Raw genomic sequence first — 57,671 nt, forward strand, 5'->3', positions numbered from 1 at the left:
AATTGCGATTGATGAAAGTTTTATTAAAAATGAAAATCAGACTTTAAATACATTTTACGATTTAAAACAGTTTACTAATTATGAACCTAAAAAAGACAGCGTAAAAATAAGAGATCTTCTCACAATGAGTTCTGCTTTTGAAGGTTCTGACAGCAATGGAGATTCTCCGGGAAATGAAGATAATATGTATCCTGCTGAGAACTGGGTTAAATTTGCACTGAACCTGCCTATGGATAAAACCAAAACAAACGGCGGTCAATGGGATTATTTTACGGCTGGAGTTGTTGTTCTTGGTGATATTATAAACAAAATGGTTCCTCAGGGTTTAGAAAAATATGCCGATGAAAAGCTTTTTAAACCTTTGCATATTACGAATTATCAATGGCAGTATACGCCGCAAAAAGTGCCTAATACGGCCGGAAGTTTACAAATGACTTCGCTGGAATATGCTAAATATGCGCAATTGTATAAAAACAATGGTTTGTGGAACGGAAAACAGATTTTAAGCGCAGAATGGATTTCTAAAACTTTTACAAAACAAATCCAGATTCCGGAACGAAATAATGAATTCTACGGTTATTTATTTTGGAATAAAACTTTTGCTTTTGAAGGAAAAAATTATGAAACGTTTTATTGTGCCGGAAATGGGGGAAACCAGTTTATAGTTTTTAAAGAACTTCCGTTAGTGATCATTATTACTTCAAAAGCATATAATAAACAATATGCACATCCTCAGGCAGAAAAAATTGTAAAGGATTATATTTTGCCGGCTGTTTTAGATTATAAACGGTAATGTTTTAGGTTAAATTATCTTTCAAATGTGGGAAATATGTAAATTTAAACTGTAATTATTTCTTTACAATCTTCGCAGGCATGGTAAATTGGGCTTTCAAAATAACAATGCCCGATGATGAAAAAATTACGAATCTCAATTATAAATATACACGGACTTTTAAAGGGTTCCGGTCTTGAAATTGGCCGGGATGCAGACAACGGCGGACAAACTAAATATGTCTTCGAACTTGCCGAATTTTTATCCCAGCACAAAGATGTTGAGCACGTACATTTATTTACACGATTAATTGACGATCCTTTGCTTTCGCCGGAATATGCAGTTCCTGTGGAAGTAATTAATGATAAATTAGATATAAGGCGAATTCCTTTTTTAGGAAAAAAATACAAATCGAAAGAACTGCTTTGGGAAGATCTTGATACGTTTGTAAACGGAGCAATGCAGCATATTAAACTGCACAATATTTATCCGGACTGGATTCATTCTCATTACGGAGATGCTGGTTACGCTGCCGCCGAATTATCTGCGGTTCTCAATATACCTTTTGCCCATACCGGACATTCTTTAGGATTTTATAAAAAGAAAAAATTGCTTGAAAGCGGATTTACGGAAGAAGAACTGGAAAAGAAATTCAAGTTTAAAGCCAGAATTGCGGCTGAGGAAAAGACGCTTGAACTTTCGGAATTTATTGTTACTTCTACCGAACAGGAAATTGAAACCTATAAAGCATATAAAAATTTTGAGTTAGGAAAATACCACGCCATTTCTCCGGGAATCGATACCAGAAAATTTGTTCCTTATTATTTTCAGGAACCGGATAATGATAAACATTTAGAAGAAACGCAGCGGAAATACTGGGTTTCAGAAACGATTTCAAAATTCCTGACCAATCCGCATAAACCATTTATACTGGCACTTTCGAGGCCTGACCGACATAAAAATCTCCATACACTTATTGATGTTTACGGTAAAGATAAAGAATTGCAGAGTATTGCGAATCTGGTCATTTTTGCCGGAATCCGTAAAGATATTGCCAAAATGCCGGAATCTGAAAAAGATGTTCTGACGGATTTATTATTGCAAATGGACAAATACGATTTGTACGGAAAAATGGCCATTCCGAAAAAGCATGATGTGGAGAATGAGGTTTCGATTATTTACCGTTATGCTGCCGAAAAAAGAGGTGTATTTGTGAATTTGGCTTTGCATGAAAATTTCGGTTTAACCGTTATAGAATCTGCCAGTTCAGGACTTCCGGTTGTGGTTACCAAAAATGGCGGGCCATCAGAAATTATTCCAGTCTGTCAAAACGGAGAATTGGTGAATCCGCAAGATGAAAATCAAATTAAAAAAGCACTTCGAAATATTCTAACTGATGAAAATCAGTGGAAATATTATTCGAATAACGGCGCCATAAATATTCAAAAACATTACAGCTGGTTAAGCCATGTTAATCAATATGTGGAATTGGTAAAAGAAAATTTATCCTTATCATCCGGAGCCGGAATCAAAAAACAGCATTATCCAAATATCAATATTGACCGATTGAAAAGAAAGATCGAAAACTTATTGGTTTCGGATATTGACGGAACGCTGATTGAACCCAAACTAAATAATCCCGGATTAAAGGAATTAAAAGCGCACTTAACAAACCGTACGGATAAGATGGCTTTTGCGATGGCTTCGGGAAGAAATTTGACTTTGGTTAAAAAAATCATTGATGAAGAGGAATTTCCGCTGCCTGATTTTATTATTTGTTCGGTCGGGACAGAGATTTATTATACTAATGGGGAAGATTATATTCTCGACAAAGGCTGGGCAAAATTCTTAGCCGGAAGATGGAAAAGAGAAGATGTTGTCGAACGTTTAAAAGAGGTGAAATGGATCAGGCTTCAGGAAGAAGAAGCTCAGAATGCTTATAAAATTTCCTATTACTACAAAAAAGAAGATTACAATCACGACGAATTAATCAAGGCTTTAGGAACGGGCTGGTATAAAATAAATATTATTCCGAGCCATGGTCAATATCTGGATTTTATTCCGAAGCGGGCTTCAAAAGGAAATGCTATAAAATTTTTATGCCGTAAATGGAATATTTCATTATCGAATGTTATTGCAGCCGGAGACTCGGGAAATGATGTTGATATGTTCAGAGGCTTGGTAAAAGGTATTATTGTGGGAAACAGAAGCGCAGAACTGGCCGATTACGAAACGACCAAAAGTGTTTATGTGGCTAAAAATTCGGCTTCTGAAGGAATTTTAGAAGGATTGAAATATTATAAAATCATAAAATAACCGTTGGGCATTCAAAAGAAATAAGCCACGAATTTCACAAATTTCCACGAATTTGAAATTGGTGAAAATTGGTGAAATTCGTGGCAAAAAAAAACATACTAACAGATTAAATAAGTAATAAAATGTATTCAGGTTCAGGATTTAGCAATTGGGAAATTGGAGATGTTGATGTATTTATAGATGAAAAAGGAATGCATCATTTGTTTCATTTGATTATTCCCAATCACGATTATATTGCGCACGCAGTTTCAAAAGACGGTCTTTCTTGGAAAAGAGTAAAAAATGCTTTGTTTGTAGGTGATCCGGGAGAATGGGACGATGATATGTTGTGGACAATGCATGTAAGCAAAAGATCGGATAAAAAGGGTTACGAAATGTATTATACCGGTTTGAAACGTCAGGATAAAGGAATTGAGCAAAAAGTAGGCAGGGCAGTTTCGGCAGATTTAATTCATTGGGAAAAAGAAAATTTTGAAGGCCTGCCTTTTAAAAGTGAAGCACCACATTATGAAAGTTTTTCTAACAATCCACGGGAATGGATTAGTTTTAGAGATCCTTTTAAATACACGTATGAAGGCGAAGATTATTTATTGATTTGCGCCCGAAGTGCATCCGGACCAATTTACCGACGAGGCTGTATTGGTGTAGCCAAAAGAGAAAAAGAAGGTTTTGTGCTGCAAAAACCGCTGCATTTCCCATATGTATATGATGATGTTGAATGTCCGTGTGTTATCGAAATAAAAGGAACTCATTATTTACTGGGCTCCATTCGCGAAGATGTTAAAGTACGATATTGGTCGGCGCCGGAGTTTAGGGGAGAATATTGTGCTTTTCATAATAATGTATTGCTTCCGCAGGGGAATTATGCTGCGAGAGTTGTAAAAGACGGTGCACATTTTTTAGTCTATAATTTTTATTTTGCCGATGGAAATGTCAATACACACCGAGTAATTCCGCCGCCAAAAGAACTGGATATTGACAAAAGCGGCAGACTTTTATTAAAGTCTTATTATTACTGGGAAAAACTCTACCAAAAAACAATTTTGCAAAAAGATTTACCGCAGCCCGTACCAATTCTGGGAAATCCAACTGCTGATTTTGTTCAGGAAAATGAAAACAAATGGAGATTTGGATGCCGAAGCGGTTATGAAATTTACTGCTTCGAAAAACCTTCAATGGATTTTGTATGGGAAGGAACGCTTGCGGTTGAAGGAATGGGAAAAACAGGATTTGTAATTGAATGTGATAAAGAAGGAACAGCTTATTATATTTCGATTGATTTTGTAAACGGATTTGTTCAGTTCAGGGCTTGGGGATTTAATGAAAAAGACGTTAAGAATAATTTTATTTTTGAAAACATTCAAACCAATCAATTTGAAATTCAGGATAATAAGCAAATCTATTTTAAGATTATCCGTTACGGAAATTATTATGAACTTTCAATAAACGATGTCGTGAAACTAACTTTGCTGGATTTTAGATATAACGAAGGCAAAATAGGAATTTATGTCTGCTCGGCTGTAATATCCGTAAGTGATTCTAAAATTCATGTAATTCCCGAACCGGAAAATGAATACGCAGCATCAGACCCGGAAAAATATTCTAAAGATTACAGCCGGATGGTGCAGATTAATCCGAGTTAAATTAGAAAAAGCCATATCGTTGTTGATATGGCTTTTTTGATGGTTCTGATATTTCTTTTAAATAATCTTTTTTTGAAGGTTCTTTAAAACTACAGCAAACATTGCTTTCGAAGGTTTTATGTTTTAAATTTAATAGTATAATTCTGAATTGTTGATAATATGCTGATAAACAGTTAATAACTACTGCATTGATTATTATATACTTAAATAATCGAATGTTTATATTTGATAAAGGAATAGTTAAGGAATTAATTTAAATATTAATATATGGAACGAGCTATAAAACTACAAGTACGTAAAGAATTAGACGGACGTCAACAATTTAATGTAATTAAGTTAAAAGGCAGTTTAATCTCCAAAGGCTACACTGAAATAATACATATATTAGATCAGGACGAAAATTATCATATTAATTCTTTTGCCACTTCGGCAGAAAGCAGGAATGAAGTAAAAGATTTTATTGCTGATTTTATTTCCAGCCAAAATCTTACTGATGCAGTTACTGTTTTTAAATAAACAAATCATTTACACCAAAACCAAAAAAAGCTATCTGAAACCAGATAGCTTTTAATGATTATTTATTATTGGAGAGATTTACAACGGTCGATCATAGCTCTCTAAAGTTTCCTCTTCATCTTCGTAATAATTGTCTTCTTCCTCAAGGCTGTCATCTTCATCATCCCAGGAAACATTCTTACTCTGACCTCTAAAATATCGACTTATTTCCTGATCGTCGCATATTGTTATCGAATCATACAGACAAAAAGATTCTTGTTTTCTAAATGTGGTTTCGTCATTTTCATTGCCTTCAAATTTCATGATATCAGTATTTAGAGGTTAATAATTGCTGTTTAAATTTAGTTCTTGCAGATTTTTACTGCGGGAATGTAAATGTAGAATTGTTAATGGGAAAATATTTTATAGTTTAAATTGTAAAAGTTATATAATTCACATATACAGTTTGTTAACAGAAAAATATTTAAATTCTTTTACTAAGTTATCCCAAATTTTTATTCTTCCGTTTTTTTAAAGGTATTGGTAACAAACCAAACGAAATGTTAATACAATGTTTCATAATCCTGCTGTTTTATTAATGTAAACGTAACCTAACCGACCTACCCTCAGTTTTAATTTTGAAGACATATTATTAAACAAACTATTGCAGTATATGTCATTTTTCAAAGTAAGCATACTTCACCAAATAAATGTTTTAATAGACATTATTTTCCCGGTCAATAATAATAAAGTGAAGTATTATGTATAAAGGTTATTCTGATGAAGAACTTGTTGAATTATTAAAACAAGGAAAAGATAAAGCTTTTGATGAGCTGTATTTTAGATACCGTGATTTGCTGGTGCGCTTCGTTTATTTAAGGATGAAATCGGTTCCTATTTCTGAAGAAATTGTTCAGGAAGTTTTTACCAGCATCTGGGAACGCCGCAAGACCATCGTAATTCAAAAAAGTTTTGCAGCATACATCTACACTTCCGTTCGTTACACAACTTTAGATTATATAAAATCCCACACCGTAACAGATCAATATATTCAGGAAGTTTTAGATCGAAATACCGTTTCTTATAACAGTCATAATGCAACCGAAGATTCTATTTTTTATGATGAATTACAAATAGCGGTTGACAAAGCAGCTTCGTTACTTCCAAAAAAATCAAAAGAGGTTTTTATTCTCAGCAGAATCAAACATTATTCTAATAAAGAAATTGCTGATGAACTTAACGTTTCGATCGATACGGTAAAATATCATATTACATACGCCTTAAAATTTATGCGGACTTATTTAGGAGAGTTTAATTGATTTTAAAATTTCCGAAAATGATAAGCCGACTTTTTTCTTAACAAAAGCGTAACCTTTTCAACCTACCTGAATTTTCAATTCACAAGACATACTATTAAAGACATAAAGAAATTATAATGCCTGATAAATTAAAACAAGAAATAAAACATTTTTTAGGGGGAAGTTATTCTCCAAAAGGACAAGAAATGTGGAATAAATGGTACGATCGTACTGATGAAGCTTTCGAGAATATGGAGACTATACAATCAGATCGTTCCAAACTAAAAAAAGAATTAAGACAAATAAAGAAATCAAACAAGGTTATATTTCTTCAAACTAAATATTGGGCAGCAGCGGCTTCCTTATTAGTATTATTTGGTGCATCATTTTTCTTTTACCAAAAATTAATAAATGCTGTTGAGACTAAAGAATATGCGGCAAAGTTAGGCGAACATGCTAAACTGACTTTAAGTGACGGAACACAAATTTGGTTAAACGCAGGAAGCCGTTTAAAATATCCAAAAGAATTTAAAGGAGATACGCGCGAAGTTTATCTAACCGGAGAAGCTTTTTTTGATGTTGCCAAAGACAAAAAACATCCCTTTATAATCCATACCGATAAAATGGACACCAAAGTTTTGGGCACGAGCTTTAATGTTCAGGCATATCCGGACCAAAGAACACAGGAAGTTTCTGTTATGACAGGAAGAGTAAATGTAAAATCAACTGTTACAGAAGAAAATGTATATGTAACGCCGGGTCAGAAAGTAGTTTTTAAATCCAAAAACAACAAACTGCAAGCCTTTAAAGATGTTCCTGTAAACACGATTTCATTATGGCGTAAAAATATTATTGTTTTTGAAGATACGCCGCTGCCGGAAGTTATCGCAACCATAAACAGAAACTACAATGTTGCCATCGAACTTAAAAACAAGAATCTAAACGCACTCAAAATAAACGCCTATTTCAAAGAACTTCCTGTAGATCAGGTTGTCGCCTTGGTTTGCAATATCGTAAACGCCGAATATAAAGTTGAGGACGGAGTTTATAAAATACAGTAGTAATTATTAATTGTGAATTGTTAATTATGAATTATGAGTTGAAAATTAAGTACTTAAAATAAAAATCTAAAATCTAAAATCTGAATTCTAAAATTAAAAGCCAAACTTAAAATCCAAAAACTATGAATGAAAAACAAAAGCGGTACGTCGTAAAGTTTCAAAGCATTAAAAAAGCTATGTGGGCAAAAGTAATCTTATTTATTGCTTTGTTTTTTACCGGATTAATAAATGCCGGAAATATTGATTTTGATAAAAAAGTAACTTTAAAGGTAGAAAATGAAAGCTTGAAGAATGTTTTTCAAAAAATTGAAAATCAGGCTGGCGTTCATTTTATGTACGAATCAAATCAAGTTAATACGAACCAAAAAATCAGTTTAAAACTTACGAACGTTAAACTGGAGCAGGCATTAGATAAAATATGCAGTAATTTTTCGCTTCGATATGAAATTGTAAGCAACAATATTGTAATTAAAAAAACGCAAAAAGTAGCCGGTTTAACGGATGATCAAAACAAAATTATTGTTTCGGGAACTGTTTTTGGCGAAGACGATAATATGCCATTGCCGGGAGTTGGAATTAAAGACAAAGGTTCTAATACAACAACGGCAACAGACTTTGACGGAACGTTTAAAATGGAAATAAACGCATCTGAAGCGGTACTTATTTTCTCTTATGTTGGTTATGTAACACAAGAAATAAAAGTAACAAAATCAGAAAATATCACTGTAAAATTAGCAGCCGATATGAAACAGCTTCAGGAAGTTGTGGTTATGGGTTACGGAAGTGTAAAAAAGAATGAAGTTTTAGGATCTGTAGGATCTGTTTCTATGAAAGAAGCATCAAGCAGAACGTATAACAATGCAGGTGAATTATTGCAGGGAACTGTTGCGGGTGTTACGGTTATCAACGATGGAGGAGATCCAACAGCTTCGCCAACAATTAATATTCGTGGTATTGGATCTTTAAACGCAGAAACACCGTTAATTGTTTTAGACGGAATTATCTACAGTGGTTCGTTAAATACGATTAACCCAAATGATATTGCTTCGATCAGCGTTTTGAAAGATGCGGCATCAGCAGCGATTTACGGAGCAAGAGCTTCTGGAGGTGTAATTTTAATTACGTCTAAAAAAGGAATTTCGGATAAAATTAATGTAAACGTAAATTATCAGGGAGGTTTTCAAAATGTGGCTAAAAAATTAGATGTTTTAAACGCTGCAGAATATGCTGATGCCATGAATACTGCAAGAGATAATGCGGGTTTACCAAGAATTCCTGCTTTTGATCCTGCTTTTGAACCAACAGCAAGAACGACAAAAACAAACTGGATGGACGAAATTTTCCGTACAGGAGAAATTCAGGATTTATCTCTTTCGATAAATGGAAAAACAGAAAAATCAAATTTCTTTCTTTCAGGAAGTTATAGAAGAAACGAAGGTATTTTGTTAAATACTTTTGGAAACCGTTATACCGTAAGAGCAAATACCTCTTTTAAACTGGCTCCAAATTTTACACTTGGAGAAAATTTATCATATTCCTTAACAGATGGTCAGTCTGCTAATACATCAAGCGCTTATACAGGAGCAATTTTAGGAGCGATTTTTTATCCGCCAAATGCAACAATTTACAGAGAAGATGGTTCTGGACAATTTGGAGGAGTTCCTGAAAAATATATCGGTTCTTACGGAGACGTTATTAATCCGGTTGCTTACTTAAAAAGATTAGACAACAGAAATCCAATTTCTACAGTTTTAATCAATCCTTATGCAGAATGGGAAATTATTGAAGGTTTAAAAGTGAAATCAAACTGGGGTTATACAAGAATACAAGATAACGCAACAGATTTTACGGTTAAAATTACTGAACCGGGAAAAATATTCGACTTTAACAGATTGACGAAAAAGTCAATGACCACGACTGATTTATTGAGCGAGCAAACTATTTCTTATGAAAAATCATTAGGAAAACACAACTTCAAAGCTTTAGCAGGATATACGTATCAGGAAACAAAAAGAGATTATTATACTGTGGAAGGAACTGGATTCGATAACGAAGATCCATCCCAGCGTTATTTACTAAATGCTAAAGTAATTCAACAGACAGGAGCAGGTTTATCTGATGAAATTATTTCTTCTTATGTGGGAAGGTTAAACTACGATTTCAATCAAAAATATTTATTATCAGGAATTGTACGTCGCGACGGAACTTCAAAACTTTTACAAAATAACCGTTGGAAAGTTTATCCATCAGTTTCGGCAGGATGGTTAATTTCTGAAGAAAGTTTCATGAAAAGCATAAACCCAATTGTAAGCAATTTAAAACTTCGTGCAAGCTGGGGACAAATAGGAAACTTAGGAAACCTTGGGCCTTACCAGTTTAGTGTGCCTCTTACGCAGACATCAGCTTTAATTGGAGCAACTCCGGTAATTAATTACGGTTATGCCGAAAGTGAATTATCAAATCCTAATTTAAAATGGGAAAGTTCTGAGCAGACTAATATTGGTTTAGATTTTACAATGTTTAACAATACAATTGTAGGATCTGTAGATGCTTATGTAAAAACAAACAAAGACATGTTAGTTCGTGACCAGCTTCCTGGAGTGTCTGGAACGCCTCTTGGCAGAATCGTGAATTCTGGAGATGTAGAAAACAGAGGTCTTGAAGCAAGTTTAACGTACCAAAAAACACGTGGAGAATTTAAATTTGATGTAACAGCAAACGCTGCATTTTTAACAAACAAAATCGTTTCTATTAAAGATGATTTGACTTCACTTGAGCCTTTAAACTTAAGCCGAGTTCGTAGTTTACCATTAGCAAATATTTATCAGGTTGGAAGTCCGGTTGGTGCATTTTACGGATACGCAACTGACGGATTGTTCCAAAGTACTGCAGAAGCAAAAGCGTATGTAAATGCAAATGGAGTAGCGTATCAGCCAAATGCTGTTGCGGGAGATATTAAATTTAAAGATGAAAACGGAGACGGTGTTATTAATAACAGCGATAGAGTAGTGCTTGGAAGTCCGTTTCCTAAAACAACTTACAGTTTAAATGCGAACTTCAAATACAAAGGTTTCGATATGAATATCTTTTTTAACGGAGCTGCAGGAAACAGTGTTTTCAATGCTGTAAAACATACAGGTTTAAACGGTTCTTTCCCAGGTTACAATTTATTGGCTGAATCTAAAAATGCCTGGTCACCAACGAATACAGATACTAATATTCCGGTTTTATCTTCAACAGACAACAACAATAACTTCGGAAGAATCTCTGATTTCTATATCGAAGATGCTTCTTTCTTAAGATTGAAAAACGTGTCAATAGGATATACAGTTAAAGAAAACTGGTTAAACGGAAAAGCAAAATTAAGATTCTTTATTTCTGGACAAAACTTGTTTACGATTACCAATTATTCAGGAATGGATCCGGAAGTTGGTCTTAGAAACTTCGGAATGGATGTAGGTAAATATCCACTTTCAAGAATTTATATGACTGGTGTAAACGCTACTTTTTAAAAATATAAAATAAACAAAATGAAAAAATTAAGTCTTTTATTATTGAGTTTTGTGCTATTGGTAAGCACCACAGCTTGCGAAAGTGAACTTGATGTAATTCCACAGGGAGCGCCGTCAAGCGGAAATTTCTGGAAAACTCCGGCAGATGCACAAGCAGGAGTAAATTCGATTTATGCTTTGTATTCTGATGATAATATGTACGGTCGTGGTTTCTTTTGGTTAAACAACGCCAGCGACGATATCGGAACAAAACCAAGACAAAATGCAGAACGTATCAAAAATTTTATTGTTGACGGAGCTGAGTCTGATACAAAAGATATCTGGAGACTTCACTATGAAATTATGAAACGCTGTAACGACGTAATTCGTAATATTCCGAATATTCCTTTGGATGAAAAAACAAAAAACGGAATGTTGGGCGAAGCTTATTTTAATCATGCTGTAATGCATTTAGAATTAGCATATCATTATGGAGACGATCGTGCCGGAATTCCTATTCAGGACAGAGAAAATTTTACAAACGTTTACGTTCCGCGTGCTAAAAACGTTGGAGAAAACTACGCTTATATCGCTGCCGATTTAAAGAAAGCCGCTGATTTATTACCTTATTTTAATGAGCTTACGCCAGACAATTACGGACGCGCACACAAAACGGCTGCATGGGCTTATTTAGTTCGTACATACTTGTATGCTAAAGATTGGGATAATGCTATAAAATATGCGAACATGATTGTTGCAAGTGGAAAACATAAACTGCTTGACAATTTTGAAGATGTATTTAAAATTAAAAACAACTGGTCTACAGAATATATCTGGTCTGTAACTTCTAGTGCAGAAAATACAGGTTTGGGTTCAATTTTTCCTGGAGTTTGTTTAGAAGATAAAGGATGGGGAGCTTACAATGGCTGGGGGAATTTTTATCCAACAAAAGAATTGTTTGATACCTATGATCCAACTGATAAAAGACGAAGCGCTACAATACTTCAAAAAGGAGATAAATTCGTTTATTTTGGAGAAGAAGTAACTTTTAACGAAGGCAAAAACATTGTAAGTTCAAGTAACAGAACTGGTTATCAGTTTAAAAAATATATGGAGCCGTTTAGTTATCCAAAAACCAATTCGGGAGCTGTAGATATTCGTTATGTAAATGCAAACGGAGACAAACCTTCAACAGCTTTAAATGTGCCGCTTTTACGTTATGCTGATGTACTTTTAATGTTAGCAGAAGCCAAATTAATGAAAGGTCAAAACGCAGATACTGAAATCAATTTGATTCGTCAACGCGCAGGTCTTGGCGATCTTGCCGGAGCAACATTGACTGATTTAAAAAGAGAAAGAAGATGCGAGTTAGCAGGTGAGTGGACAGACCGTCATTTTGATTTAGTGCGTTGGGGAGATGCAAAAGAAACTTACGCAAAACCGCTTCACCATTATAACGGAACTGTAATTTATCCGGCTCGTAATTTCAACCCGGCGATTCACCACGTTTGGCCAATACCACCAGATGAAATCGCTGTGAGCAAAGGAGCTTTGACTCAAAACCAAGGATGGTGATTTAATGGTTAATTATGAATTGTGAATGGTTAATTATCAATTAGTCGTGAACCATTAATAATTTATAATTAACAATTTACCATTCACAATTAATTAGTTTGTTTGTTTATTTTTTTTTTACGCTGCAGGCTTGTTGTGGAGTCTGCAGGCGGTAAAAAATAATTTGCAGTATCAAATATTATAAAACCAGTCTTTTTTTGAAGGACTGGTTATTATTGTTTTTTTAGCCACAGATTAAAAGGATTAAAAAGGATTTTTTTTTCGCCACGAATTGCACGAATTTCCACAAATTTTATTCGCAGCAATCAAAAAAATAATTAGTGAAAATTCGTGCAATTCGCGGCAAAAACCTTCACACAAAGTAATTCAAAAATCATTTTAATCCTTTTAATCTGTGGCAAAAAATAAAGATCATTAGTAAATATTGTTTTAGCCGCGAATTACACGAATTTCCACAAATTTTATACGCAAGAATCAAAAAAATAATTCGTGAAAATTAGTGTAATTCGTGGCAAAAACCTTTTTACACAAAGCAATCCAAAAAATCATTTTAATCCATTAAATCTGTGGCAAAAAACAAACAGCATTAATAAAAACATTTTCAATGAAAAAAATATTCACCCTTTTCTGCCTTCAATTCTTCCTGTTTGTGCAAGCACAGGAATATAGTTCTTCTAACATACATTCGCATAATGATTATGCAAGTCCGCTTCCGTTTTACGGGGCGTATTCAAACGAAACCGGCGTTATTGAAGCCGATGTTTTTGTAGTAAATAATGAATTGTTTGTGGCGCATAACTTTAAAGACATTACGCCTCAGAATACATTAAAAAGCATGTATTTGGAACCTCTTTCTTTAAAATTAAAAAGTTTAGGTAGTAAAGCTTATCCAAGCAATAAACCTTTGATTTTAATGATTGATGTTAAATCGGATGCCGATGCTACTTTGAAAGTTATTGCGCAGCAGTTAAAAACATTTCCTGACATTATTGTAAATAAAAATATTAAAGTTGTCATTTCTGGAAACAGACCAAATCCTGCACAGTGGAAGGATTATCCTGAATTTATTTATTTTGACGGAAGGCTTAACGAAGAATATTCTGCTGAGCAATTAGCTCGTGTTGAAATGATCAGTGAAGATATAAAAGTGTTCACGCCTTGGAACGGTAAAGGAGTTTTAACACAAGCCGATTTAGAAAAAATTCAGGCTGTGATTAAAAAAGTCCACAATCAGAATAAAAAAATAAGATTTTGGGGCACGGCAGATAACGTAAATACATGGATGACTTTGATGAATTTAAAACTTGATTTTATTGGTACAGATAATGTTTCTGAGTTGACGCATTTCATTAATAATATCAAATCAACGTTTTACCAAAATACAGAATTTCATCAAGCTTATGTTCCTAAAAATGTTTCGGCTTTCGCCAAAAAGAAACCTAAAAACGTTATTCTTTTAATTGGTGACGGAATGGGATTAACGCAGATATATGCAGGTTATACAGCCAATAAAGGACAGTTAAGTTTATTTAATATTCCAACACAAGGACTTTCGATAACAAAAGCTTCTGACAGCTATATTACAGATTCTGCAGCCGGAGCAACAGCAATGGCAACGGGACATAAAACCAACAACAGGTTTATAAGTGTTGATGAAAGCGGAAAACCTTTAGAATTAATTACGCAGCAATTGGCTAAAAAGAATTATAAAACAGCCATTATTTCAGCAGGGAATATTACAGATGCAACTCCGGCTGCTTTTTATGGACATCAGCCAGAAAGAAGTTACAATGAACCTATCGCAAATGATTTCTTAAATAGTCCGTCGGATATTTTAATTGGAGGTGGAACAAAAGAATTTAAATCCAGAAAAGACGGGAAAGATTTATCTAAAGCATTAATGGAGAAAGGTTATACTTTTTCAGATAAATTCAGCGCTTTAGATACTATTAAAAACAGCAAATTTGTTATTGCAGATGATGCGGCGGTAGTTTCGATGAAAAATGGAAGAGGAGATTTCTTAACTAAATCTTTTGCTAAAACAGTAAGTACTTTTACAAAATCAAAAAATCCGTTTTTTATTATGGCAGAAGGTGCACAGATCGATTACGGCGGACATAGTAATAATGTTGAATATGTGGTTCGCGAAATGCTTGATTTTGACAAATTAGTAGGGCAGGCAATGGAATTTGTAGATAATAATACTGAAACTCTTTTAGTCGTAACGGCAGATCACGAAACAGGCGGCCTTTCCTTAATTGACGGAAGTATTGAAAAAGGTTATGTTCATGGAAGTTTCAGCACAAATGATCATACAGCAGTTCCGGTTCCGGTTTTTGCTTATGGAGCAGGAGCTCAAAATTTTGCGGGTGTTTATCAAAACACTGAAATTTATGCTAAAATAATAGAAGCGATTACTAAGAAGTAATTTTCTAAAAAAAGCAAAGAGGCTGTCTCAAAAGTCGGGACAGCCTCTTTTTTATTTTTACATGTTTCCTTGTTCCGTAGGAACATTTCATTGGTAGAAAATTATATTGTATTATGGTTTACGTTCCGTAGGAACGTTTGATTTCGACATTGTTTTTTAATAATCTGACCTGTCAAACGTTCCTACGGAACGTAAATGTCGCTGATCTTTAATTTTTCTACCTACGAAACATTCCTAACGGAATGATAAGTCGGATATCAAAAAGTGGTCAATTAAGTCACTAATAACAAACAAAATAATTATAGTGAAAAGCTGCATTGACTTTTGAGAGAGTCTCTTTGGTTATTTTATATATTTCCATGTTCCGTAGGAACATTTCATTGGTAGAAAATTATATTGTTATGATGGTTTACGTTCCGTAGGAACGTTTGATTTCCGACATTGTTTTTTAATAATCTGAGCTATCAAACGTTCCTACGGAACGCAAATGTTGCTGATCTTTATTTTTTTCTACCTACGAAACATTCCTAACGGAATGATAAGTCGGATATCAAAAAGTGGTCAATTAAGTCACTAATAACAAACAAAATAATTATAGTAAAAAACTGTATTGACTTTTGAGAGAGTCTCTTCGATTATTTATATATTTCCTTGTTCCGTAGGAACATTTCATTGGTAGAAAATTATATTGTTATAATGGTTTACGTTCCGTAGGAACGTTTGATTTCCGACATTGTTTTTTTTAATAATCTGACCTGTCAAACGTTCCTATGGAACGCAAAAACGACTGATCCTATTTTTTCTACCAACGCAACATTCCTATGGAATGATAAGTTTGGGTTTTCTCCCAAAAATAGGCATCGCTGTCAAAGTAAGGTATATCTAATTTTTTGGATAAGGCTTCACCAGTTGTCGTTACACCGCTCCCGGATGTGCCAAAAATATGAATTTTCATTACGAGGAGTTACTTGCTGATTTATACATCAAAATTACAAATCTTTTAATGATTTGCTAATACAGCGATTTTTAGAAATGCGTGAGCCTCTCGTAAAACCCTTTAAACACAGGAAACTGGTTTCAATATTAATAAATTATTAAATGACCAAATTGTAAAAAATACCAATAAATGTTTATTATACTTTTGTAAGGCTCTTCTTTAACATTTAAAATTGCATTATGAGTTCTAATTTGATATTAAGGTTGCGTGCTGGAGATGATTCTTGTTTTAAGGAAATATATGAATTGTATCATTTTAAAGTTTTTTGTTTTGTCAAAAAATATACAGCGCAGCTCGCAGATTCAGAAGATGTGACGCAAAATGTATTTATTCATCTTTGGAAATATCGGGCAAAATTAGACCCAAATGTTACACTTGAAGCCATTCTGTTTAAAAGCTCCAAACAGGAAATCTCAAAATGGTACAAAAAGCAAAACCGAATTTTTTCTGTAGAAGATGATCAGCTGATCAAAGAACTCGACAGTGCTGCCGAACCTGATGAAGATATCAGTTCGCAGCTGGAAAAAATCGAATATCTGCTTAATAAAATCCCTGAAAAAAGAAGAAAAATATTCAGTCTTCATAAATTCGAAGACCGCAGTTACAAAGAAATTGCGGTTGAAATGAATATGTCTCCAAGTGCCGTAGCGAATCAAATCTCTAAAACTTTACAATTTTTAAAGAAAAACTCGGTGAAGAACCATGAACTTTATTGGTTTGCGCTTTTCTTTATCAGTCAGACTGAATTTATTGCGTATTAATTTGTCATTTCGAAATTCAGATTAACAGAAAAGAGCCGAAGGTTCGATTTATATTGTAGGGCCGGATTTCAATCCGGTTTACAAAGATTGGCGACAATATTGTCATTTCGACCGAAAGGAGAAATCCTATATGTAATTCGACAAAGATTGGTGACATTCTGCACGGATTCCCGCGTGCGATTTACTTCGTCTGTTCGCTATCGCTCGGTTCTCCCTTCGGTCGAAATGACAAATAAACGTTTTATGCTGCCAAATCTTCTCGCAGATTAAGAAAACGTTAATAGTAACAATACCCCGTGACATTTAAAAGAATGAAAATCTAATGTAGTTGAATCGGGGAGATTCGCGCATGATTTTTCGATTCTAAATAAATCTAAATGAGAAATAAAAAATTAAAAGAAGAATGGAATGCTATACCCAACAGAGGTATTCTTCCAAATGATACGGAAGCCCGAATGTGGGATAATATTCGGAAGGTGACAATTCATAAATATAGAAACCTTTACAATTGGGCTGCCGTGGCGTGTGCTGTAATTGTTCTTTCTATTGGAAGTTATCATTCTTTAAACCGATTAGATTTATCTAAGCCCAAAATTACTTCAACTATAACTTTTAAAGATGATATACGTCTTATAACGCTGCCTGACGGTACAAGAGTCTGGCTGAATCAAAATACAGAAATTGATTATCCTGCAAAATTCTCAAAAAAGGAACGAAAGATAACTTTAAGAGGAGAAGCTTTTTTTGAAGTAAAGCGGGATGTTACACGTCCTTTTATTATTACTTCAGGCGCTGTAAAGACAACTGTTTTAGGAACTTCATTTAATGTTAAAGCCTACAATGACAATGATGCACAGGTAAGTGTTAGAACAGGAAAAGTAAAAGTAGAAAGCACACAAAATACGGTTTTCCTTGAAAGAGGTTACAGAGCCATATATGCCGAAAAAACGGCTACAGTTAATAAAGAGAAAACAAACAATTTTGAACCAGAGTGGAAAAAAGTATTGCTTTATGTTGACGGTTTAACTCTCGATGAGGTTATTACAATACTGCAGCGCGATCACAAGTTTACGGTGAATTATCTGGATGACAATTTAAAAAATCTAAAAATACAGGGAACTCTGGATACGCGACAAGGCTTTTATGAAACACTGCAAACTATTGCTTTTGCTTTAGAAATACATATCAGTCCGGCGGGAAACAGCACTTATATAATCGGTAAAAAATAAACAGCAATTTGCTGTCTCACAGCCATTATTTTAAAACTACAAAATAATTAACGCAAAATATCTCATTAAAATTAATTACACAAACTAACAATTTCAACTATGAACAATGATTTTTCCAGGCATTATTTTATTGCCATCTGGATTTTGCTTTTGGGATTTTTTCTCGGAACAAACACTATTTATTCGCAAACAGGAACCGTATCGGTTGATTTTAAAAACTCTTCGCCTCAAAAAATCATTGATAATTTAAAATCACAAACACCTTATCAATTTGTTTATCAAAAAGATCTTGACCTTAGTTTTCCGCTTGTTACCTTAAAAAAAGATAATGTAACAATCGATGAAGTACTGAATGATTTACAAACCTTAACCAATTTAGATTTTAGAAGAACGGACAATAATATTGCGGTTAAAAGAAACGACGCAGTTAAAAAAAAAAGGAGAGGGAAAATTGTAGGAAAGGTGGTTGACAACAACGGACTTTCGCTTCCGGGAGCCAATATTAAAGTGGTTGAAACCGGTTTTGGTGCACAGTCAGATATTGATGGCAGCTATATTTTAGAACTTGAAGCCGGAGAATATACTATTGAAATAAGTGTAATTTCTTTTCAAACCCAAAAAATTACTCATGTAAAAGTTGAGGAAGGAGAAGAGACACCACTGGTTGTTTCTTTAAAGGAAGATGCACAATCGCTAAATGAAGTAATCATTGTACAAAATTATAAACAGGCCACAGCTTCGGTTGAAGGAATGTTAATACAGCAAAAAAAGGCGGCACAGTTTTCTGATGGTATTTCGGCAGAACAAATCGCAAGAACACCGGACAGAGACGTAGCGGCTTCCTTAAAACGTATTACAGGAGTTACAACTGTAAATGATAAATATGTTGTAGTACGCTCGATGGGAGAAAGATGGAACCAGGCCGTTATGGATGGAATCGCTTTACCAAGTACAGATGCTTATCAGCAAAATTTTTCGTTTGATATTATTCCAACTGCAATGGTAGAAAGTATCGTTGTAAGCAAATCTGCAACGCCGGATATGTATGCTAATTTTGCCGGAGGATATGTAGAAGTAAAAACAAAAGATATCCCAAAAGAAAACTTTACCAATTTTTCTATTAGTAATTCTTATAACAGCAAAAGTACTTTTAAAGACAGACTAACAAGACAAGAAGGCGATTATGATTATTGGGGATTTGATGACGGAAGACGTGATTATCCTACTAATCATACTACAATAGATCCGCCAACAAGCTTAGCGACATCAGGACCTTTTATTGATTATTCTAAACAATTTACCCAAGATAATTTTAGTACTTATAAAACATATGGAGCACCGGGAACTACGCTTCAGTTTGGTTTAGGGCGTGTTTATAAATTAAAAGACAATAACAAATGGGGGTTTGTAGGTTCTTTTATTTTTAAAAACACGCAGGAAACCTTAGAAATTGAACACACTCAAAGAGGAAGTTACCAAATGAATTCTGAATTTACTCCAGAGAAAGACAATTCAAGTTATTCGACTTTTACAAAATACGGATTTAGAAATTCAGGAAACAACTATAATTATAATTCAACATTAGGCGGAATGTTTAATGCTGCAATTCAGTTGGATAACCATAAAATTACAGTGCGTAACACTGTTATGCATATTTACAATAATCAGTTAACACAAATTAGCGGCTGGGCAGATGGAGCTTATTCTATTCCGGAAATACTAAGCGGAAGCATTTTACCAACTACATCAGAGTCTAATTATCCTGTTTACACCACATTTATTCAAAATAAAGTGGAAGGAAATCACAAATTCGACAAACTCGAAGTGAATTGGTACGGAGCATACGGAAATGTTACAAAAGATACTAAAGACGCCACATTTGTAGCCATAGGAAAAGGAAAAGTAGGTGATGATATTATAACAAATTATAGTGTCGATAACAATGGAAACAGGTTTCCGTTTAGCCGAAGTTATTTTACAAATGATGAAGTAGATTACAATTGGGCAGTCAATTTTAAATACACTTTTAATTTTGGAGAATCTTTTACAAACGATATCAAAGCAGGATATTTTGGTACTTATAAAAAAGCAACCAATCAGCAGGAATCGGCTAAATTAATTACAGTTGGTCAACCTTCTGCTTTTGCAACAATTTATGAGCCGCTTTCGGAATTTCTAGACGGATCAAACTATTATTATGGTGGTTTTGGATGGCAGAAATATGGCATCTACGGAAACAAATATGTGGGAGACGTAAAAATACATTCACCTTATTTAATGCTCGATGATAAAATTGGTCAATACGTAAGATTGGTTTGGGGAGTAAGAGCAGAAAGTTATTTATATACTCAAATAGAAAGCCAGTCTGAAACTCCAGATGGTTTCTCAGAAGCCCAGGGAGATGATAAAGTGTGGCAATTTTTACCATCTGCCAGTTTAATTATTAGTCCAACTAATAAAATGAATGTAAGATTGGGTTACAATAAATCAGTTTTACGTCCGCAGTTTGCAGAGCGATTAAGCATTCCATATTATGACCCGCTTCGTGCCGCTAAAATTTATAATTATACAAACGGCATAGTTTCAAGTGTTGCTAATAATTACGATTTAAAGTTAGAATGGTTTCCTTCTGGAGGTGAGATTTTATCCTTTGGTGTATACCATAAAGACATAGATAACCCAATTGAAGCCGTAGGTTATTTAAATCCGTCTGGCGTTAGGGATATCTATAATATTAATTCAAACAAAGCCAAACTTTGGGGAGTTGAATTAGAGTTCTACAAAAATCTTTCTTTTTTAGGAGAAGGTGATCTTTTAAAACATTTGTTTGTTTACGGAAATGCTTCTGTAAATGATACCAAAGTTACTTCATACGTTAATCTGGATGGCACCGGAGGACTTTATGAAGCAAACAGACCGCTTTACGGGCAGTCGCCTTATACTTATAACTTAGGAATGGATTATGTAGGCGACCGTTTTGGGTTTAGCCTTAGACATAATGCCGTTGGAGATCAGTATATTTTAGTTGGGTTTGATTATTCGGCAGAAGAAATCCGCATGCCTTACTCACAAACAGATGCGCAGCTGAGTTATAAATTCTTCAAGAAAAAAGACTTGCAGTTTAAATTCAGTATCAAAAACATGTTTGATACAGGCGTGCAAACCTACAACAATACAAACAGCTACAGTAAAATAGAAGATGTTCCTACAGGATCTAACCCAAGATCAAGATTTAGCCTTGGAGCAAATGCAACCAATAAATATGACCCGGATATCGATCAGGTAGTTTTTAAATCATTTGCCGGAAGAACGATTAGTATTTCTTTAAACTATGATTTTTAAAATTAGCTATTGTTAATACTAAATTCATAATCATAAGTATTTTCCTGCTGAATATTAAGAAAAAGTTAACAATAAAAAATACCCATGATATTCTGTTATTTCAAAAGCTAATACTAATAAATAAAGAAGTTGGGTAAAATAAAAACTCTTTTTGCTGAGAGTATTTAAAATGTTCCTCGAAAAATTTAAATAGATAAAAAATGAAACCTGCAGATATACGGAATCTTCAATTTAAGCCAAAACAATAAAAGAAGACAAAGGCATTAGGTTTATCATATCCAAAGACATTTATCTTTTTGTGTATTTAAATTTTAAAGGGAATCGAAGTTGATCCTTTCATTGAAATGAAAAAAATCCTAATAGTGAAAGATGGAAGTTAGGTAAGCTCCCCCGGACGGTAAAACGGATGCGTTTGAAAAAACAAATTTACCAAAAACGAGAAAGACCTGAGGAAAGAAATTTTGCTGCTCTCTCCAAAGGCCTAGTTTAATAGCGGCAAATATAGCAATAATTAAATTATTATGAAAAAATTTTTTATGTTCGCAATTGTAGCTCTACTTGTGAGTTCTTGCCAAAATGATGATTCTTCTGCTGATTCTTCTTTTTCTATGAAAGCTGCTGGGGCTGACTACAGCGGATATCCTGCAACAGTACAAACTGTAAGTGGAGATATTACAACTAACACAACTTGGACAAGTGACAAAGTTTGGGAAATTAACGGAGTAGTTCGTGTAAAATCTGGAGCTACATTAACAATTCAGGCTGGAACTTACATTAAAGCAAAACCTCTTGCTGCTGGTGTTGCTACAGGAGTTCTTGTAATTACTAAAACTGGTAAAATTAATGCACAAGGAACTGTAAATGCTCCAATTATCTTTACAAGTTACAATCTTTTAGATGGTAACGCTTCTACAAAAGGAGCTCCTGGAGATTTTGGTGGTCTTGTAATTTTAGGTGATGATCAGGTAAATAACGGATCAACTACTAATATTATCGAAGGATTAGGTGATCAGCCAAATGTTTCTGATTTTTACTATGGTGGATCTAACGCTTCTCACAATGCAGGAACAATTTCTTATGTTCGTGTTGAATTTGCTGGTAGAATCTTAGATGCTGCAACTGGTGTTGAAATCAATGGTGTAACTTTTGGTGGAGTTGGTGCTCTTACTACAGTTAACCACGTTCAGGTTTCTTACGGTAGAGACGATTCATTTGAGTTTTTTGGAGGTAGAGTTAATGCTACTCATTTAGTTTCTTTTGCTCCGGATGATGATAACTTTGATTTTGATTTAGGATACACAGGATCAATCACAAAAGCAATTGCACTTGCTGATATTAATTCCACTCACAGTACAAGTGGTACTGCACCAAACTTAGTACCAGATTCTAATGGTATCGAGTTAGATAACAATGCTGGTGGAACTTCTACAACAATTATCACACGTCCTGTTATTTCTCAATTATCTATTATTGGTGTTAGTTCTGCAACAGCTGCTAACTCATATGAAAACGGTATCCACGTACGTAGATTAGGGCAAATCAGCCTTACTGATGCTACTGTAACAGGATACAACAGAGGAATCAACTGGGAATCTCCTTCAGTATCAACTGGTTCTACTTGGTCTGCAATATCTATCCACGGATATGTTAATCCAGTATTGCCAACAACAGTTGCTTTAGGTTTTGGAAACGCTACATCTACTGTTGCTCCAGGAACTAAATGGTCTTTAACTCAGCCATTCTTTAATGATGGAGCATTAGACTTTACAGGTGCTACAGGTGCATTCAAAACTGAAGCACTTTGGACAGCTACCTGGACTAAGTTTTCAAGTTTTTAATTCGTTAGGTTAAGCAATATTTAATTCAGCATGGGCAGCATTTCTGCCCATGCTTTTTACAAATAAAATATGAAAAAAATTATACTATTATTTTTATTACTAATGATTACAACTGTATCATCTGCCCAGTTTACAATTTGGGAAGATGATTTTGAGGATGGTGACGTTTCAGATTGGACTTTATTAGACAAAGATGGCAACAGCAGTAACTGGAGTGCCCGAAAAAACATTCAATTTGATGAAAGTACAGGCGGTATCAAAGATGGTAATTTTAATGTATTAGGTACTTATAATATTGATTTAAATTCAGGTGCACCGCTTGATATAATAGAACAAAACTGGGCCATGCTGCCAGCAATAGATTTATCGTATTACAGCGGAAAAATTGAATTGAATTTTACAGCACAAATGGCAATTTTTGGCGGGAGCAAAAACATTTTAATTTATGGAGGAACATCTCCAGATCCTGCTTCAGCGACACTTTTAGGAACCGTTTACATGGAAAGAATATCACAATTAGATCCTGAATTTAAAGATTATGTGGTAGATATTTCGCAGTTTACAGGCAATCAAAATGTTTATATTTCTTTATTAAATGAAAACAGCAATTTTGTTGGATATGAAGTTGATAAAGTATGGATCACAGCCGAAGCACTTTTAGGTGTTGACGATTTCGATAAAAATAATACTATACGCCTTAAACAAAATCCTGTTGCCGAAAATTTAGAATTAGAAATAAGCGAACAATTTCTAAACGAAGATTTTGCAGCAAAAATTTACAGTTCTACAGGATTATTAGTTAAAAGTAATGCAGATTTAAAAGAAAACATTTCAGTATCAAATCTTCCGCAGGGAATCTATTTTCTGGTACTATCAAATAATACAACTTCCAAAAAAATAAAATTTATCAAAAAGTAAACAGATAATTATTTTCAGAAATAATTATAAAGACAAAATATAAAATATGAAAACTAAAATTGTTCCAATACTTTTATTTTCAATTGTACTTATTCTTTGCCAGGCCTGCATCAATGAAGATATGGTTCCTTATTATGAAGAGCAGCAGCCCGGAAAAGTTGTAATACAAGGTTACAATGCACAAAAAGATTCTATACAGATAGCGGTAGATGGAAAAATCCTGACAGAAGGAAAAACAAATGCCTACATAAAAAAAGTTGCTAAAAATCACGAATTTGTATTTTATTCAAATAAAACAAAATTGGTTGAAATTACTAATAAAGTAAGCAATCAGCTTCTTTATTCTTATCAACTAACAACTGCAAAACCTATTGATACCATTTCTTTTTATACCAAAGAAGATTTATGGATAAATAATGTTTTGGCTACGAAACCAGGTAAAATAACACAGACAGGAAATGCCGGTTTCAAATTTATTTTCCCAACCCTTAATAAATATTCTGCCAGCGGTTATACCGGCAAACTAGACGGAATAATGCGCAAAGTAAACGGAGAAGTAGTAGGAGTAGTTAAAAACATTGGCAAAGATAATTTCAGCGATTTTATAGAATTCCCTTCAAGTCTGCCTCCAATTATCAGAATGGAATTGGTGAAACACAATACAACTGAATCTTATATAAGCGGCAGACAAGTTATTACAGTGATGCTGATGCTGCCAAACAAATCAGGATTAATCGTTTTGGATGAAAGAAAAGATGAAAGCGGAAAATTTCAAAGTGTAGATGCAAGTTTAAATCTGGTAGATTTTTTTGACTTTACTGCTCATTAAAACTAATTAATTCCATGATATCCAATGAAAAACTGTTTACACATTAAGTTGTTTTCTTTTTTATTTTTTGTCCTGTTTCTTATTTCGTGTGAAAACACAGATGAGCCAATAACTTATGAAGAAAACACAAATGAATATGTAAACGACTGGATGTACAATCAAATGAAAAGATATTATTTATGGAATAATGCAATAAAAAACCAGGGTAATTTAGCAGTAGATCCAAAAGAATATTTTAAAACATTATTGCAGTCAGAAGATATTTATTCCTACGCGATACATCCCGAAAAACCCGAAACTTCGCCTAAAAGCCTTAGAAGTAAATTCGGGTTTGACGTAAGTTTTATTGCTTTTGAAGGAAAATATTATGGTGTGATATTATATGTTTTAGAAGATTCTCCGGCAAAAAATACAGGTTTACAAAGAGGACAGCTTATAACTCATATTGACGGAACAGAATTGAAATTGGATAACTACGATAATCTGTATAATAATATGCTTGCCGATACGCAGCTCAATTTAAAAGTCGTTTCTTATTCTGCTCAATCAGGTTTTTCTAGTCCCAAAACAGTTTCTATTTTGCAGGGCTTTACCTTTTTACAGCCCATTCCGTATCAGGTAATCGAAAATAACAATACTAAAATTGGTTATGTAAGCATTCCGCATTTTGATGTTGGACAAGCACAATTGTATTTGCAGATGTTTCAGGAATTAAAAAGCAAATCGATAACAGAATTAGTTTTAGACTTAAGATATAATGGAGGAGGAGATGTCTCATCTGCGACAGCATTAAGTATAATTCTGGCACCAAATATTAAAGCTGATGATCTTTTTATAAAATTTGAAGGAAATCAAAACGGAGGAAATGTTGACCAGTCTTTTGCAACAGCTTTAAAAAGCAATGAATCTTCAGTAAGTTTTGATGCTTTACGCAATGCACATCCTGGAATTAATAAAGTTTATATTTTATGCGGAAAAAGGACAGCATCGGCATCAGAACTTATTATAAATAATCTAAAACCTTATATGGAAGTTATTACAATTGGCGAAAAAACATTTGGCAAAGATGTAGCAGGATTTCCTATTGTAGACGACCGAAATCCGGATAAAAGAGGCTGGATATTGTACCCTTCCATATATAAATTATTTAATGCCAGACACGAAGGGAATTATTCAAAAGGAATAAACCCTGAAATAGTTTTAAATGAATTACAACAGCCGGAAGTATTTGCTTTAGGAAACCGCTCTGAAACTTTATTACAAGGAGCCTTAAATAGAATATCAGGAAACACAAACAAAATAAAAACAGAAACTGTACAATCATTGCCGCTCAGCATAATAAGTACAGATATTGACCCGCTTTTGCAAATTACACCATGAAAATTATAAATACATTGATCGTTCGTTATGCAGGGAATTGATAACATTGAACATCGAAAATTGCTGCAAATTTTTGAGAAATACAAAGATGAATCTATTGCGGTACAAACAACATCAGAAGATGATCTTAAGATTTATCAAAACATGGAAGAACTCGATGTTTTGTACAATTGTTTTAAAATCTTACTGGCAGAATTACAAAAATGTACCAGAGATTATGAACTAAAGAAAAAATCAACCCGCAGCATCATCCATAAAAACTTAAGAAAAATAAAAACAGGATCTGAAAAGAAGCTGTAATCTATATTTCAGGATTTATTATAGATGGTATCCCTTCTTTTTTGATCTGGCGAAAAGGAGTCCTAATTTTATTTCTTTTAAGCCTTATTTTCTTTATTTGGTAAAAACAATCATTTAGTAATGCCTTTATTTCCAAATAAGAATTATGATGAAAAGAGCTGATATTGTATTTCAGTTTTTCGATATGGTTTCCTGCGTTTATTAAATCAGTTTCAAATATTTTTAATAAACCAACTTCTATATTTTTATTCTTTTTGTAATAATGAATACAGTTATGAAGATCCTGAATTTGTCCCGTAAAATCAAAAACGGCTTTTTTAGAAACGGCTCTGTGGTAGTAATAAGAAAACTCTAGCGGATTAAATTCAATTACCTTATCAAAATCTTCAATGGCTTTATAATGATGTTCCAGTTTTTGAAAACAACTCGCCCTTAATTCATAAGCCGTCGAATCAAATTCATAATTGACCACATTATCTAAATGAATTATAGCCTCTTGAAAATGGCTGGTGGAATAAAGCTGTTTTCCTTTCTCTAAATCCACAAAACTTTTTTTAAGGTTAGATTTAAAAAATTTGTCCTTAAATGTTGTTTTTAAAGTCACGAACCATTTCATAATTTTAAATTTAGGAAGTTACAATATTCAGCTGGCTAAATTTTGATGGGACGTTAAAGTTAATAAAAAATTAATACACAGCACATTATAAATTTTTATTTGTAGAAAATAATGGTTTGGTTTTTACATTTTAAAAAAATATTCTTTTTAAATTAGAGGCTTCAAAGCAAATAATGATTATGAATTCGGCCAAAGAAATATTTCTAAAATCAGTAAAGGAAATTTGTCCTAATGTTACTGATGCTGAACTTTCTCAATTTGCTTTAAAAATTACTATTGAAGAATTCAACAAAAAAGACTTCTTTCTTCAATACGGTAAAGTACAAAAATCAATAGGTTTTATAGCAAGCGGATTAGTGCGTTCTTCTTTTATAGATAACGAAGGCAATGAAATTACCGTAGGTTTTTATGCCGAAGGTGAATATGCCACACATTATCCCGCTTTTATTACACAGCAGCCCAGTAAATATTCCATTCAGTGTTTAGAACCAGTAATTATGGTTTGTCTTTCGTATGAAAACATACAGTGGATTTATGAGCATTTACCGAGCTTTGAACGATACGGACGATTAGTTGCCGAAGAAATTTTAAAACGTCAGCAGGCCCGTATCGAAAGCTTTATATTTCAAACCGCCGAGGAACGTTATCTCGATTTTATAAAGTGTTATTCAGAGCTGTTTAACAGGATTTCCATTTCGCATCTTTGCAGTTATCTGGGTATTGAAAGACAAACACTTACCAGAATTCGTCAAAAATTAGCGCACCAATAGTTTTTGACACATTTGTGTCAGGAAGTACTTTCCATTATTTAAAATCTTTGCAGTGTCAAATTAAAATGATGCGCAATGAAAACGAATATCTTATTAATACTTGGTCATCCTTCTCAAAACTCATTTTGTAATGCCTTGCTTAATGCTTACAAAAAAGGAGTAGAGCGTACAGGAGCAATTTGTAAAACCATTTATATTTCTGAACTTGATTTCGACGTAAATCTTGCTGACGGATATAAAACGGGAAAAACAGTACCGCTTGAAAAAGATTTAATTCAGGCTCAGGAACTCATTTCCTGGGCAGATCACATTGTATTGTCTTATCCTAATTGGTGGGGTTTTATGCCTGCCATTACCAAAGGATTTATAGACAGAATCTTTATGCCTGATTTTGCATTTAAACATCACTCAGGAAAAATCTTCCCCGAAAAACTTTTAAAAGGAAAAAGCCTTAGGCTGTTAATTACGATGGACACACCAAAATGGTGGTTCTATCTCATCTACCGTGCTTCTCAATATCAAATCCTCAAAGACATCGTATTCGGTTACGTAGGATTCGATCCTATCAAATTTACCACTTTTGGTTTTATGAGAAAATCAACAGAAGAACAGCGCCTTAAATGGCTAAAAAAAACAGAAAAATTAGGAACACAACTTATATAAAACAATCAATTAATAAAATTTAATATCATGAGACATCTAGCAAACGAGCATACAACTGCTCACATTGACCATAAAAAAGGTTTCAGAATTCACTTATTAGTATTTGTATTATCAATTCCTGCCATTTGGACGATTTGGTTTTTAACAGACAGAACGTATCTATGGCCGCTTTGGCAGACTGGCGCATGGGCAGTAGGTTTATTATTTCATTATCTGGGCATTTTCATCTTTAAAAATGGAAATAAATAATCTTTAAATTTTAGAAGTTATGATCACAAAAGCAAAACTCACAGTTTCTAAAAAAGTCTTAGGGATTTTCACCGTTCTATTTTCATTGCAAAGCACATTAGCGTCAGCACAAAATGAAACAACTAAAATTACACGCTACGAAGTAAAAGAGCAATATCTGGAAAAATTTCAAAAAGCCATAAGCGAGTACGTTCAAAAATCGCTTTCAAACGAAAGCAACATTATGTCTGAAGCTTATTTTGAACAAAACAACAAAACGGTTATCTGGTTATTTGAACGCTGGACGAACAAAACAGCATTGGATAAAAATAATTCAAAATCTGTAAAAGAGCTTGCCCAAACTGCTTTAGTAAAACCTGAGGAAATAATCTATGTAAAAGATTTAGAACCTCTCAATAAAGAACAATGGAGAAGAACAAGTAAAAAAGAAGACAATCAGTTAACCATTATGCTTTTTGTAGATGCAAAAGCCGGAACAGAGAAAAACTTTATGGAAGTTTACCATACCGCAATGCCGCAGTTTAGAAGTGAAGCTGGTGTAGTAACATATCAATTATCACAATTGGAAAATGATAAAACCCAATTTGTAACCTTCGAAAAATTCAGAAACAACGATGCATTTCAATATCATTTAAATTTTCCGCCAATTCAACCCGTAATAGATTACCTGAATACGAGTATAAAAAAACAGCCGTTTCAGGACGGAATTCATAACCTAATCGAATTTGCACCGCTTACTCGGGAGTAACATTCAGCAGAAAAAAATCAACACAAATTATTAATATTTAAAACCTAAAAAAATGAAAACAATTAGTAAAATCATTGCAGCAGGTATGACAAGCGTACTTGCTGTAGTAAATGTAGAAGCACAAGTAACCGTAAAAACAAATGAAATGAAAACAAACTACAGTCATGAATTAGAAGTTGTAAATCAATTGTCTACTCAGTCAGTCGTTGTAAATATGCCGGTGACAAAATTATTAAACGCACCAGGAAATGAAGCATTAAAAGATTTCTTCTTTACACCTGTAAAAAACAAAACAGTCCTAAAAGGGAAAAAAATTGCCGTAATCGTTGCCGATGGTTTTGAAGAAATTGAATTAACAGGACCAGTATGGTATTTTAAAGAATTAGGAGCACAAGTTGAAATAGTGTCACCAAAATTTAATCCCGCTCCAGAAAGATATGGTTTAGTATTTCCTGAAATGGCAAATACACATGTTATGGCAATTCAATACTTACAGCCCGTAGGATGGATAAAATTTGACCGTACCGCAGACCAAATAAAAGTAAGTGATTATGATGCGGTATTTATTCCCGGAGGAGCCTGGAATCCTGATAACCTGCGTTATGACAAAGATGTAATCAAATTTATTCAGGACTTTAATAAATCAGGAAAACTAATTGCTGCTATTTGTCACGCCCCGGTTGTTTTGGCTTCCGCTGATATTTTAAAGGGAAGAAAGCTGACGGGATACTGGAACATTCAGGTAGATTTAAAAAATGCCGGTGGAACTATTTTGGAACAACCTGTAGTAACAGATGGAAACATTATTACCAGCCGTCACCCAATTGATGTAGCAGATTTTTCAAGAGCTGTTGAAAGCTGGTTAATTAAAAAATAAGAATAAAGTTTGAGCCTGTCTCTAAGTGGGGGCAGCTCTTTTATTATAATTATTTTGTTGTTTTTAGTACTATAGGTGACTTTTTGATATCCTAATTTATCCATTCCATAGGAATGTTTGGTAGGTAGAAAAAAATAAAGATCAGCCAGATTTGCGTTCCGTAGGAACGTTTGATAGGTCAGATTTTTTAAAAAATAAGGTCAAAATCAAACGTTCCTACGGAACGTAATCCATTATAACAATATAATTTTCTACCAATGAAATGTTCCTACAGAACAAGGATACATGTAAAACAAAGAGGCAGTTTCAAAAGTAGAGACTGCCTCTTTGTTTTTAATCAGCAAAACTTCTGTGGTAGTTTATATTAAGATTTTATCTATTTTTATAAGGAACGAAAGCATCTTAAATATGGAATTGCCTAAGTTACCTTTTTATAAAAAATACGGTCTTGTTATAAAAGCCGCTATTGTTGGCGGAATCTTAGGTTTGCTATATGCCTCAATTACAGATGCAGAATCCAACTTTGATTATTTAAAGCTTTTGCCCGGCATAGTTATAGGCGTCTTTATTGGTTTTATTATTATAATGTTTGAGAAACGGCTTATCAATTTAAACCGATATTCCTTTTTAGGAGCGATGCTTTTAAAAGCCCTTATTTACAGCGTAAGCATATTGTTGTTTTTACTATTCTTTGTTTTGATCTTTACAGAAATGTTAGGGCATCTTTCTTATCAGGAAGTTTTTATTAAATATGCTAAAGAACGTCTGTTTGAAGATTATATGTTTTCTCTTGGAGCATCTATATTTTTGATTCTGTTTTTAGAAATCAGCAGTTTATTAAGTTCTCGTTTTTTCTATAATTATTTTACAGGACAATACCACAGACCAATTCAGGAAGAGCGAATTTTTATGTTTGTCGATGTAAAATCATCTACCACACTTGCCGAACAATTAGGGGATATTCTATACAGCAATTTACTGCAGGATTTATTCAATGATTTTACAGAAGCAATTCAGGCTTCGCGTGCAGAAGTTTACCAATACGTGGGAGATGAAATTATTCTTACTTGGAAATCTTCGATTGGATTAAAAGAGAAACGATGTCTTTATTGTTTCTATCTTCTAAAACAATCTATAGAGAATAAACGCGAATATTATTTAGGAAAATATAATCTCGTTCCAAAGTTTAAAGCCGGAATGCATATAGGAACCGCCGTAACAACATGGGTAGGAAAAGTAAAAAAAGAAATTGTTTATCACGGAGATCTCTTAAATACAACTTCAAGAATTCAGTGCGAATGCAATAATTTCAGCCATGATTTTGTTATTTCTGAAACTATGAAAAACGCACTTCCCGAAGATCATTCAATAACCTATATTCAAAGGGGAGAAATACTATTAAGAGGAAAAGCAAAACCAATGAAATTATATACTGTTGATTTTAGTTCAGTCGTTCTGTAGTTTCCAGTCTCAAACAATGTTCTGTACCTAAAAACAGCGGATTTCCATGTTTTTCTGACCAAAAACCATCCAGTACATCTTTAGTAATGCATCTGTAAACCACAACGCCTTTATACGTTTTATTGTCGTCGCCTTTATAACTAAAATTAATAACCAGGATATTATCTTTAAAGAAACCATGACCTTTTTGAACCTGTGCATTATTGATGAACCATTTTGCAATAATTCTATTGTTATCATCTAAAGACAAACTCAAAGTTCCTTTGTAAGTAACCTGATTACTCTCTTCCTGATTACTTCCGGAAATGGAAAAATCACCAACTAAATCTTGTATTGTCATTTATTTTTTGATGGAGAAATTGAATAGATGTTGAGGTATATATTAACCTCAATAATTACTGCAAATTTATAAAATTTTAAAGTTTCGAAAATTTACCGTTTTTATACCTTATTGGGTTTGCTGACATATTTATTTCCTTTAATAAAAAATCGCCACGGTAAAAGTGCATCTTCCTGTGCATAAGCAACGCCCACACGAGGCGATGCTGCAATTTGATCTTCAGTATATCGAATGCCGTGATCTTCCAGCCAGATTTCTTCTCCGCCTAAATCCTTTTTATTAAAAGAACGGTCAATACCCAAAGCCTTTGCCGCAGAACCCGGACCAGCAGAAATAGCCCCTTTTGATGCCGACATATTTCGTCTGGTTTCCATAATATCTTTTCCGGTCAAAGGTTCAATCCCCCGAATCAAAACTGCATGAGGTTCACCTTCAACAGAACTTACAATATTAAAAAGATGATGAATTCCGTAGCATAAATAAACATACGAAACGCCGCCCTGACTGTACAAAGTCTCCGTTCGATCCGTTTTTCGTCCGCCGTAAGCGTGAGAAGCCTTATCTTGTATCCCGAAATAAGCTTCTGTTTCTACAATTATACCAGAAGTAATTTCGCCGTCAATTTGTGTACAAAGTACTTTTCCCAAAAGATCTTTGGCAAGGAAAATAACATCTGAATTAAGATAATAAGAAAACGGAATTTTATTAGGAGATTCGGCCATTGCTGTTCAATTATAATTTTGATACGAAGGTCGAAATTTCGAAGCAATTTATAATTCTAAATTTATTGAATAATTATTATTTGTGATTATAACTAAAAAAACCGCCTGCAGTACAGGCGGTTTATTTTAGTATTATAAATTTCGATCAGGATTTGTACCTTCTTCATCGTCATCGTCAACTTCTTCTTCATCGTCATCATCTATATCACCAAGACCTTCATCTCCGTAATCATCGTCTTCTTCGAATTCTTTATCAGTATCGTTGTCGCTTGCGAATTCGTTTTGTTCAAACTCATTATTCCCAAGTCTTTCATTATCGAAAGATTCATTACCAAGATTTTCTCCTGATAATTCCTGATTGTCAACTTCTTCGGTTACCAAATCATTTCCATAATCCGGTTCTGCCGAATTGCTGATAGAATGATCTACTGGCGGCGCATCGATTGCATTATCTTGATATCCTTTTTCATTTTCTTGAAAATTCTGGTCGTCCTGACGGTAATTTTCTCTTTCATCTAAGCTCATACTATATTTTTTAAAAGTTATTTTTTAGTAGTTTTTTTATCCGCAGCAGTTTTAGAACCGCTTTTTGATGTTTCCTCTTTTTTATCAGTTTTTTTATCTGATGCTTTAGCACTCGCTGTGCTTGCTTTGCTTTTTGAAGTATTCATGGTTTCTAATTTTTTAAATTGTTATAAGTCAAATGTACGACGTCTGAAAATCAGAATCTTACAATTAAGAGGCTTGTCAATTATATAATTTACGGTTACAAACCCTAAACACAATATGTTATCTAAAATCAATTATAGAAAAGCTGTAATATTCTCCTAAAAAAGTATAATAAGAATCATTGTTTTTTGCTGAATTTTAAGAATTGATAAAAAAGAGTTCTTTAGTTCAATTTTAAAAAAGTAAATATGGAAACGAGAAACAGCAATAGCGATTTTTTTCATGATGAAAATGATCGCCACGAAAATAAAATTTGGAGCCCGACTGTAGATTCACGTTTACATTCTCAGGACAGAAATCCGGATGAAGATAAAGAGTACGGAAACACACACGCCAACGATCCTGCTCAAAAACCGAATACAGGCGATTGGGGAGACGAAAGTGATTTTGAGGAAAACGAAGAAACCGATGAAAACCTTGGAAACGATAACAGCGGCGGGGCTGGAAGCACCGGAAGCGAATCGACCAATAGCGGAAGTAATTAATAAAAAGCGGAAAATAGATTTTCCGCTTTTTTTGATTTCATTTCAAAATTTAGTTTTTTTAATTTACAGACTTTTGTTTGCATCAAGAATTTTATTAATCAAAGCCAGTAGCGTTACAACGCTGCCTCCCATTAAAGTTACCTGGTCATAACTGTCTTTGTTAAGATACATTAATAAAACTAAGGCGCTGACTGCAATAATTATTATTGGAAATTTCAATTTACTGTAAGTTCCATTTTTGCTTTCATCTTTAAATTTCTGTACAAATAATTCATCACGTTTACTCTTAGATAAAATAAAAATCCTAAAACTCAGGCTCATCATTTTTAGTCTTCCCGTTAATTGATGGCAGTCAATAATTCCTCTTTCCATAAGGTTTATAAGAGTATCTTTATTTTTGTAATTTACAAAGTGATCCTGGGCAAAATCAAAAAGCACATACTGCGTTTCTTCAGGCAGGGATTCCCAGATATCTTCATACTGCTCACAAAATTGCTTGTGATTGATATTCAGTATAAAATCCATTCTTAAATAAGGGCTTATTTCATTTTTTTTATCTTTATAAAAAACCTGATCGATACTAATTTCACGTTCAGGGCAGTCTTCATTACCGGTATATCTTTTGTCGGGTTGTATTTCGCAGCTATTATGATCAATTTGAATTAGTTTTTTAATATCATAATTATTTACCATAGGTATAAAAATATGATCGTTTGCTAATTCATTTTTTGTACAGGGATAATACTTTTCATAATATGCCTGCATTAAATCATAAAAGAAGAAACGATTACTATAATAGTTTAATAATTTATAGGCTAAACTGGCTAGAAAGAAGAAAGTAACCAACAAGAAAAAAAGTGTTAGGAACGAAAAATTATTGTTTTCGTTATGTAGAATTGCAAGCAGGTTTAAATAATATTTGCGGCTAAGTTCGTTAAATGTGAAATTTTTAATTTCGTAACTCGAAGGACGATCAAAAAAGCCAAGATTAGCCTTTTGCATAATTTGATCATTCGTTTGGTCTCTAGTTTGCTCCTTACAATTACAGTTGTAAGCATTGGTTATTCTGTCTTTTATAATAAAATCATTTTTATCTTTTATTTTTTGTTCTTTCGCGTCAAGTGACGAGCAGTAATAGCGCGCAAAATCATTCAATTCATTTACATAAAAAGCACTAACAAGAACAAACGGAAATACAACAAATTGATATAATAATCTTGCTGTCAGGAATCTGGTATAAGCTTTTCTGTTTACTCCTTTGTTTTTCTTTGCAAATACACTAAGTTCTGCTTTTTCTCTTTTTCGCCAGTTTTTATAATACAAGATTATTAAAAGAATATGTGTGCCTAAAAGCGCAAGAGCAGCAATAAAAACATTATAATAAAAGAACAAAACCATAGGCAGGCAAATTGCCGGAAGAAACAAAATCAATACTAGTTTAATAAGTTCTTTTTTAGGATTTAATGTGCGGATATTTAAAGTAATTAAATTAATAAATGCAACATTAACACCCAGTACGATACAAAAGATAAATGCCAATGAAGGAGAAGACTTAAAAGCGACTATTAGGGCCAATACAATAGAAACACAATTTACAATTAATAACTTTTTATATTCAGTAGTTCGGCTGCTGTCCGGGAAAAGATAATAGAAATGATGTTTTGATAATGTACCTATTCGGCCATTGTAAAAGATTGTTGAATAGATATAATTAATTAATAATATGAAAAAGCCATATAAAAATGAAATCAGGAATCCGTTTGTAAAAGTGAATATGGATAAACGATTGGTGTGTGACAAGTCACGGATTGCCAGAATATAAACTGGTGATTCAGTTTTAATATTTAATTTTTTTGCACAGATCTGATAAGGTATTCCCATATATTCCATCTCAAATGACGGTATATCTACGCCAGCTAACAGACTTATAAATACAGGATTGTTTTGAGATACATAAAGCAGGTTTTGATAGATGTTTTTTTTGGGATCGTTCTGCATTAATACATCTCCATCTTTATCGACAAGCATATAACCGGTTCCGGGCGGTAATTCTAATTCATTAGAAAAATATTCCCTAAACGCAATTCCTTTAATGCCATTACTTTCAGATTCCTGATTGATCTCTTTAAGAGTATCTTTTTCAGCATATATTAATTGATATCGATTATTTTCTCTTGAAAAAACAGCAGTAAGTACAGGATCTGTTTTTTTATTTTCTATATTTTTTTGCTGAAGCGCTTTAAAATACATTCTATCCGCATATTTTCTCGATATATCGGGAGCATTATTACTCAGGTTTTTTGTAATTAATGCTTTATTATCCATTCGGAAATAACCATCTAAATACTTAATCAGCTTTGAGTTTTTTGTACCCTTTTTAAAATCAGTATTTCCATTTATAAAACATTTTTGATCATCAGGCAAAGAATCTTTTTTAGTAAGAAGCTCTCCATTTAAAGCCGTTTTTTTTGAACCGGTTACCAGAAATATTTTTGCAAATGAATTTTTTTGGTTTTTCCATTCTTTCCCAAATAATAAATCCCTTTTTTTCCAGCTTTGATAAGCCGTAATTTGTTCTTTGAATGAAGTATCGATTTTATTTACCAATAGTTCTAAGTCATTTATATTTCTGGTTTTTATGGTATTGTTCCAATACGATAATGCTGCAAAAACCACAATAACAGCGACCAGTAATCCTATAGAAAACACAACACCAACCAGGTCAATTTGACTGAGTCTTTCTTTGTAACTGCTTATAATGGGTTTTATGAAATTAATGCCTAATATTAGAACAATAATTGAAATAAGACTAAAAATCAAAAGGTTAGAGTTTATCTGCCGAACGTTGAGGTCAAAAGCAGATTTATCAATTCCTGCGGCTAAAAATAAAGTGTGATTGGTATGAGGAATGTTGATTTGATCCGTATAATAATGTTTTGAAGATTTTTTGAAACTAAAAGGACCATTTTTTCTATTGTATTTAATTAAACTATCCTGATCAATAAGACTGACATTTTGGGAAAGAAATGATTTCTCAACCCGACATTTTCCTTTCTCAATAGGACAAATATAAAAGGAAGTAAAATGCGTGGTAGAATTAATTTTATTGAGAAATTTAGCCAAATCAATACTAATATTGTCTTTAATGATACTATCCTCTAACTTGCGGTTTTTAAAAAAAATATTTTTTCCTGATAACTTAATTGTTCTTGAGAGCTTGATAGTTCCGTCTTGTAATTGCTTAAACCCTTTTTTATCAATTAAAATAGTATCAATATAGACATCAGCAGAGCCTTTATATTGTAAAAGCTTAAGACTCTTCATTTTTTCTTCACTAATATATTTTACCTGATCATCAATGTATCCAACTAAATGTTTTTCGATACCTTCCAGAATAGATATATTTTTTGCGTCTTCTTTACGTTCATTATTAGGAAGCACATAAGAGAGGTAACCAAACGTTAGCAGCGCAATAACCGCAGCTGTTACGATGGAATAAATATGTTTCTTAAATGATTCGTTTACGTTAGAAGTCAGTCCCATTGTATTTATTTCAATTAATTAAAATATCACGCTCTTCTAGGATCTCCTTTTAAATACGTTTTACTGAATTTAAAATACTCAGATGAGGTTCTTTCGCCTGCTTTTCCGTCAACTCTTAATATACTTCCGGCTTTATTAAGCAGCGTCTGTAATTCTTTGGCTTCATTGGTTACAGTTCCAGTATAGTAGGCAGTTTTATTGCCCTGAGCTAATATTTGTTCTACAATATGACCATTAGGAAGTGTTATGAGTTTTTGCTCACTCAAACGTCGCAGCAATACCGCAGCACCGCATTGTTTAGAAACTGCATTCGGATCATATTTTCCGTCTTTAACATATTTTCCTTTTGTATAATGATTCGAATAACTCCATAAATAAGGCGAATTAATACCTTGTCTATAATAACCTAAGCCATTAAATAATTCCAGTTTATAGAGGATTCCGGCAATTTCCCAATTCGTCCATAAGTTTAATTTGTCAAAAACTAAAGCATCATTAGCACTAAATTCCCATGTAAAGGGAGGATTTCCCGTTTTTGGACGTCCAGCAGGAACCTGAACGGTACGTTTGGTAAGCGGATCGCCATTATGTAAATGAGTATCAAACCTTAAACTAGCTTCCATGCAATGTATTATTGCAATGACATACCAGGGAATGTTTAACGGATCTCCCACAGCTTGATATCTCGCTTTATTCGAAGCCATTTTCTCAACTAGTTTATCAATTTCAGGATATTTAGCCTCTCTGATAATGCAGGAAGCAAATAATTTTTCATAATTAGCTTTCTTGTCTGGTGGTACTATTGAACTCATAATCGTTGGTTTTTAATTTATTAATTCATTTGATATCGTTATTTTAATTTCAAAAGTTTTATAAATAAAAGGCAGGGCAAAGAATACGTTATGCTGCCTGATTCATGCAAAGGCATACGAAATAATTAAGCAGATAGTAAAAAGAAGGCATGTAGAATATTCTCTTTGTAGGTGCGTATGAGAATAAATAATTTACTGATTGTAAGTGTATTATGTAAATACGGATCAAATTTATCACAATATAAGAAATGAAAAAAGGGTATAAACACCCTTTTTTTTAACCAAAAATCCCACAGATTATTGCACATGATTCAGGATAAAATAAGGACTTAAATACTTCAAAATAGTCGCATAATCTTCGCAAACGTGTTTTTTATATATTAATTAATTGGCCGATTTTCGTTAAAAAAAAGAGATTCTTCTTTTTTATGTTTAAAAAATTGATAAATAAACAGTAAAATCTATTTATGTTATTATTATTTGGAATAAATACAAATAATTTGGTTTGTTTTAACACAACACATAAATTTGCGCTATTAAAAATAATTCTAAATAACATGAAAGTAAAAATACTACTTCCGCTATTGAGCTGTTTTATGCTGCTTATGGGCGCTGCTTCATTTGCACAGACAGGTACAATTAGAGGTACGGTTTCATTATCGAATGATGAAATTGCCGATAATATCTCTGTAACTTTAAAAGGAACAAAGATTGGAACCGTTACTGATGCTCAGGGAAACTACGAAATCAAAAACATTAGACCGGGTAATTATACACTAAAGGCTTCTGTAGTAGGGTTTTCACCTAAAGAAGAAATCATTACTGTTACAGCAGGAAAAGAACTTTTGGTAAACTTTACATTGATAACTACATCTGAAGCCTTGACAGAAGTATTTGTTAAAGGAAATGCAAACAAGTATACTAAAGCAGAAAGTCAGTATGTATCTAGAATGTCTGTTAAAAACCTTGAAAACGCACAAGTTTACAATGTTGTAACTAAAGAATTAATTAAAGACCAGTTAGTAACAAACCAGGACGAGGCTTTAAAAAACGTTCCGGGTTTATACCAATTATGGGCAGCTACTAACCGTGCAGGTGACGGAGCTTCTTGGTATTCACTACGTGGATTCACTACACAGAGTTTAGTAAGAAACGGTCTTGCGGGAAAAGTAAACAGTAATACAGATGCTGTAAACCTTGAAAGAATTGAAGTTATTAAAGGGCCATCGGCTACACTTTTTGGAAACGTAGTTTCTTCATACGGAGGATTAATCAACCGTGTAACTAAAAAACCTTTTGAAACTTTTGCAGGTGAGGTTTCATACCAAAACGGAAGTTACGGTTTCAACCGTTTAACTGCCGATGTTAATACTCCAATCAACGATGACAATACAGCATTATTCAGATTAAATGCTGCTTTTGGAAGTGCCAATACTTTTCAGGATTTCGGTTCTTCAAAAAGCTTTTTCGTAGCGCCATCTTTCTCTTATAAAGTAAATGATAAACTTACTATTTCTATTGATGCAGAAATTGGAAATCAGGACAACTCTGGTATGCCATTAATTTATCTTCCTTTCGGAGTTTCAATAGCTGATTTAGGAGTTAGCAGTGCTAAAGATCTTGATATGAATTTCAAAAGATCATTTTTAGGAGATGAATTCATAATGAATACTAAAACATTGAATGTTTTTGCACAGGCTAATTATCAAATGTCTGAACAATGGACTTCACAAACTGTATTTAGCAGTAGTTCTAATAAAGCAACTGGTTTACAGACATGGTTTTACCTATTACCAAATCAACAAATATCAAGAAATGCATGGGATGCAAATGGTAGAGACAATGCTATCGAATTCCAACAAAACTTTAATGGTGATTTCAACATTGGATCCATGAGAAACCGCTTTTTAGTAGGTGGTGATATCTATTATGGTTCAAATAATTTGGTGTTCAAAAATCTTCCAGGTTATGCCGCTTATGATGTAATCAATTACACCGGGACAGCAGCAAATTATTATGATTTTAACCCAACCAACGTAAAGAACAGACTTGTTGGAGATGGTGCTAATTATATTCCTTACACTAGTAATAGTTCTATCTCAACTTATAGTGCTTATGTTGCAGATGCCATTAACATTACAGAAAGATTAATTCTTTCGGCAGCGGTACGTTTTGATCATTTTGAAAATCAAGGATCATTTGATCCACTTTCAAATACTGAGGCTGGCAAATTTTCTCAAAATGCATTCTCTCCAAAATTTGGAGCTGTTTTTCAAATCTTAAAAGACCAGTTATCTGTATTTGGTAACTACCAAAATAGTTTTAAAAATGTAGGATATGCAAGTGCAAATGTTGGAGGAAATCTTGAATTGAAACAATTTGATCCTGAAAGAGCAAACCAGTTTGAATTTGGTGTTAAAGCAAATGCTTTCCAAAATAAACTAAGTGCTACAATTAGTTATTACAACATCAAAGTAAAAGATATTGTAACTGCTGATCCAAATTTCCCAAATGCAAACGTACAAAACGGAACACAATTCAGTAAAGGTTTTGAATTAGAAGTTACAGCAAACCCAATCCCGGGATTAAATTTACTTGTAGGGTATGCAAAAAATGATTCTGAGTTAAATGATATAAGACCTGTAACTGCAGGGCCAGAAAATTTAATCAACTACTGGTTCAGCTACAACCTTCAAACAACAAAACTAAAAGGATTAGGTTTAGGATTTGGTGGTAACTATGGAGATGCTACATACATCTACAATAATGGAGCAGGAGAGACTTTTGAACTTCCTTCATATTCTGTAGTAAATGCTGCATTGTATTACGATCAGCCTAAATACAGAGTATCATTAAAAGTAAATAACCTTACAGACGAATTATACTTCAACGGTTATACAACAATCAACGTTCAGGCTCCACGTACATTGATGGGAAGCGTAGCGTATAAATTCTAAGCGAATTTTAGAAGCAAAATAATAGTAAGAAGCCCGGACAATGTCCGGGCTTTTTTTGTTTTACTACATTCAGCTTATCACAAAAAACTATTATGATTATAAGAAAAAAACTATTTTTTTACATTTAATAGATGCATAATATTCATTTTTATATTACTTTTGTTTAGACTAAATCTAAATAGTAAAAATGAAAAATTTCCTTTTGGCCGATTCCGAAAACCTACACATAATTGGACTGAGGCACACACTTAAAAAGCTGGTAAAAACACCCAGTTTAAAAGTGGCAAATTCAAGAGAAGAATTGTTTAAGTGTTTGGATAAAAATAATATAGAATGTTTGATTATTGATCCTAATAATATCTTTTTGTTTTATGATGATGATCTCAGGATTATTAAAACAAATTATCCCAAATGCAAAATAATAATCCTTTCGTATTTTAAGAATAAACAAACCATTGACAGCTTCTTAAAAGATAATATAAACGGTTTTATATCAAAAGATTGCGAAGAGCAAACCATTTTTGATGCCTTATATAAAATCCAGCACGGGGAACGTTATATATGTCCTAAAACCTTAAATACATTTATTGATGTTTTTGCTCTGCCAACTTCCCAAAGTGATGAAAAACTGACTTTAAGAGAGTTCGAAATCCTAAAACAAATAGCACAGGGAAACAACGGAAAAAGTATTGCCTCACAGCTTTTTATCAGTATTCATACTTTCAGGACGCATCGAAAAAATATCATGAAAAAAACAGGCAGACATACCACTTCTGAACTGATTCTCTATGCATTAGAGAAAAAAATAAAGTAATTTTCGCACTATTTAAGTAAATTTTATGCTTTATTTCCTACTATAATTGAGGTATTTTAACTACCTCAATTATAGAAATAATTTTCCCTTTTTTATGGTATTGATTTAATTTTCGTACAAATCTACATTTGTGAAAATTATTCTTTAGAATCAATCTAAATAAATACCACAATGGAGGCACAAGAAAAATTAGAAACAATACTGCAAGAAGTCATAATTGAAAATGCGCACGATAAACATGTTTTTTCTAACAACAATAAATCAATTGGGATTTATAAGAAAAGCATGAAAAAGGCCATTAAAACAATTGGAAATCATTTAAAAGAAAGAGATACACCATTTACCGGAACCAGTATTTCGACAATTAAGCAAAGAATCGACAACATTTATCTCGAAGAAAATAAAAAAGGAAAAAGCCTGAATTATGTTCTGGATGAATTAAAAGATATTTATTTAGATGATTGTATTCATTTTCATAATCCCAAATACATAGCGCATCTTAATTGCCCAATTTTAACGCCAACACTTGTGGCTGAAGCTTTTGTATCATCGTTAAATTCTTCGATGGATACGTACGATCAAAGTACGGGAGCAACTTTTATCGAATTAAAGTTGGTAGAATGGACGTTAGATAAACTGGGTTATCCTGAAAATGCAGATGGAATTTTCACCAGCGGAGGAACACAATCGAACATGATGGGATTGCTTTTGGCAAGAGATCATTACATCAAAAAACATTTCGGAATTGATCCAAAAATGGACGGACTTCCTCCTGAAGCTTCAAAATTCAGGGTTTTATGTTCAGAAGTTAGCCACTTTAGCTTAAAGAAAAACTTAAGTCTTTTAGGTTTGGGACAAAATGCCGTAATTCCTGTTGCTATAGATCCTGATTTTAAAATGAATGTCAGCGCTTTGAAAAAGGTAATTCAGCAGCAAAAAGATTTAGGAAATATTCCAATTGCGATTGTGGGAACTGCAGGAACAACAGATTTTGGTTCTATAGATCCATTGGCAGAAATTGCTTCAGTTGCCAATGAAAACGATATTTGGTTTCACGTAGATGCAGCTTATGGCGGCGGATTATTAATCAGCAATCTTCATAAAGAAAAATTAAGCGGAATCGAATTATCAGATTCTGTTACCATAGATTATCACAAAACTTTTTATCAGCCCGTAAGTTCAAGCGGTTTTTTTATGAGAGATAAATCATTTGTAGAGTATATCAAATACCACGCTGATTATCTGAACTCTAAAGAACAGGAAGATGAAGGAATTCCAAACATGGTAAAAAAATCAATCCAGACAACACGCCGTTTTGATGCCTTAAAATTGTGGTTTACGCTGAGAATGATCGGAACGGAAGGTTTAAGTTCCTATATGGAAAAAGCAATCTCAAACGCTCAATTTACCGCAGATTTACTGAGAAACAGAGACGATTTCGAAATCATCCATAAACCTGAAATCAGTGCCATTGTATTTCGTTATACGCCTTTTACTGGAAATGAAAATTCATATTGCGGCATCAACAGTTACATTCGTAAAGCTATTTTTAACGAAGGTAAAGCCATCATTACCAGCACAAAAGTCTACAACGAAGTGTTCTTGAAATTCACTTTATTAAACCCGTTAACAACCCCAAAAGATATTGAAGAAATCATCGATTTGATTGTATATCACGGAAATGAATATTCATTAAAAAATTAAAATAAAATGCAAAACAAAATATACGATTTCATAGCCGTTGGAGTAGGGCCTTTCAATTTAAGTCTGGCTTGTTTAACAGCACCAATTGAAAATTTGGACGGATTATTTTTCGATAAAAATGAATCCTTCAACTGGCATCCGGGAATGTTGCTGCAAGACACCACTTTACAAATTCCGTTTCTGGCAGATTTAGTGACTTTAGCAGACCCAACAAGTCCGTTTAGTTTTTTGAATTACATCAAAGAACAAGGAAAAATGTATTCCTTTTACATTCGCGAAAACTTTTTATTATTAAGAAATGAATACAATCAATATTGTCAATGGGCAATTAAAAAGTTACCCAATATTCATTTTAATACTGAAGTTACAAGAATTGAATATGATGAAAATCAGCAGCTTTATATCGTAAGTACGCTTTCAACAAAAACAAATGAGACTACAATTTACAAAACCAAAAAGATAGTTTTAGGAACCGGAACAGCACCGCATATTCCAAAATCTTGTCAGTCTTTAAAAGGAAAAGCAATTCATTCCTCAGCTTATATCCAAAATAAAGCTTCACTTCAAAAACAAAAATCAATCACGGTTTTAGGAAGCGGACAAAGTGCTGCCGAAGTTTTCAACGATTTATTGCAGGAAATTGATGTTTACGGATATCAATTGAACTGGATTACAAGATCTTCTCGTTTTTTTCCAATGGATTACAGCAAGTTAACCCTCGAAATGACTTCTCCAGAATACGTAGATTATTTCTACAATCTTCCATCAGACAAAAGAGATCATTTGTTGAAGAATCAGAAATTATTATACAAAGGAATTAATAAAGACTTGATCGCCACAATTTTTGATACGATTTACAGTAAAAAAGTAATTATGGAGATTGATGTGAATTTAAGAACCAATGCGGCTTGTACCAAAGGAACTTACGATGAGACGAATCAATCTTTTGAATTGGAATTACATCAGGTGGAGCAAGATAAAAGATATCGTCACAAAACCGATGCATTGGTTTTGGCAACAGGTTACGGCTACAAATTGCCTCAGTTTTTAGAAGGAATTGCGAACCGAATTCAATGGGACGATAAAGGTCGTTTTGCCACAAACAGAAATTACTCAATTGATAATAGCGGAAGTGAAGTTTTTGTACAAAACGCTGAATTACACACACACGGTTTTGTTACGCCAGATTTAGGAATGGCATGCTACCGAAACTCATACATTATTAAAGAAATTACCGGAGTGGAGCATTATGCTGTAGAAACCAAAATTGCTTTTCAGGAATTTGGTGTTCCCGCAGCAGAAGTGATTGAATCTCCGGCATTTGAAACTATTGTATAATTATGGAAGCAGTACAACAAAAAAAGAGAGTTTTGGCAATAGATTTTGCCAGAGGAACAAGTGTCATTTTAATGATGATGGTGCACACTATGCTTATTTATGGTACAATCGCCACACAAACCAACACTGTTTTAGGAGAAATTATTTTATGGTTAGGCCGCGGAACAACGATGTTTTTGGTCAGTATGGGAATTTCTTTTGTATTATCAAGACGACAAAGTTTTCTGGCTGTTTGCAAAAGAGCTTTATACATTCTCGCTGTTGGTTACGGAATGAATATTTTGAAATTTCTGGTTCCTGAATTTATTTTTGGCGGACTTCCCGAAGCTTTTATTTCGGCTTATGGTTTACAATCAGGGACATTACAAACAGGAATTTTCTTTTTGCTTTTAGGCGATATTTTGCAATTGGCCGGAATCACTTTATTTATTATGGGACTTATTAATCATTTTAGCAAAAGCAAATATGTTCCGTTAATCGTGGCTTTAGTAATCATTTCAATTTCTAAAGAATTAAGTGGTTTCAGAGTTGGAATTGCGGGCTTAGATTATATCTGCGATTTACTTTTCAGCAATCAGTTTAATGTTTATTTCCCGGTTTTCCCGTGGAGCGCTTTCATTTTAATCGGCATGTTTTTGGGAAGATGGTACAAAGAACTCAACGAAAATCAGGAAGTATTTTTCAAGAAAATGTTGTTTGTTGGTTTGGCTTTTATTGCTGTTGGAGGAATTTTAAACTTTTCAAATTCCGAATATCATTTTGGAGATTATTACCATTTAGGACCGGGCGGAAGTATTTTATTACTTGGAACAAACCTTGTTTTATATTGGTTTGTGAACATCATTGTAAAGCTGTTTAACGAAAACAATCCAGTATTTAATTTATTGGCTTTCTGCAGTAAACACGTAACAAGTTTATACGTAATTCAATGGGTTTTGATCAATTGGGGCATGTATGTTTTAGGTTTTTGGCAGCACGATCAATGGTTTGTTTTAAGCTTATTCCCAGTTGTAATTGCCACAAGTATAAGTATTCAGTTGGTTTATAATGGAATCAAAACACTTTTTAAAACCAAATGGAGCAATAAAGACAGCAATGAATTAATTGTAAATAGTTAGAAATCAAGAATTGGGCGCAATTTATTTAAACACATAGAAACATAGATTTCTTTTAATTAAGATGAAGCATGTTTTAGAAAATCTACATTTTTCACATATCTATGTGTTTTATTTGAAGTGAAACGCCTTTTTAAGCTATGAAAACTATGTTTCTATGTGTTTAAATTACACGCAATGATTAAAATCTAAAATCAACAACCTAAAATCTAAAATCAAATGAGCACATATAAACCTATCTATTCAACCACAATTCCGGATTTTGGAGTGATAGATTTTCGCCCTTTGGAGCTGGAAAACGACGCTGTAGTAATTCATGATTGGGTCAATCGTGATTATGCACAATATTGGGGCATGCAGGGGAAAAATCTGGAAGAAGTTCGTTTAGAATATGAAAAAATCACCAAAGAATCGGATGTTTTTATCGGATTGGTAAATGGAGAAATTTCGTTTTTATTAGAACGTTACAACCCAAAACAAGATATAATTGGGAACTATTATACCGTTCAGGATTATGATTGCGGCATTCATATTATTGTCGCGCCATCAACAAAACCGGTGCATCAGTTTACGTGGCATATTTTTTCGAGCATTATGAAATTTATTTTCAGGGATCTTACCATCGAAAGAATATTGGTTGAGCCTGACATTCGCAATAAAAAAATGTTCGATATCTGTCACCGTGTAGGTTTTGAAGATGCCGATGTTGTCAACTTACCACATAAAACCGCATTATTGGCCTTTTGTACACGAGAACAATTCATTAAAAAAATAGATTCATTTAACCTTAATTATACCGAAATGAATAACGAAAATCAATTAGAATTTCCTGAAAAAGCCATCACACATATTCAGCCCGAAGTTTGGGAAAAAGCCAATCGTTTATTGGTGAAAAAAGCGATTTGTGAGTTCTCGCACGAACTTTTAATAAAACCAACATTAGAATCTGCAAATACATATTCGCTGTTTTCTGATGATAATTCGGTTAAATATACTTTTGAAGCAGAATTATTGGCCATGAATCATTTGAATATTGAAGTCAATTCGATTTCAAAATATAAAAATGTAGCATTAATTCCTTTAGACGCCGTTGATTTTATTCAGGAATTCAAAACGAGTTTAGGAATTTCAGAACAATTAATTCCTTCTTATTTAGAAGAAATTATAAGCACACTTTACGGAAGCTGTTATAAATTATTAAAGGAAAATTCGACTTCAAAATCGCTTGCTAATTCTGATTTCCAAACCATTGAACAAGCCATGATGGAAGGACATCCGGGTTTTGTTGCTAATAACGGAAGAATTGGTTACAACAGCATGGATTACAAAGCCTATGCGCCTGAAGCTGGAAATCCGTTTAAGATTTTATGGCTTGCCGGACATCGCGACAGAACGGTTTATGCCGGAACTCAAAAACTGGATTATGATACCTTGATTCAACAAGAATTAGGATCTGAAACTATTGCGAAATTTAACGCGACGATTTCAGAAAAAGGACAAAATCCAAACGATTATTTCTTTATTCCCGTGCATCCGTGGCAATGGTTTAATAAACTCGCTAATTTGTTTTCACCGGAAATTGCCAAACAAAAATTGATTTGTGTTGGTTATGGACCTGATTTATATCAGGCACAGCAATCGATCAGAACTTTATTTAACTTAAGCAATCCTAAAAAATTATATACCAAAACATCGCTTTCTATCCTTAATATGGGCTTTATGCGAGGTTTACCGGTTTTTTATTTAGGAACAGCGCCGGAAATGGCAGAATGGTTAGATCAATTATTAAGCGGAGATCAATATCTGCAAAAAGTAGGTTTCGGAATGTTGGGAGAAGTAGCTTCTGTAAGTTACATAAATCCGTATTTTGAAAGCTTCGGAAAACACAATCCGTACAATAAAATGATTGCCTCCTTATGGAGAGAAAGTCCCGTAGCGAAACTTAAAAATGACGAACAATTAATGACAATGGCGGCATTTTTACATTTGGATAAAGACGGTAATTCGTTGTTATCTGAAATTATAAAAGCATCTTCATTATCAATAGACAATTGGCTTACCGAATATTTCAAAGTTTATTTGAGTCCGTTATTGCATTGTTTTTACCAATACGATTTGGTTTTTATGCCACACGGCGAAAACCTTATTTTAGGATTAGAAAAGCATGTTCCCGTACGTTCTTTCATGAAAGACATTACCGAAGAGGCCGTGATTTTAAATCCTGATGTTGTAGTTCCAAAAAACATTGACAGAATTTATGCTGAAGTTCCCGAAGATGTAAAATTGCTTTCGATTTTTATTGATGTTTTTGATGGATTTTTCCGTTTCATGTCGGCTATTTTGGTTTCAAGTGATAATTATTCAGAAGATCGTTATTGGGAATTAGTGGCAGAATGTATCTCTGATTATCAGGAACAAAATCCGCATCTGGAAGCTAAATTCGAGCAATACGATTTGTTTGCCAATGAATTTCAGTTGTCTTGTCTGAACCGTTTGCAATTGAATAATAACAAAACCATGATCGATCTTGATGATCCTGTGGCGTTGTTACAATTTCAGGGAAAACTGCAAAATCCAATTGCTCCGTATAAAAAAATAATAGCCTAATTCCTTAAAGATGAATAGTATAATAACTCATCCTGAAAATGATGTTGCAAACGACGTTGTTTTTGTAAAAACAATTCCCGGTTTAGGCGTTTTTGAGCTGCGTCCGATTGATATGGAACTCGATATTCCGTTGATTCACAATTGGGTAAACCGTGAATACGCTGTTTATTGGGAAATGAATGGATTTTCTGTAGAAGAAGTAAAAAACACCTACTATAATATTCAGGAAAAAGCGCAGGTTTATATTGGAAAATTCAATAACAATGTCGCTTTTTTACTCGAATGTTATAATCCGGAAGATGATATTGTAGGCAAATATTACGAATCGCAAAAAGGCGATAAAGGCATGCATATCTTGGTCGCACCGTCAGAAAAACCAATTCCCAATTTTACCTGGAATATTTTTACGGTAATTCTTGATTTTATATTTAGTGACTGTAAAAACCAAAGAATTGTGGTTGAACCCGATGCAAGAAATCATAAAATTCATTTGCTGAATAAAAGAGCCGGATTTGTTTTTCAGCGTGTTCTCGATTTGCCGCATAAACAAGCACATCTCGAATTTTGTACGCGCGAGGATTATTACAAAGCTTTACAACAGGTTTAATTTGATACAAATGAAAATACCAACTCAAAATATACAGCATTTAACGAAAGAGAATTTGGACAAAGCGAATGGTATTCTGCTAAAGAAAACTTTAAGTGAATTTGCACACGAATTATTGATTGTTCCAATAAAAAATGCTTCCAATTTATATAGTATTTCTTCGCCCGATAAAAAAGTTGAATATACTTTTGAAGCCAATATTTTAGCTTTAAATCATTGGTCAATTGCTGTAGATTCTATTCGAAAGACAATAGAAGGAAAAAAATCGCCTTTACGTTTATTAGAATTTATTATTGAATTTAAAGACACTTTAGGAATCAGCGAAAGTTTACTGCCAACCTATTTAGAAGAAATCACGAGTACATTATACAGCACAGCCTATAAAATCGCAAACGAAAAATATACCTCAAAAGATTTACTGGAATTAGATTATCAAAAAATCGAGCACGCCATGACCGAAGGACATCCGTGTTTTGTCGCCAATAGCGGTAAAAATGGTTTTAATATTGATGATTTTGCCACTTTTTCTCCAGAAGCGAATGCACCCGTAAAATTATTATGGATTGCCGGACATAGGAGCAAAGCCACTTTTACAGCCATTGAGGCTTTAGATTATCAAAAAGTATTGCAGCAGGAATTATCTGTTGAAAATATTGCAGCATTCGAAAATATATTAAAATCTCAGGATTTGAATATAGACGATTATTATTTCTTTCCCGTACATCCGTGGCAATGGTTTAATAAACTCGCTCTGATTTTTGCACCCGATATTGCCGAAAACCATTTGGTTTGTCTGGGTTATAGCGATGACGAATATTCGGCACAACAATCGATTCGTACATTTTTTAATACTTCGTCACCGGAGAAATTTTACGCCAAAACGGCACTTTCGGTAATCAATATGGGATTCATGCGCGGACTTTCTCCTTATTATATGGAAAGCACGCCCACAATTACCAAATGGGTTGCAGACTTAGTTGAAAACGATGCGTATTTGCAGCAAAAAGGTTTTACACTTTTAGGTGAAGTTGCCACAATTGGCTATCGCAATTTCTTGTACGAACCTTTAGGAAGAAGTATTCCGCATAATAAAATGTTAGCCACTTTATGGCGCGAAAGTCCGATTCCGAAATTAGAAAAAGGACAGCATATCATGACAATGGCGGCTTTATTGCACGTCGATCAATCTGGAAATGCCTTTGTATCAGAATTGATTCAAAAGTCAGGAATTAGCGCAAAAGCCTGGATTAGTCATTATTTAGACGCTTATCTTTCACCTTTATTGCATTGTTTTTATGAGCACGAAATGGTTTTTATGCCACACGGCGAAAACCTGATTTTAGTCTTAGAAAATCATATTCCGGTAAAAGCAATAATGAAAGATATTACCGAAGAAGTGATGCTTTTTAATGGAGAAATTCCGCTGCCCGAAAAAGTAAAACGCATTCATATTGATATGAAAGAACCGTTGAAAATCCTTTGCATTTTTAATGATATTTTTCAGTTTTATTTCCGTTTTCTTTCCGCCATTTTATCCGAAACCAAAACACTTTCCGAAGAAGATTTTTGGTCTGCCGTTGCCGATTGTATTCACGAATATCAGTCAGCTCATCCGCATTTGCAGGAACAATTTAAAAAATACAATTTGTTTGTTCCTGAATTTGATTCGTGCTGTCTGAACCGTTTGCAATTGCGTAACAACAAGCAAATGCTTGATTTAGCTGATCCTATTGACAGTCTTCAGTTTGTTGGAAAATTGACAAATCCTGTTGCTGTTTTTAGCAAAAAACTAGATTCGGTTTCTGCTTAGTCATTTCTCGCAAAGTCTACGTTTTTTTGTCATTTCGACGAAGGAGAAATCTCCGCAAGTAACTCCGCAAAGAAAATCGCCAATCTTTGTAGAGCTTCTCGCGAAGATTTCTCCTTCGTCGAAATGACAAGATTACGATAAAAAACTTTACGGCTTCGCGACTTCGCGAGATTATAACATCACAAATATTAAAAATAAAACTTTGCGCCCTAGCGCCTTAGTGGCAATAAAAAAAACTATGTTCAAACGTTTAAATAAAATAATGCAATATGCAGAATCATTTGATTTCACTAAAGGAAGCATCAAAAAAGGAATCCTGATTCTCTCCATTCCAATGGTTCTGGAAATGGCGATGGAATCTGTTTTTGCTTTAGTCGATTTGTATTTTGTCGGACATTTAAAAGAAAGCAATTATGCGATTCAGGTTGTTGGTTTAACCGAATCTGTTTTTGCGATTATTTATTCGATTGCCATCGGAATCAGTATTGCAACAACGGCAATTGTCGCAAGACGTATTGGCGAAAAGCAAACCCAAGAAGCTGCAAAATCTGGCGTGCAAGCCATTATAATTGCAATTGCCATAAATGTATTCATTAGTTTGGGAGGATTTATTTTTGCCAAAGAAATTCTCATGTTAATGGGCGCTTCTGCATCTGCTGTCGTCTATGGTGTAAATTATACCAGAATCATGATGGCAGGAAGTGTTTTCGTGATGCTGATTTTCCTGATTAACGGAATTTTCAGAGGTGCCGGAAATGCCATAATCGCCATGAAAAGTTTATGGATTGCCAATATTTCGAATATTATTTTATGTCCAATTCTCATTAACGGATTTTGGTTTATTCCCGCAATGGGCGTTACCGGCGCGGCTGTTGCAACCACAATTGGAAGAGGAATTGGTGTTTTATACCAATGTTATTTCCTGTTTTACGGACAGGGAATTTTAAAAATCAAATGGAATTACTTCCTGCCGAATTACAAATTAATTCAAGGGATTATAAAACTGGCAACTCCCGGAGTTTTGCAATATGTAATTGCTTCCTGCAGCTGGATTTTCCTGGCTAATTAGGTTGCCGTAACGGGTGGCGATTATGCTTCATCAGGTTATCAAACGGCAATTCGAATCATGATGTTTTTCATTCTTCCCGCTTGGGGATTAAGTAATGCCGTTGCGACTTTGGTTGGACAAAATTTGGGTGCAGATGAAATAGAAAGGGCAGAAAAAGCCGTTTATAAAACCGCCAAATACAATATGATTTTTATGGGATCTATTATGCTGGTTTGCTTTTTCAGTGCACATTATCTGATTTCGTTTTTTACAAATGACCCAATTATTATCAGGATCGCCGTAAACGCATTGCAGATTATGAGCGTTGGTTTTATTTTTTACGGTCTCGGAATGGTTTTAAACAATACATTTAATGGAGCAGGTGATACCTGGACACCAACCTGGATCAACATTTTAGGATTCTGGATTTTTCAGGTTCCGTTTGCTTATCTTTTGGTGCATTATTATGAAATGGGACCAACAGGCGTTTTTATCGCGATTCCAACTGCCGAAACATTGATTACGATTTTGAGTGTAATTGTTTATCGACAAGGAAAATGGAAGAAGATTTTGGTTTAAGAAAATTTAATTTATTTCTTTTTAGTCTCAAGCTGCACTGTGAATTTACCATAAAACGGATTATCAGCCATTTGCGAATGTCCAATTACCAAAATATAATTTCCTTTTTGCTCAAGGCTGGTTTTTAAATCAATTCCAAAAGGCCCATCTGAGCTTTTATCAGGAGAAATAATTTGATTGAAACGAATATTTCCTTTTCCTCCGGCTGGGATAATCTTTCCATTCAATTCACCTAAATCTTCATTTTTAAATTTCACATATATTCTCGAATGAATAGAATCTAAAGTGCCTTCAGCAATATAAAGATCTTTTTCATTCTTAAAATTCATGAAAATAGTATCACCAATTTGTTTGTTGTCTTCTTTGTTTTGCTTTACAACAACGGTATCTTTTGCAGCAATTGAATCTGAGGTCTGGACAGAATCAATTTTAGTTTCTTTTTGCTGACATGAAAAAAAGAGAATGGATAATAAGAGTATGGATATATTTTTCATTAGTTTATCTTTTAATATTCATCTCAAATTTAGTTTATTTTAAAGCTGGGATATTACATAATAGCATTTGTAATTTTATAAAATCTTGATATAATAATTGGAATAATTAATTAAGATACTGAAGATTTTGCATAATTATGGGAATATAGATATTAAATGTAACTCCCTCATTTAAATTACCGTCTGCTGTAATAATTCCATTATGGTTATCTACAATTTTCTTTACAATAGCAAGACCAATTCCTGTTCCTGAATATTCTTCAATATGATGGAGTCTTTGAAATATAATAAAGACAATCTGGTTGTATTGTGGTTCAAAACCAATTCCGTTATCCTTAAAAGTGAAATTCCAATAATCGCATACTTGTGGACTATTGGGCAGATTAAGCAGACTGAATTCCTTATATTTAAGAATTTTGGATTCTATAGTTATATGTAGTTCACTATTTGGGATTGCGAATTTTAATGAGTTGCTGATTAAATTAAAAAGAAGCTGTCTAAATTGAAATGGTCTTATACATACAGGTATTAATTGCTTTACATTAAAAACAGCATTTTTTTGATATAAGGTATCTGAAAGTTCTGATTTTACATCTTCTATAATAGTACTCAGATCACTCATTTCATAGGGATGTTCCACAATACTTACTCTTGAAAAATTCAGTAAATCTTCTATAAGCTGTCTCATTCTTGTTGCGGAGACATGTATTCGTTTTAAATTGTTTTTTCCCGCTTCAGTCATCGTTTCCATCTCTTTTTCCATAATAATAGAAATGAAAGTCTGAATTTTTCGCAGTGGTTCCTGCAAATCATGACTGGATATAAAATTAAAGGCAAGCAGTTCTTTATTTACATTGAGTAATTCAACTGCTCTTTTTTCCTTTTCCGCATTTTGAAGTTCCAGTTCCTTATTTGCTTTAAGTAATGCTGCTGTCTGTATTTTTAGTTTTTCAACAAGCTCTTCTTTCTGAATTAATTCTTCGGCTTCTTTCAAGGCACGGATTATTTTTTGAGTCAGGGATGAAAAATTACTTTTAGAAACATAATCCGTTACACCCTCTTTTATAAGCATGACTGCATTCTCTTCCCCAATTGTGCCCGAAATTATTATAAAAGGTATATTAAGGTTATTGTTTTTTATCATTTTAAATGCAGAAACAGCATCAAATGAAGGAAGTGAATAATCTGATAATATAATATCTGGTAAAAATGTGCCAAGAGATTCTTCAAAAACTTTTTTTGAATCAACGATTTTTGACACAAATGTGAGTCCTGATTTTGTCAGGTGGCGGACTAATAAATCTGCATCAGATGTATTGTCTTCTAATATCAATGCTCTAATATCTTTTTTCATTTGTGAGAATCGTTGCTGGGTATAGTACTTAAATCCCTAATTGGCTGGCTGGCTCAATATCATCCAATACATTCCAAGTTCTTTTATTGCATTAAAAAAATTATTACTGTCTACCGGTTTTACAATGTAGCTGTTAGCACCAAGACTGTAGCATTTTGCAATATCAGGATCTTCTTGAGACGAGGTAAGAATGACAACCGGAATAGATTTAAGAATATCATCGCTTTTAACCTTTTCAAGCACCTGCATTCCGGACATCTTTGGCATTTTTAAATCTAAAAGAAGAAGTTTTGGATGCAATTTTGGATTCCTTTCAGAATAAATTCCTCTGCAGTATAAAAAATCAAGTGCTTCAGCACCATCTTTAACATGCAGGAGTTTGTTGGTAAAGCCGCTTTTATTAAGGGCACGTACTGTCAGTAAGGCATCTTCTATACTGTCTTCGGCAAATAAAATTTCAATATCTTCGTAATCCATTTTTATATTTTTAATGTTTAATATTTGGCAGGCTAAAGTAAAAATTAGCACCTGCATCAAGTTTTGATTCTGCCCACACTGTTCCCGAATGGCGGTTGACTATTTTTTGCACGATAGCCAGTCCAATACCTGTTCCTGCAAATTCATCTTGTGAATGCAGACGCTGGAAAACGCCAAACAATTTATCGTAATAAGCCATATCGAATCCTGCGCCCCAGTCTTTTACACTGTAAATAATTTTATCCTTTTCAAAGGTCGATGTAATTTTAATCCTGATTTCTGGTTTATATTTGGAATATTTAATGGCATTAGAGATTAAGTTGATCCAAACTTGTTTAATTAACGACGGATCTCCATTGGAATGAGCAAGCTCTTCAATTTCAAATATGGGGATATTTTCACCTTTTTCAACAGTTATTTCACTTATAACCGCGTTTACAAGTGCCAGCATATTTATATTGGCAGAAGACACTTCTTTACGGCCTAATTTGCTAAAAGCAAGTAAATCGTCTATTAATATTCCCATCTTATTAGAATTATTAATTATAGCCTGTATGATTTTTTTTCCATCATCATCTATTGAATCAGCATGATCCTCTATCAGGATTTGTGTGTAACCATTGATCGCCCGGATTGGAGCACGTAAATCATGCGAAACGGAATAAGAGAACGACCCGAGTTCTTCCTGAGCTTTTCTTAGCTCGTCATTAGCCAGTGTAAGTTCACTGCTTCGTTTTTCCTGATAAGCAAGTTCCTTGTTTTTAACAATCAATTCTGCCGCCCTTTTTAACTTTTCCAATTTTCTTTTTTCTTTCAGAATCTTTTCAGAAGCAAGTTTCTTATTGGCTATTATAAGTTCAGCAGCACGTTTTTCCTTTTCCCTGCTTTGAATAGCCAGTTCTTTATTGGCATCAATTAACTCATTTGCCCGTTTTTCTTTTTGTTCATTCTGAAATTTTAATTCTTTGTTTGCGATAATTAATTCTGCAGCCCGATTTTCTTTCTCTTTATTTTGAAAAGCAAGTTCTTTATTAGCAATAATTAATTCAGATGATCTTTTTTCTTTTTCTTCTGCCTGAACGGCCAATTGTAAAAACTGCGTTTTTGCAAGTGTTATATCAGTCGCTATTTTAAGGATTTTATACGGTTTTGACTCCGTATTAAAAATAGGATTATAACTGCCTAAAAACCATATCAACCGGCCATTTTTCGCCGTCAGGATAAATTCGTCCTTTTGGTAAATACCCTTTTTTAGATCGTTCCAGAAAAAATGATATGCATTTGATTTTGAATAGGAGGAATCAACTAAAAGACTGTGGTGTTTTCCCAGTAAATCTTTTGCAGTGTATCCCATAATTTTCCGGAAATTTTTATTGGCAGTTAAAATATTGCCTTCCATATCAAATTCTACAGTTGCATTTGTGGTGTTAATAGCATTAGTTAAATTTAGTAAATACTGCTCTTTTGCATGAAGCTGTTCTTTAAGCTCAAAGATTTGAGTTTCTATTTGTTTTTTTTGAAATGCAGGTTCCCCGCTGTCAATAGCAGTATGGATTGTTTTTTTTGACTTCCTGATTTTCTGAAGCGGGTTTTCTTCTGTAAGATGGTCTTTATTGTCTGGATGGTTTCCTTTTTGAAGGACTTCTTTATGGGAAAGGACAATTTCCTTATTACCATTTTTTTCTTTAATGCTCATATAAAGCGATGTTTTGTTTGAAAAATAATGGCAGTAATTTGCTGGAAAAGCACCTATATTTTAATAATTATCTGGAATAGTGGTCTTGAATTATAAATGAAGTAATTTGATATTAAACGAATGTAAGTAAATAAAACGGTTATACAAGTAATTATCTTAATATACAGCTATAAAAGGGTGTTATTAAAATGTAGAAATACTTTGAGAATCATTGACTTCTTCAGTTTACAAAAAAATTAAATAAGCATTTATAATAAATTAGTCAGTATATATACTAAATAAAATTACAACAGCTTAACAATACTTTTGATAAATGAGCCGTGACTATTTTGGATAAATAGTAGATTCAAATTTTCTAAAATTAGATGATTTAAATTAAAGAA

Annotated in this window: 45 protein-coding genes and 1 pseudogene (1 of these 46 cut by a window edge); 33 read left to right on the plus strand and 13 right to left on the minus strand. The window is 33.5% G+C overall.

Translation table 11 applies throughout. The features are described from left to right. The 4 genes from APR43_RS03925 to APR43_RS03940 form a co-directional block, all read left to right on the plus strand. Positions 1-793: the end of a serine hydrolase domain-containing protein gene (locus APR43_RS03925; protein ID WP_053472712.1), read on the plus strand. It extends 869 nt beyond the left edge of the window; 793 of the gene's 1,662 nt are visible here — the last part of the coding sequence; its start codon lies beyond the left edge, outside the window; it ends in the stop codon at positions 791-793. A 114-nt stretch (positions 794-907) separates the two neighbouring features. Next, complete coding sequence (locus APR43_RS03930) at positions 908-3,088, plus strand: HAD-IIB family hydrolase (RefSeq protein ID WP_053472711.1); 2,181 nt, start codon at positions 908-910, stop codon at positions 3,086-3,088. A 122-nt stretch (positions 3,089-3,210) separates the two neighbouring features. Beyond that, positions 3,211-4,731, plus strand: a complete 1,521-nt coding sequence (locus APR43_RS03935; protein ID WP_053472710.1) for a glycosyl hydrolase family 32 — start codon at positions 3,211-3,213, stop codon at positions 4,729-4,731. Between the two features lie 267 nt (positions 4,732-4,998). Continuing rightward, complete coding sequence (locus APR43_RS03940; RefSeq protein WP_053472709.1) at positions 4,999-5,247, plus strand: hypothetical protein; 249 nt, start codon at positions 4,999-5,001, stop codon at positions 5,245-5,247. A 78-nt stretch (positions 5,248-5,325) separates the two neighbouring features. On the opposite strand, the gene APR43_RS03945 is transcribed toward APR43_RS03940, so the two are convergent. Then, positions 5,326-5,550, minus strand: coding sequence for a hypothetical protein (locus APR43_RS03945; protein ID WP_053472708.1), 225 nt, complete (start codon positions 5,548-5,550; stop codon positions 5,326-5,328). Positions 5,551-5,987: 437 nt separating this feature from the next. Here APR43_RS03945 and APR43_RS03950 point away from each other — a divergent pair, with 437 nt between their 5' ends. The 5 genes from APR43_RS03950 (at position 5,988) to APR43_RS03970 (ending at position 15,079) form a co-directional block, all read left to right on the plus strand. Beyond that, positions 5,988-6,545 (plus strand): RNA polymerase sigma-70 factor, encoded by a 558-nt coding sequence (locus APR43_RS03950; RefSeq protein ID WP_053472707.1) that lies wholly within the window; start codon positions 5,988-5,990, stop codon positions 6,543-6,545. A 116-nt stretch (positions 6,546-6,661) separates the two neighbouring features. Then, positions 6,662-7,585 (plus strand): FecR family protein, encoded by a 924-nt coding sequence (locus tag APR43_RS03955; protein ID WP_053472706.1) that lies wholly within the window; start codon positions 6,662-6,664, stop codon positions 7,583-7,585. Positions 7,586-7,707: 122 nt separating this feature from the next. Then, positions 7,708-11,097: a SusC/RagA family TonB-linked outer membrane protein gene (locus APR43_RS03960; protein ID WP_053472705.1), complete on the plus strand. Its 3,390-nt coding sequence runs from the start codon at positions 7,708-7,710 to the stop codon at positions 11,095-11,097. 18 nt (positions 11,098-11,115) lie between these two features. Further along, positions 11,116-12,651, plus strand: a complete 1,536-nt coding sequence (locus APR43_RS03965; protein WP_053472704.1) for a RagB/SusD family nutrient uptake outer membrane protein — start codon at positions 11,116-11,118, stop codon at positions 12,649-12,651. Positions 12,652-13,255: 604 nt separating this feature from the next. Beyond that, positions 13,256-15,079 (plus strand): alkaline phosphatase, encoded by a 1,824-nt coding sequence (locus tag APR43_RS03970; protein ID WP_053472703.1) that lies wholly within the window; start codon positions 13,256-13,258, stop codon positions 15,077-15,079. A gap of 802 nt (positions 15,080-15,881) precedes the next feature. Here APR43_RS03970 and APR43_RS03975 read toward each other — a convergent pair. Next, positions 15,882-16,034, minus strand: a complete 153-nt coding sequence (locus APR43_RS03975; protein WP_108422155.1) for a shikimate kinase — start codon at positions 16,032-16,034, stop codon at positions 15,882-15,884. Positions 16,035-16,255: 221 nt separating this feature from the next. On the opposite strand from APR43_RS03975, the gene APR43_RS03980 reads away from it, so the two are divergent. The 8 genes from APR43_RS03980 to APR43_RS04015 all read left to right on the plus strand — a co-directional run bounded on the left by APR43_RS03980 (position 16,256) and on the right by APR43_RS04015 (position 26,673). Next, a complete protein-coding gene (locus APR43_RS03980) occupies positions 16,256-16,837 on the plus strand; it encodes an RNA polymerase sigma factor (protein ID WP_053472702.1) in 582 nt (193 codons plus the stop codon). 377 nt (positions 16,838-17,214) lie between these two features. Next, positions 17,215-18,066, plus strand: coding sequence for a FecR family protein (locus tag APR43_RS03985; RefSeq protein WP_053472701.1), 852 nt, complete (start codon positions 17,215-17,217; stop codon positions 18,064-18,066). 99 nt (positions 18,067-18,165) lie between these two features. Continuing rightward, positions 18,166-21,408, plus strand: coding sequence for a TonB-dependent receptor (locus APR43_RS03990; protein ID WP_053472700.1), 3,243 nt, complete (start codon positions 18,166-18,168; stop codon positions 21,406-21,408). 521 nt (positions 21,409-21,929) lie between these two features. Further along, entirely contained in the window at positions 21,930-23,246 is a 1,317-nt protein-coding gene (locus APR43_RS03995) for a hypothetical protein (RefSeq protein WP_053472699.1), read from the plus strand. Positions 23,247-23,315: 69 nt separating this feature from the next. Beyond that, positions 23,316-24,164: a T9SS type A sorting domain-containing protein gene (locus APR43_RS04000; protein ID WP_053472698.1), complete on the plus strand. Its 849-nt coding sequence runs from the start codon at positions 23,316-23,318 to the stop codon at positions 24,162-24,164. Positions 24,165-24,210: 46 nt separating this feature from the next. After that, positions 24,211-24,993, plus strand: a complete 783-nt coding sequence (locus APR43_RS04005; RefSeq protein WP_053472697.1) for a hypothetical protein — start codon at positions 24,211-24,213, stop codon at positions 24,991-24,993. Positions 24,994-25,017: 24 nt separating this feature from the next. Then, complete coding sequence (locus tag APR43_RS04010) at positions 25,018-26,373, plus strand: S41 family peptidase (RefSeq protein WP_053472696.1); 1,356 nt, start codon at positions 25,018-25,020, stop codon at positions 26,371-26,373. Positions 26,374-26,400: 27 nt separating this feature from the next. Beyond that, on the plus strand, positions 26,401-26,673 hold the full coding sequence (locus APR43_RS04015) for a hypothetical protein (protein ID WP_053472695.1): 273 nt from the start codon (positions 26,401-26,403) through the stop codon (positions 26,671-26,673). Between the two features lies 1 nt (position 26,674). Here APR43_RS04015 and APR43_RS04020 read toward each other — a convergent pair whose 3' ends face one another. Next, positions 26,675-27,217 (minus strand): hypothetical protein, encoded by a 543-nt coding sequence (locus APR43_RS04020; protein WP_123959110.1) that lies wholly within the window; start codon positions 27,215-27,217, stop codon positions 26,675-26,677. Between the two features lie 245 nt (positions 27,218-27,462). Here APR43_RS04020 and APR43_RS04025 point away from each other — a divergent pair, with 245 nt between their 5' ends. The 6 genes from APR43_RS04025 to APR43_RS04050 all read left to right on the plus strand — a co-directional run bounded on the left by APR43_RS04025 (position 27,463) and on the right by APR43_RS04050 (position 32,057). Beyond that, a complete protein-coding gene (locus APR43_RS04025; RefSeq protein WP_205720328.1) occupies positions 27,463-28,059 on the plus strand; it encodes a Crp/Fnr family transcriptional regulator in 597 nt (198 codons plus the stop codon). A 75-nt stretch (positions 28,060-28,134) separates the two neighbouring features. Continuing rightward, complete coding sequence (locus APR43_RS04030; RefSeq protein WP_053472693.1) at positions 28,135-28,722, plus strand: NAD(P)H-dependent oxidoreductase; 588 nt, start codon at positions 28,135-28,137, stop codon at positions 28,720-28,722. A 27-nt stretch (positions 28,723-28,749) separates the two neighbouring features. Next, entirely contained in the window at positions 28,750-28,971 is a 222-nt protein-coding gene (locus APR43_RS04035; protein ID WP_053472692.1) for a 2TM domain-containing protein, read from the plus strand. A 19-nt stretch (positions 28,972-28,990) separates the two neighbouring features. Continuing rightward, positions 28,991-29,719 carry a putative quinol monooxygenase gene (locus APR43_RS04040; RefSeq protein WP_053472691.1) on the plus strand — a complete coding sequence of 243 codons (729 nt, stop codon included), beginning with the start codon at positions 28,991-28,993 and terminating at the stop codon, positions 29,717-29,719. A 52-nt stretch (positions 29,720-29,771) separates the two neighbouring features. After that, positions 29,772-30,596, plus strand: a complete 825-nt coding sequence (locus APR43_RS04045; protein WP_053472690.1) for a DJ-1/PfpI/YhbO family deglycase/protease — start codon at positions 29,772-29,774, stop codon at positions 30,594-30,596. A 408-nt stretch (positions 30,597-31,004) separates the two neighbouring features. Next, positions 31,005-32,057, plus strand: a complete 1,053-nt coding sequence (locus APR43_RS04050; protein WP_053472689.1) for an adenylate/guanylate cyclase domain-containing protein — start codon at positions 31,005-31,007, stop codon at positions 32,055-32,057. Here the strand turns inward: APR43_RS04050 and APR43_RS04055 are convergent. The 4 genes from APR43_RS04055 to APR43_RS24730 all read right to left on the minus strand — a co-directional run bounded on the left by APR43_RS04055 (position 32,038) and on the right by APR43_RS24730 (position 33,790). After that, positions 32,038-32,397: a hypothetical protein gene (locus tag APR43_RS04055; protein WP_053472688.1), complete on the minus strand. Its 360-nt coding sequence runs from the start codon at positions 32,395-32,397 to the stop codon at positions 32,038-32,040. The genes APR43_RS04050 and APR43_RS04055 overlap by 20 nt on opposite strands. 101 nt (positions 32,398-32,498) lie before the next feature. Further along, the gene (locus APR43_RS04060; RefSeq protein WP_053472687.1) at positions 32,499-33,119 is read right to left on the minus strand and encodes a DNA-3-methyladenine glycosylase; all 621 of its coding nucleotides are present in this window, start codon (positions 33,117-33,119) and stop codon (positions 32,499-32,501) included. 132 nt (positions 33,120-33,251) lie between these two features. Continuing rightward, entirely contained in the window at positions 33,252-33,644 is a 393-nt protein-coding gene (locus APR43_RS04065; protein WP_053472686.1) for a hypothetical protein, read from the minus strand. A 17-nt stretch (positions 33,645-33,661) separates the two neighbouring features. Beyond that, positions 33,662-33,790: a hypothetical protein gene (locus tag APR43_RS24730; protein WP_256379806.1), complete on the minus strand. Its 129-nt coding sequence runs from the start codon at positions 33,788-33,790 to the stop codon at positions 33,662-33,664. A gap of 246 nt (positions 33,791-34,036) precedes the next feature. On the opposite strand from APR43_RS24730, the gene APR43_RS04070 reads away from it, so the two are divergent. Continuing rightward, the gene (locus tag APR43_RS04070; RefSeq protein ID WP_053472685.1) at positions 34,037-34,333 is read left to right on the plus strand and encodes a hypothetical protein; all 297 of its coding nucleotides are present in this window, start codon (positions 34,037-34,039) and stop codon (positions 34,331-34,333) included. 63 nt (positions 34,334-34,396) lie between these two features. On the opposite strand, the gene APR43_RS04075 is transcribed toward APR43_RS04070, so the two are convergent. Continuing rightward, positions 34,397-37,876 (minus strand): UbiA prenyltransferase family protein, encoded by a 3,480-nt coding sequence (locus tag APR43_RS04075; protein WP_053472684.1) that lies wholly within the window; start codon positions 37,874-37,876, stop codon positions 34,397-34,399. 26 nt (positions 37,877-37,902) lie between these two features. Continuing rightward, positions 37,903-38,688: a hypothetical protein gene (locus tag APR43_RS04080; RefSeq protein WP_053472683.1), complete on the minus strand. Its 786-nt coding sequence runs from the start codon at positions 38,686-38,688 to the stop codon at positions 37,903-37,905. A gap of 557 nt (positions 38,689-39,245) precedes the next feature. On the opposite strand from APR43_RS04080, the gene APR43_RS04085 reads away from it, so the two are divergent. The 9 genes and pseudogenes from APR43_RS04085 (at position 39,246) to APR43_RS24780 (ending at position 53,267) form a co-directional block, all read left to right on the plus strand. Then, entirely contained in the window at positions 39,246-41,645 is a 2,400-nt protein-coding gene (locus APR43_RS04085; protein WP_053472682.1) for a TonB-dependent receptor, read from the plus strand. A gap of 280 nt (positions 41,646-41,925) precedes the next feature. Then, positions 41,926-42,459, plus strand: a complete 534-nt coding sequence (locus APR43_RS04090) for a LuxR C-terminal-related transcriptional regulator (protein ID WP_165767681.1) — start codon at positions 41,926-41,928, stop codon at positions 42,457-42,459. Between the two features lie 171 nt (positions 42,460-42,630). Further along, complete coding sequence (locus APR43_RS04095; RefSeq protein WP_053472680.1) at positions 42,631-44,163, plus strand: pyridoxal phosphate-dependent decarboxylase family protein; 1,533 nt, start codon at positions 42,631-42,633, stop codon at positions 44,161-44,163. Between the two features lie 6 nt (positions 44,164-44,169). After that, positions 44,170-45,501, plus strand: a complete 1,332-nt coding sequence (locus APR43_RS04100; RefSeq protein WP_053472679.1) for a lysine N(6)-hydroxylase/L-ornithine N(5)-oxygenase family protein — start codon at positions 44,170-44,172, stop codon at positions 45,499-45,501. A gap of 2 nt (positions 45,502-45,503) precedes the next feature. Further along, positions 45,504-46,619 (plus strand): heparan-alpha-glucosaminide N-acetyltransferase domain-containing protein, encoded by a 1,116-nt coding sequence (locus APR43_RS04105; RefSeq protein WP_053472678.1) that lies wholly within the window; start codon positions 45,504-45,506, stop codon positions 46,617-46,619. 216 nt (positions 46,620-46,835) lie between these two features. After that, positions 46,836-49,223: a GNAT family N-acetyltransferase gene (locus tag APR43_RS04110; protein ID WP_053472677.1), complete on the plus strand. Its 2,388-nt coding sequence runs from the start codon at positions 46,836-46,838 to the stop codon at positions 49,221-49,223. Between the two features lie 10 nt (positions 49,224-49,233). After that, a complete protein-coding gene (locus APR43_RS04115) occupies positions 49,234-49,830 on the plus strand; it encodes a GNAT family N-acetyltransferase (protein WP_053472676.1) in 597 nt (198 codons plus the stop codon). Between the two features lie 10 nt (positions 49,831-49,840). After that, positions 49,841-51,640 carry an IucA/IucC family protein gene (locus APR43_RS04120; protein ID WP_053472675.1) on the plus strand — a complete coding sequence of 600 codons (1,800 nt, stop codon included), beginning with the start codon at positions 49,841-49,843 and terminating at the stop codon, positions 51,638-51,640. A 238-nt stretch (positions 51,641-51,878) separates the two neighbouring features. Further along, positions 51,879-53,267 (plus strand): annotated as a pseudogene (locus APR43_RS24780) (MATE family efflux transporter). 11 nt (positions 53,268-53,278) lie between these two features. Here the strand turns inward: APR43_RS24780 and APR43_RS04130 are convergent. The 4 genes from APR43_RS04130 to APR43_RS04145 form a co-directional block, all read right to left on the minus strand. Then, positions 53,279-53,761: a hypothetical protein gene (locus APR43_RS04130; RefSeq protein WP_053472674.1), complete on the minus strand. Its 483-nt coding sequence runs from the start codon at positions 53,759-53,761 to the stop codon at positions 53,279-53,281. Positions 53,762-53,867: 106 nt separating this feature from the next. Next, positions 53,868-55,115 carry a hybrid sensor histidine kinase/response regulator gene (locus tag APR43_RS04135; RefSeq protein ID WP_053472673.1) on the minus strand — a complete coding sequence of 416 codons (1,248 nt, stop codon included), beginning with the start codon at positions 55,113-55,115 and terminating at the stop codon, positions 53,868-53,870. A 36-nt stretch (positions 55,116-55,151) separates the two neighbouring features. Then, positions 55,152-55,592 carry a response regulator gene (locus APR43_RS04140; RefSeq protein WP_053472766.1) on the minus strand — a complete coding sequence of 147 codons (441 nt, stop codon included), beginning with the start codon at positions 55,590-55,592 and terminating at the stop codon, positions 55,152-55,154. A 10-nt stretch (positions 55,593-55,602) separates the two neighbouring features. Next, the gene (locus APR43_RS04145; protein WP_082356442.1) at positions 55,603-57,288 is read right to left on the minus strand and encodes an ATP-binding protein; all 1,686 of its coding nucleotides are present in this window, start codon (positions 57,286-57,288) and stop codon (positions 55,603-55,605) included. Positions 57,289-57,671 lie beyond the last annotated feature (383 nt).

The sequence above is a fragment of the Flavobacterium sp. NLM genome (genome assembly GCF_002210235.1).
GTDB classification, from domain to species: Bacteria; Bacteroidota; Bacteroidia; order Flavobacteriales; family Flavobacteriaceae; genus Flavobacterium; species Flavobacterium panici.

Coding starts and splice junctions, on each gene's coding strand:
- APR43_RS04075 (WP_053472684.1), bottom strand. CDS start 37,876: ATGGGACTGACTTCTAACGTAAACGAATCATTTAAGAAACATATTTAT.
- APR43_RS04000 (WP_053472698.1), top strand. CDS start 23,316: ATGAAAAAAATTATACTATTATTTTTATTACTAATGATTACAACTGTA.
- APR43_RS03945 (WP_053472708.1), bottom strand. CDS start 5,550: ATGAAATTTGAAGGCAATGAAAATGACGAAACCACATTTAGAAAACAA.
- APR43_RS03990 (WP_053472700.1), top strand. CDS start 18,166: ATGAACAATGATTTTTCCAGGCATTATTTTATTGCCATCTGGATTTTG.
- APR43_RS04080 (WP_053472683.1), bottom strand. CDS start 38,688: ATGAGTTCAATAGTACCACCAGACAAGAAAGCTAATTATGAAAAATTA.
- APR43_RS03985 (WP_053472701.1), top strand. CDS start 17,215: ATGAGAAATAAAAAATTAAAAGAAGAATGGAATGCTATACCCAACAGA.
- APR43_RS04110 (WP_053472677.1), top strand. CDS start 46,836: ATGAGCACATATAAACCTATCTATTCAACCACAATTCCGGATTTTGGA.
- APR43_RS24730 (WP_256379806.1), bottom strand. CDS start 33,790: ATGAATACTTCAAAAAGCAAAGCAAGCACAGCGAGTGCTAAAGCATCA.
- APR43_RS03970 (WP_053472703.1), top strand. CDS start 13,256: ATGAAAAAAATATTCACCCTTTTCTGCCTTCAATTCTTCCTGTTTGTG.
- APR43_RS04140 (WP_053472766.1), bottom strand. CDS start 55,592: ATGGATTACGAAGATATTGAAATTTTATTTGCCGAAGACAGTATAGAA.
- APR43_RS04115 (WP_053472676.1), top strand. CDS start 49,234: ATGAATAGTATAATAACTCATCCTGAAAATGATGTTGCAAACGACGTT.
- APR43_RS04065 (WP_053472686.1), bottom strand. CDS start 33,644: ATGAGCTTAGATGAAAGAGAAAATTACCGTCAGGACGACCAGAATTTT.
- APR43_RS03930 (WP_053472711.1), top strand. CDS start 908: ATGATGAAAAAATTACGAATCTCAATTATAAATATACACGGACTTTTA.
- APR43_RS04040 (WP_053472691.1), top strand. CDS start 28,991: ATGATCACAAAAGCAAAACTCACAGTTTCTAAAAAAGTCTTAGGGATT.
- APR43_RS04045 (WP_053472690.1), top strand. CDS start 29,772: ATGAAAACAATTAGTAAAATCATTGCAGCAGGTATGACAAGCGTACTT.
- APR43_RS04035 (WP_053472692.1), top strand. CDS start 28,750: ATGAGACATCTAGCAAACGAGCATACAACTGCTCACATTGACCATAAA.
- APR43_RS04030 (WP_053472693.1), top strand. CDS start 28,135: ATGAAAACGAATATCTTATTAATACTTGGTCATCCTTCTCAAAACTCA.
- APR43_RS04050 (WP_053472689.1), top strand. CDS start 31,005: ATGGAATTGCCTAAGTTACCTTTTTATAAAAAATACGGTCTTGTTATA.
- APR43_RS04015 (WP_053472695.1), top strand. CDS start 26,401: ATGCAGGGAATTGATAACATTGAACATCGAAAATTGCTGCAAATTTTT.
- APR43_RS04055 (WP_053472688.1), bottom strand. CDS start 32,397: ATGACAATACAAGATTTAGTTGGTGATTTTTCCATTTCCGGAAGTAAT.
- APR43_RS04085 (WP_053472682.1), top strand. CDS start 39,246: ATGAAAGTAAAAATACTACTTCCGCTATTGAGCTGTTTTATGCTGCTT.
- APR43_RS03950 (WP_053472707.1), top strand. CDS start 5,988: ATGTATAAAGGTTATTCTGATGAAGAACTTGTTGAATTATTAAAACAA.
- APR43_RS03975 (WP_108422155.1), bottom strand. CDS start 16,034: ATGAAAATTCATATTTTTGGCACATCCGGGAGCGGTGTAACGACAACT.
- APR43_RS04130 (WP_053472674.1), bottom strand. CDS start 53,761: ATGAAAAATATATCCATACTCTTATTATCCATTCTCTTTTTTTCATGT.
- APR43_RS03960 (WP_053472705.1), top strand. CDS start 7,708: ATGAATGAAAAACAAAAGCGGTACGTCGTAAAGTTTCAAAGCATTAAA.
- APR43_RS03940 (WP_053472709.1), top strand. CDS start 4,999: ATGGAACGAGCTATAAAACTACAAGTACGTAAAGAATTAGACGGACGT.
- APR43_RS03980 (WP_053472702.1), top strand. CDS start 16,256: ATGAGTTCTAATTTGATATTAAGGTTGCGTGCTGGAGATGATTCTTGT.
- APR43_RS04135 (WP_053472673.1), bottom strand. CDS start 55,115: ATGAAAAAAGATATTAGAGCATTGATATTAGAAGACAATACATCTGAT.
- APR43_RS04100 (WP_053472679.1), top strand. CDS start 44,170: ATGCAAAACAAAATATACGATTTCATAGCCGTTGGAGTAGGGCCTTTC.
- APR43_RS04120 (WP_053472675.1), top strand. CDS start 49,841: ATGAAAATACCAACTCAAAATATACAGCATTTAACGAAAGAGAATTTG.
- APR43_RS04105 (WP_053472678.1), top strand. CDS start 45,504: ATGGAAGCAGTACAACAAAAAAAGAGAGTTTTGGCAATAGATTTTGCC.
- APR43_RS04005 (WP_053472697.1), top strand. CDS start 24,211: ATGAAAACTAAAATTGTTCCAATACTTTTATTTTCAATTGTACTTATT.
- APR43_RS03995 (WP_053472699.1), top strand. CDS start 21,930: ATGAAAAAATTTTTTATGTTCGCAATTGTAGCTCTACTTGTGAGTTCT.
- APR43_RS03935 (WP_053472710.1), top strand. CDS start 3,211: ATGTATTCAGGTTCAGGATTTAGCAATTGGGAAATTGGAGATGTTGAT.
- APR43_RS03955 (WP_053472706.1), top strand. CDS start 6,662: ATGCCTGATAAATTAAAACAAGAAATAAAACATTTTTTAGGGGGAAGT.
- APR43_RS04070 (WP_053472685.1), top strand. CDS start 34,037: ATGGAAACGAGAAACAGCAATAGCGATTTTTTTCATGATGAAAATGAT.
- APR43_RS04095 (WP_053472680.1), top strand. CDS start 42,631: ATGGAGGCACAAGAAAAATTAGAAACAATACTGCAAGAAGTCATAATT.
- APR43_RS04145 (WP_082356442.1), bottom strand. CDS start 57,288: ATGAGCATTAAAGAAAAAAATGGTAATAAGGAAATTGTCCTTTCCCAT.
- APR43_RS04025 (WP_205720328.1), top strand. CDS start 27,463: ATGATTATGAATTCGGCCAAAGAAATATTTCTAAAATCAGTAAAGGAA.
- APR43_RS04060 (WP_053472687.1), bottom strand. CDS start 33,119: ATGGCCGAATCTCCTAATAAAATTCCGTTTTCTTATTATCTTAATTCA.
- APR43_RS03965 (WP_053472704.1), top strand. CDS start 11,116: ATGAAAAAATTAAGTCTTTTATTATTGAGTTTTGTGCTATTGGTAAGC.
- APR43_RS04010 (WP_053472696.1), top strand. CDS start 25,018: ATGAAAAACTGTTTACACATTAAGTTGTTTTCTTTTTTATTTTTTGTC.